At 67.0% G+C, this 53,702-nt stretch carries 64 protein-coding genes, 1 tRNA gene and 1 pseudogene (2 of these 66 only partly in view); 35 read left to right on the forward strand and 31 right to left on the reverse strand.

From position 1 onward, the window contains the following. The 3 genes in view from BM282_RS01105 to BM282_RS01115 are tightly spaced (each overlapping or abutting the next) and all read left to right on the forward strand, a layout consistent with a single transcriptional unit that may run on beyond the window. Positions 1-132 carry the 3' portion of a 6-pyruvoyl trahydropterin synthase family protein gene (locus BM282_RS01105; RefSeq protein WP_089875962.1) on the forward strand. Its footprint begins 246 nt before the window's first position, so the window shows 132 of its 378 coding nt (coding positions 247-378); its start codon lies beyond the left edge, outside the window; its stop codon occupies positions 130-132. Further along, the gene (locus BM282_RS01110; protein WP_089875964.1) at positions 132-1,214 is read left to right on the forward strand and encodes a glycosyltransferase family 4 protein; all 1,083 of its coding nucleotides are present in this window, start codon (positions 132-134) and stop codon (positions 1,212-1,214) included. The genes BM282_RS01105 and BM282_RS01110 overlap by 1 nt, the downstream gene beginning before the upstream one ends. After that, positions 1,211-2,131, forward strand: a complete 921-nt coding sequence (locus BM282_RS01115; protein ID WP_089875966.1) for a class I SAM-dependent methyltransferase — start codon at positions 1,211-1,213, stop codon at positions 2,129-2,131. Before BM282_RS01110 ends, BM282_RS01115 begins: the two co-directional genes overlap by 4 nt. Here the strand turns inward: BM282_RS01115 and sufU are convergent. The 4 genes from sufU to sufS form a co-directional block, all read right to left on the reverse strand. After that, on the reverse strand, positions 2,118-2,537 hold the full coding sequence (sufU, locus tag BM282_RS01120) for a Fe-S cluster assembly sulfur transfer protein SufU (RefSeq protein WP_089875968.1): 420 nt from the start codon (positions 2,535-2,537) through the stop codon (positions 2,118-2,120). The two genes, BM282_RS01115 and sufU, sit on opposite strands and share 14 nt — an antisense overlap. Before the next feature lie 95 nt (positions 2,538-2,632). Beyond that, positions 2,633-3,226, reverse strand: coding sequence for a mechanosensitive ion channel domain-containing protein (locus BM282_RS01125; RefSeq protein WP_089875970.1), 594 nt, complete (start codon positions 3,224-3,226; stop codon positions 2,633-2,635). Between the two features lie 69 nt (positions 3,227-3,295). Continuing rightward, positions 3,296-5,590, reverse strand: a complete 2,295-nt coding sequence (locus BM282_RS01130) for a methyl-accepting chemotaxis protein (RefSeq protein ID WP_175501330.1) — start codon at positions 5,588-5,590, stop codon at positions 3,296-3,298. 206 nt (positions 5,591-5,796) lie between these two features. Beyond that, positions 5,797-7,068 (reverse strand): bifunctional cysteine desulfurase/selenocysteine lyase SufS, encoded by a 1,272-nt coding sequence (gene sufS, locus BM282_RS01135; protein ID WP_245758303.1) that lies wholly within the window; start codon positions 7,066-7,068, stop codon positions 5,797-5,799. 175 nt (positions 7,069-7,243) lie between these two features. Here sufS and BM282_RS01140 point away from each other — a divergent pair, with 175 nt between their 5' ends. Further along, a complete protein-coding gene (locus tag BM282_RS01140) occupies positions 7,244-7,576 on the forward strand; it encodes a DUF5789 family protein (protein WP_089875976.1) in 333 nt (110 codons plus the stop codon). A gap of 124 nt (positions 7,577-7,700) precedes the next feature. Here the strand turns inward: BM282_RS01140 and BM282_RS01145 are convergent, their stop codons facing one another. After that, positions 7,701-8,000, reverse strand: coding sequence for a DUF424 domain-containing protein (locus BM282_RS01145; RefSeq protein ID WP_089875978.1), 300 nt, complete (start codon positions 7,998-8,000; stop codon positions 7,701-7,703). After that, entirely contained in the window at positions 8,000-8,746 is a 747-nt protein-coding gene (locus tag BM282_RS01150) for a tetratricopeptide repeat protein (RefSeq protein ID WP_089875980.1), read from the reverse strand. The genes BM282_RS01145 and BM282_RS01150 overlap by 1 nt, the downstream gene beginning before the upstream one ends. A 90-nt stretch (positions 8,747-8,836) precedes the next feature. Between BM282_RS01150 and thpR the strand changes: the two genes are divergently transcribed. After that, positions 8,837-9,397 carry an RNA 2',3'-cyclic phosphodiesterase gene (thpR, locus tag BM282_RS01155; RefSeq protein WP_089875982.1) on the forward strand — a complete coding sequence of 187 codons (561 nt, stop codon included), beginning with the start codon at positions 8,837-8,839 and terminating at the stop codon, positions 9,395-9,397. 46 nt (positions 9,398-9,443) lie between these two features. On the opposite strand, the gene BM282_RS01160 is transcribed toward thpR, so the two are convergent. After that, positions 9,444-10,382, reverse strand: a complete 939-nt coding sequence (locus BM282_RS01160; protein WP_089875984.1) for a DMT family transporter — start codon at positions 10,380-10,382, stop codon at positions 9,444-9,446. Positions 10,383-10,562: 180 nt separating this feature from the next. Here BM282_RS01160 and BM282_RS01165 point away from each other — a divergent pair, with 180 nt between their 5' ends. The 6 genes from BM282_RS01165 (at position 10,563) to ftsY (ending at position 13,933) form a co-directional block, all read left to right on the forward strand. After that, complete coding sequence (locus BM282_RS01165; RefSeq protein WP_006055503.1) at positions 10,563-10,715, forward strand: 50S ribosomal protein L39e; 153 nt, start codon at positions 10,563-10,565, stop codon at positions 10,713-10,715. Between the two features lie 3 nt (positions 10,716-10,718). Beyond that, positions 10,719-10,997 (forward strand): 50S ribosomal protein L31e, encoded by a 279-nt coding sequence (locus tag BM282_RS01170; RefSeq protein WP_089875986.1) that lies wholly within the window; start codon positions 10,719-10,721, stop codon positions 10,995-10,997. A gap of 2 nt (positions 10,998-10,999) precedes the next feature. Next, positions 11,000-11,665, forward strand: a complete 666-nt coding sequence (locus BM282_RS01175) for a translation initiation factor IF-6 (RefSeq protein WP_089875988.1) — start codon at positions 11,000-11,002, stop codon at positions 11,663-11,665. A gap of 148 nt (positions 11,666-11,813) precedes the next feature. Next, complete coding sequence (rpl18a, locus tag BM282_RS01180; protein ID WP_089875990.1) at positions 11,814-11,990, forward strand: 50S ribosomal protein L18Ae; 177 nt, start codon at positions 11,814-11,816, stop codon at positions 11,988-11,990. Continuing rightward, entirely contained in the window at positions 11,990-12,451 is a 462-nt protein-coding gene (gene pfdA / locus BM282_RS01185; protein WP_089875992.1) for a prefoldin subunit alpha, read from the forward strand. The genes rpl18a and pfdA overlap by 1 nt, the downstream gene beginning before the upstream one ends. 30 nt (positions 12,452-12,481) lie before the next feature. After that, a complete protein-coding gene (gene ftsY / locus BM282_RS01190; RefSeq protein ID WP_089875993.1) occupies positions 12,482-13,933 on the forward strand; it encodes a signal recognition particle-docking protein FtsY in 1,452 nt (483 codons plus the stop codon). Positions 13,934-14,026: 93 nt separating this feature from the next. Here ftsY and BM282_RS01195 read toward each other — a convergent pair whose 3' ends face one another. Both BM282_RS01195 and BM282_RS01200 read right to left on the reverse strand, forming a co-directional pair. Further along, positions 14,027-14,641, reverse strand: coding sequence for a LysE family translocator (locus tag BM282_RS01195; RefSeq protein ID WP_089875995.1), 615 nt, complete (start codon positions 14,639-14,641; stop codon positions 14,027-14,029). 39 nt (positions 14,642-14,680) lie between these two features. Then, a complete protein-coding gene (locus tag BM282_RS01200) occupies positions 14,681-15,637 on the reverse strand; it encodes a D-2-hydroxyacid dehydrogenase (protein WP_089875996.1) in 957 nt (318 codons plus the stop codon). Between the two features lie 89 nt (positions 15,638-15,726). Between BM282_RS01200 and BM282_RS01205 the strand changes: the two genes are divergently transcribed. Together BM282_RS01205 and BM282_RS01210 are read left to right on the forward strand one after the other, a co-directional pair. Further along, a complete protein-coding gene (locus tag BM282_RS01205) occupies positions 15,727-17,121 on the forward strand; it encodes a signal recognition particle protein Srp54 (protein ID WP_089875998.1) in 1,395 nt (464 codons plus the stop codon). Between the two features lie 203 nt (positions 17,122-17,324). Then, positions 17,325-18,293 (forward strand): AAA family ATPase, encoded by a 969-nt coding sequence (locus tag BM282_RS01210; RefSeq protein WP_089876000.1) that lies wholly within the window; start codon positions 17,325-17,327, stop codon positions 18,291-18,293. Between the two features lie 26 nt (positions 18,294-18,319). On the opposite strand, the gene BM282_RS01215 is transcribed toward BM282_RS01210, so the two are convergent. The 4 genes from BM282_RS01215 to BM282_RS01230 are packed head-to-tail and all read right to left on the reverse strand — an operon-like array spanning position 18,320 to position 21,709. Further along, complete coding sequence (locus BM282_RS01215) at positions 18,320-19,042, reverse strand: DUF7519 family protein (protein WP_089876002.1); 723 nt, start codon at positions 19,040-19,042, stop codon at positions 18,320-18,322. Then, complete coding sequence (locus BM282_RS01220) at positions 19,039-20,304, reverse strand: DUF58 domain-containing protein (RefSeq protein WP_089876004.1); 1,266 nt, start codon at positions 20,302-20,304, stop codon at positions 19,039-19,041. The genes BM282_RS01215 and BM282_RS01220 overlap by 4 nt, the downstream gene beginning before the upstream one ends. Further along, positions 20,301-20,906: a DUF7269 family protein gene (locus BM282_RS01225; RefSeq protein ID WP_089876006.1), complete on the reverse strand. Its 606-nt coding sequence runs from the start codon at positions 20,904-20,906 to the stop codon at positions 20,301-20,303. The genes BM282_RS01220 and BM282_RS01225 overlap by 4 nt, the downstream gene beginning before the upstream one ends. Beyond that, on the reverse strand, positions 20,903-21,709 hold the full coding sequence (locus tag BM282_RS01230) for a DUF4129 domain-containing protein (RefSeq protein WP_089876008.1): 807 nt from the start codon (positions 21,707-21,709) through the stop codon (positions 20,903-20,905). Before BM282_RS01230 ends, BM282_RS01225 begins: the two co-directional genes overlap by 4 nt. 279 nt (positions 21,710-21,988) lie before the next feature. Here BM282_RS01230 and BM282_RS01235 point away from each other — a divergent pair, with 279 nt between their 5' ends. From BM282_RS01235 to BM282_RS01250, 4 genes are all read left to right on the forward strand, one after another. Beyond that, positions 21,989-22,570, forward strand: a complete 582-nt coding sequence (locus tag BM282_RS01235; protein WP_089876010.1) for a magnesium transporter — start codon at positions 21,989-21,991, stop codon at positions 22,568-22,570. Beyond that, on the forward strand, positions 22,570-23,127 hold the full coding sequence (locus BM282_RS01240) for a magnesium transporter (RefSeq protein ID WP_089876012.1): 558 nt from the start codon (positions 22,570-22,572) through the stop codon (positions 23,125-23,127). Before BM282_RS01235 ends, BM282_RS01240 begins: the two co-directional genes overlap by 1 nt. A 64-nt stretch (positions 23,128-23,191) precedes the next feature. Beyond that, entirely contained in the window at positions 23,192-24,196 is a 1,005-nt protein-coding gene (locus BM282_RS01245) for a nucleoside recognition protein (RefSeq protein WP_089876014.1), read from the forward strand. Between the two features lie 30 nt (positions 24,197-24,226). Further along, positions 24,227-24,433, forward strand: a complete 207-nt coding sequence (locus tag BM282_RS01250; protein WP_089876016.1) for a hypothetical protein — start codon at positions 24,227-24,229, stop codon at positions 24,431-24,433. Between the two features lie 6 nt (positions 24,434-24,439). On the opposite strand, the gene BM282_RS01255 is transcribed toward BM282_RS01250, so the two are convergent. Beyond that, on the reverse strand, positions 24,440-24,859 hold the full coding sequence (locus BM282_RS01255) for an RNA-binding domain-containing protein (RefSeq protein WP_089876018.1): 420 nt from the start codon (positions 24,857-24,859) through the stop codon (positions 24,440-24,442). Further along, positions 24,856-25,461 (reverse strand): AAA family ATPase, encoded by a 606-nt coding sequence (locus BM282_RS01260; RefSeq protein ID WP_089876020.1) that lies wholly within the window; start codon positions 25,459-25,461, stop codon positions 24,856-24,858. Before BM282_RS01260 ends, BM282_RS01255 begins: the two co-directional genes overlap by 4 nt. Positions 25,462-25,546: 85 nt before the next feature. Between BM282_RS01260 and BM282_RS01265 the strand changes: the two genes are divergently transcribed. Next, positions 25,547-25,924 carry a YccF domain-containing protein gene (locus BM282_RS01265; RefSeq protein WP_089876022.1) on the forward strand — a complete coding sequence of 126 codons (378 nt, stop codon included), beginning with the start codon at positions 25,547-25,549 and terminating at the stop codon, positions 25,922-25,924. A gap of 57 nt (positions 25,925-25,981) precedes the next feature. Beyond that, positions 25,982-26,055 (forward strand) — tRNA-Arg (locus BM282_RS01270). Between the two features lie 253 nt (positions 26,056-26,308). On the opposite strand, the gene BM282_RS01275 is transcribed toward BM282_RS01270, so the two are convergent. From BM282_RS01275 to rio1, 5 genes are all read right to left on the reverse strand, one after another. Continuing rightward, complete coding sequence (locus BM282_RS01275) at positions 26,309-26,776, reverse strand: FxLYD domain-containing protein (protein WP_089876024.1); 468 nt, start codon at positions 26,774-26,776, stop codon at positions 26,309-26,311. A 234-nt stretch (positions 26,777-27,010) separates the two neighbouring features. Continuing rightward, on the reverse strand, positions 27,011-27,457 hold the full coding sequence (locus BM282_RS01280) for an ABC transporter ATP-binding protein/permease (RefSeq protein ID WP_089876025.1): 447 nt from the start codon (positions 27,455-27,457) through the stop codon (positions 27,011-27,013). A gap of 278 nt (positions 27,458-27,735) precedes the next feature. Further along, the gene (gene thsA, locus BM282_RS01285; protein WP_089876027.1) at positions 27,736-29,385 is read right to left on the reverse strand and encodes a thermosome subunit alpha; all 1,650 of its coding nucleotides are present in this window, start codon (positions 29,383-29,385) and stop codon (positions 27,736-27,738) included. Between the two features lie 294 nt (positions 29,386-29,679). Continuing rightward, the gene (locus BM282_RS01290; RefSeq protein WP_089876028.1) at positions 29,680-30,222 is read right to left on the reverse strand and encodes a KH domain-containing protein; all 543 of its coding nucleotides are present in this window, start codon (positions 30,220-30,222) and stop codon (positions 29,680-29,682) included. Between the two features lie 110 nt (positions 30,223-30,332). Then, positions 30,333-31,226: a serine/threonine-protein kinase Rio1 gene (gene rio1, locus BM282_RS01295; protein ID WP_089876030.1), complete on the reverse strand. Its 894-nt coding sequence runs from the start codon at positions 31,224-31,226 to the stop codon at positions 30,333-30,335. A gap of 142 nt (positions 31,227-31,368) precedes the next feature. Between rio1 and BM282_RS01300 the strand changes: the two genes are divergently transcribed. Further along, positions 31,369-33,012, forward strand: coding sequence for an ArnT family glycosyltransferase (locus BM282_RS01300; RefSeq protein ID WP_089876032.1), 1,644 nt, complete (start codon positions 31,369-31,371; stop codon positions 33,010-33,012). A gap of 111 nt (positions 33,013-33,123) precedes the next feature. Here BM282_RS01300 and eif1A read toward each other — a convergent pair whose 3' ends face one another. Then, on the reverse strand, positions 33,124-33,414 hold the full coding sequence (gene eif1A / locus BM282_RS01305; RefSeq protein WP_089876033.1) for a translation initiation factor eIF-1A: 291 nt from the start codon (positions 33,412-33,414) through the stop codon (positions 33,124-33,126). Between the two features lie 92 nt (positions 33,415-33,506). Here eif1A and BM282_RS18795 point away from each other — a divergent pair, with 92 nt between their 5' ends. Further along, the gene (locus tag BM282_RS18795; RefSeq protein WP_245758261.1) at positions 33,507-33,686 is read left to right on the forward strand and encodes a DUF7470 family protein; all 180 of its coding nucleotides are present in this window, start codon (positions 33,507-33,509) and stop codon (positions 33,684-33,686) included. A gap of 2 nt (positions 33,687-33,688) precedes the next feature. On the opposite strand, the pseudogene BM282_RS01310 reads toward BM282_RS18795, so the two are convergent. Further along, positions 33,689-34,489, reverse strand: a pseudogene (locus BM282_RS01310) (alpha/beta hydrolase fold domain-containing protein); the annotation flags it as partial. Between the two features lie 16 nt (positions 34,490-34,505). Continuing rightward, entirely contained in the window at positions 34,506-35,501 is a 996-nt protein-coding gene (locus BM282_RS01315; RefSeq protein WP_089876035.1) for a tyrosine--tRNA ligase, read from the reverse strand. A 268-nt stretch (positions 35,502-35,769) separates the two neighbouring features. Between BM282_RS01315 and BM282_RS01320 the strand changes: the two genes are divergently transcribed. Then, positions 35,770-36,072: a PLDc N-terminal domain-containing protein gene (locus BM282_RS01320; RefSeq protein ID WP_089876037.1), complete on the forward strand. Its 303-nt coding sequence runs from the start codon at positions 35,770-35,772 to the stop codon at positions 36,070-36,072. A gap of 21 nt (positions 36,073-36,093) precedes the next feature. Here the strand turns inward: BM282_RS01320 and BM282_RS01325 are convergent, their stop codons facing one another. Then, the gene (locus tag BM282_RS01325) at positions 36,094-36,543 is read right to left on the reverse strand and encodes a hypothetical protein (protein WP_089876039.1); all 450 of its coding nucleotides are present in this window, start codon (positions 36,541-36,543) and stop codon (positions 36,094-36,096) included. A gap of 79 nt (positions 36,544-36,622) precedes the next feature. Further along, a complete protein-coding gene (locus tag BM282_RS01330; RefSeq protein ID WP_089876041.1) occupies positions 36,623-38,602 on the reverse strand; it encodes a DUF460 domain-containing protein in 1,980 nt (659 codons plus the stop codon). 120 nt (positions 38,603-38,722) lie between these two features. On the opposite strand from BM282_RS01330, the gene BM282_RS01335 reads away from it, so the two are divergent. Together BM282_RS01335 and BM282_RS01340 are read left to right on the forward strand one after the other, a co-directional pair. Then, the gene (locus tag BM282_RS01335; RefSeq protein ID WP_089877286.1) at positions 38,723-39,718 is read left to right on the forward strand and encodes a prohibitin family protein; all 996 of its coding nucleotides are present in this window, start codon (positions 38,723-38,725) and stop codon (positions 39,716-39,718) included. A 7-nt stretch (positions 39,719-39,725) separates the two neighbouring features. Further along, positions 39,726-40,067 (forward strand): hypothetical protein, encoded by a 342-nt coding sequence (locus tag BM282_RS01340; protein WP_089876043.1) that lies wholly within the window; start codon positions 39,726-39,728, stop codon positions 40,065-40,067. 15 nt (positions 40,068-40,082) lie between these two features. Here BM282_RS01340 and BM282_RS01345 read toward each other — a convergent pair whose 3' ends face one another. Beyond that, positions 40,083-40,985 carry a PhzF family phenazine biosynthesis protein gene (locus BM282_RS01345; protein WP_089876045.1) on the reverse strand — a complete coding sequence of 301 codons (903 nt, stop codon included), beginning with the start codon at positions 40,983-40,985 and terminating at the stop codon, positions 40,083-40,085. A gap of 45 nt (positions 40,986-41,030) precedes the next feature. Further along, the gene (gene rnz / locus BM282_RS01350) at positions 41,031-41,966 is read right to left on the reverse strand and encodes a ribonuclease Z (protein ID WP_175501362.1); all 936 of its coding nucleotides are present in this window, start codon (positions 41,964-41,966) and stop codon (positions 41,031-41,033) included. 96 nt (positions 41,967-42,062) lie between these two features. Here rnz and BM282_RS01355 point away from each other — a divergent pair, with 96 nt between their 5' ends. Genes BM282_RS01355 through BM282_RS01370 form a run of 4 tightly spaced genes read left to right on the forward strand, consistent with a single transcriptional unit; the run spans position 42,063 to position 44,674 of the window. Further along, on the forward strand, positions 42,063-42,566 hold the full coding sequence (locus BM282_RS01355) for an SHOCT domain-containing protein (protein ID WP_089876049.1): 504 nt from the start codon (positions 42,063-42,065) through the stop codon (positions 42,564-42,566). A 34-nt stretch (positions 42,567-42,600) separates the two neighbouring features. Beyond that, positions 42,601-43,641 (forward strand): AAA family ATPase, encoded by a 1,041-nt coding sequence (locus BM282_RS01360; protein ID WP_089876050.1) that lies wholly within the window; start codon positions 42,601-42,603, stop codon positions 43,639-43,641. Continuing rightward, positions 43,641-44,246: a protein sorting system archaetidylserine decarboxylase gene (locus BM282_RS01365; protein WP_089876052.1), complete on the forward strand. Its 606-nt coding sequence runs from the start codon at positions 43,641-43,643 to the stop codon at positions 44,244-44,246. The genes BM282_RS01360 and BM282_RS01365 overlap by 1 nt, the downstream gene beginning before the upstream one ends. Before the next feature lie 35 nt (positions 44,247-44,281). Further along, positions 44,282-44,674, forward strand: coding sequence for a hypothetical protein (locus BM282_RS01370; protein WP_089876054.1), 393 nt, complete (start codon positions 44,282-44,284; stop codon positions 44,672-44,674). A 15-nt stretch (positions 44,675-44,689) separates the two neighbouring features. On the opposite strand, the gene BM282_RS01375 is transcribed toward BM282_RS01370, so the two are convergent. Further along, a complete protein-coding gene (locus tag BM282_RS01375; protein WP_089876055.1) occupies positions 44,690-45,679 on the reverse strand; it encodes a methyltransferase domain-containing protein in 990 nt (329 codons plus the stop codon). Between the two features lie 101 nt (positions 45,680-45,780). Between BM282_RS01375 and BM282_RS01380 the strand changes: the two genes are divergently transcribed. The 4 genes from BM282_RS01380 (at position 45,781) to BM282_RS01395 (ending at position 48,238) form a co-directional block, all read left to right on the forward strand. Then, positions 45,781-46,155, forward strand: coding sequence for a hypothetical protein (locus BM282_RS01380; protein ID WP_089877289.1), 375 nt, complete (start codon positions 45,781-45,783; stop codon positions 46,153-46,155). A gap of 37 nt (positions 46,156-46,192) precedes the next feature. Beyond that, a complete protein-coding gene (locus BM282_RS01385) occupies positions 46,193-46,756 on the forward strand; it encodes a TATA-box-binding protein (RefSeq protein WP_089876057.1) in 564 nt (187 codons plus the stop codon). A 60-nt stretch (positions 46,757-46,816) separates the two neighbouring features. Continuing rightward, entirely contained in the window at positions 46,817-47,203 is a 387-nt protein-coding gene (locus tag BM282_RS01390) for a DUF7473 family protein (RefSeq protein WP_089876059.1), read from the forward strand. 72 nt (positions 47,204-47,275) lie between these two features. Then, the gene (locus tag BM282_RS01395; protein ID WP_089876061.1) at positions 47,276-48,238 is read left to right on the forward strand and encodes a CPBP family intramembrane glutamic endopeptidase; all 963 of its coding nucleotides are present in this window, start codon (positions 47,276-47,278) and stop codon (positions 48,236-48,238) included. A gap of 30 nt (positions 48,239-48,268) precedes the next feature. Here BM282_RS01395 and hisG read toward each other — a convergent pair whose 3' ends face one another. Both hisG and BM282_RS01405 read right to left on the reverse strand, forming a co-directional pair. Further along, complete coding sequence (gene hisG / locus BM282_RS01400; protein WP_089876063.1) at positions 48,269-49,114, reverse strand: ATP phosphoribosyltransferase; 846 nt, start codon at positions 49,112-49,114, stop codon at positions 48,269-48,271. Between the two features lie 52 nt (positions 49,115-49,166). Further along, the gene (locus BM282_RS01405; protein WP_089876066.1) at positions 49,167-49,694 is read right to left on the reverse strand and encodes a winged helix-turn-helix transcriptional regulator; all 528 of its coding nucleotides are present in this window, start codon (positions 49,692-49,694) and stop codon (positions 49,167-49,169) included. A 212-nt stretch (positions 49,695-49,906) separates the two neighbouring features. On the opposite strand from BM282_RS01405, the gene BM282_RS01410 reads away from it, so the two are divergent. Next, a complete protein-coding gene (locus BM282_RS01410; protein ID WP_089876068.1) occupies positions 49,907-51,208 on the forward strand; it encodes an amidohydrolase in 1,302 nt (433 codons plus the stop codon). A gap of 41 nt (positions 51,209-51,249) precedes the next feature. On the opposite strand, the gene BM282_RS18075 is transcribed toward BM282_RS01410, so the two are convergent. After that, a complete protein-coding gene (locus BM282_RS18075) occupies positions 51,250-51,612 on the reverse strand; it encodes a hypothetical protein (protein ID WP_139229665.1) in 363 nt (120 codons plus the stop codon). A gap of 169 nt (positions 51,613-51,781) precedes the next feature. Between BM282_RS18075 and BM282_RS01420 the strand changes: the two genes are divergently transcribed. Further along, complete coding sequence (locus BM282_RS01420; RefSeq protein WP_089876072.1) at positions 51,782-53,065, forward strand: adenosylhomocysteinase; 1,284 nt, start codon at positions 51,782-51,784, stop codon at positions 53,063-53,065. A 74-nt stretch (positions 53,066-53,139) separates the two neighbouring features. Then, positions 53,140-53,702, forward strand: the 5' portion of a protein-coding gene (locus BM282_RS01425; RefSeq protein ID WP_089876074.1) for a cyclodeaminase/cyclohydrolase family protein. 25 nt of this gene lie beyond the right edge of the window; only the first 563 of its 588 coding nucleotides appear in the window; the start codon lies at positions 53,140-53,142; its stop codon lies off the right edge, out of view.

The raw sequence follows: 53,702 nt of genomic DNA on the forward strand, positions 1-53,702 counted from the left end.
AGCGTCGAACGGTTCGCGCGGGTCGTCCACGACAGACTCGTCGACGACGTGGACGCGCCGAACGTCGCGGAGGCGACGGTCACCGTCTGGGAGGACGACGACGCGAACGCCGCCTACACCGACGCGCACTGATGCGCGTCGCCCTCGTCGTCCCCGGGTCGATAGAGACGCTCTCCGGCGGATTCGCCTACGACCGGGCCCTCGTCGCGTCGCTTCGCGAGGCGGGAGACACCGTCGAGGTGGTGTCTGTCCCGTGGCGGCGCTACCCGTTCGGCCTCGTGGACTCGCTTTCGCCGACGCCGCTCTCGCCGTCTCTCGCCGACGCCGACCTGATTCTCGCCGACGAACTGGCACATCCGGCGCTCCTCCGTCTCTCATCCGAGGCCCCCGTCGTCGCCCTCGTCCACCACCTCCGGTGCGACGAGAGCGAGGGCGTCCGCGCCGCACTCGCCGGAACGCTCGAACGACGGTTCCTCGCCCGGTGCGACGCGGCCGTCTGCACCAGTCACGCGACGGCGTCTTCCGTCGAGACGCGCGCGCCGACGCTCCCGACGCACGTCGCGCCGCCCGCGGACACGCAGTTCGACCCCGCGGTGACGCGTGCGTTCGTGAGCGAACGCGCCCGCGAAGACCCCTTCCGCGTCGCTTTCGTCGGCAACCTCGTCCCGAGAAAAGAGGTGTTGACGCTCCTCGACGCACTCGCCGGACTGGACGACTCGACGCCGTGGCGGGCCACGCTGGTCGGTCCACACCCGGATGACGTCTACCGACGACGGGTCGAACGCCGAATCCGGCGACGCGGTCTGGGAGAGTCGGTCCGACTCGCGGGCGAACTCCCGACCGAGGAGGTGGCCGCCGCCCTCCGAGAGAGTCACGTGTTCGCGATGCCGTCGTCGCACGAGGGGTTCGGAATCGCCTATCTGGAGGCGATGGGGTTCGGTCTCCCGGTCGTCGCCGCCGCGTCCGGCGGCGCGTCGGACCTCGTCGACGCCGAGACGGGGGTTCTCGTCGCTCCCGGCGACGCCGACGCGGTTCGAGACGCTCTCGACGGATTCGCGAGCGACCGGACTGCCCTCGAAGCGGCGGGTCACGCGGCACTCGCCCGGTACCGAGCGCACCCCTCGTGGGCCGAGACGACGCGCGAGTGTCGGGCGTTCCTCCGCGGCGTCGGCGAGGGCGCTCGCCGGAAGCAACCCGCGGAGGGGCACGCGTGAAGGGGGATTTCCAGCGGTACCTCCGAGCGAAGGAGACGGTCGACGACCGAGCGTTCGACCCCCGCGTCCGTCGCGCCGTTCGCTCGGACCTCGCCGCACGTTCGGGGACGGTTCGTCTCCTCGACGCCGGGGCCGGAACCGGCCCCTTCCTCCGACGTCTCTTGACGTGGGACGACGTTCCCGACCTGACCTACGTCGCCGTCGACGCCGACGAAACGAGTCTCGAACTGGGAGCTCGACTGGTCGAAGAACGCGCGCGAGAGCTCCGCTACTCGGTCGATACCGACGGTTCGACTCCGGAGAATCCGGCGTTCGACGTCCTCGGCGACACGCTGGCGACGCTCTCACTCCGGGGACGGAACGCCGTCGACGTGCGGTTCGTCCGCGCCGACGCCCTCGACGCGGCCGACGCAGGGGGATGGACCGTCGTCGTCGCGCAGGCGTTCGTCGACTTACTCGGCCCGGACGAGGTGGACCGACTGCTCGCCGGTCTCGTCTCGGGCGGGCGGTTCTACTTTCCCATCACGTTCGACGGCGGCACCGCGTTCGCCCCCGGACACGACGCCGACGACGCGGTTCTCGCGGCGTACCACGACACGATGCACGCCGGCGACAGGTGGGGTTCGCGGGCGGGTCGGAGACTCGAATCTCACCTGGATTCGCGCGGCGTCGACTACGTCGCGGGCGACAGCGATTGGCACGTCCGTCCGGTCGGGGGAGCCTACCCGGCCGACGAGGCGGCGTTCCTCCGGACCATCGTCGACACCGTCGGCGACGCGGTTCGCGGACACGTCGACGAGGTGGTTCGAGCGACGTGGCTCACCGCTCGGCGACGGCAACTCGCCGAGAGGACGCTCGAATACGTCGCGAAGAACAGAGACGTGAGCGGGCGGGTGGGTTCGACTACTCCTCGGTAGTCGTCTCGTCGACGTCGAGGTCACCCTCGTAGATGGCCGCGCCGTCTTGGGCCACCTGCCGGGCGAGGACGGCGCATTTGATGCGCATCGGCGAGATGTCGACGCCGAGCATCTCGGTGACGTCGTCGGTGTCCATCTCCTCCAGTTCCGACAGCGTCGTCCCCTGCAGGCGTTCCGAGAGCATGCTCGCGGAAGCCTGACTGATGGCACAGCCGTCGCCGCTGAACGCGACGAACTCGATGGTCTCGCCGTCGTCTTCGAGACGGACCTGCATCGTGATGGTGTCTCCGCAGGACGGGTTCTCGCCCGTGTGCGAGAACGTCGGCTCCTCCATCTCGCCCTTGTTTCGGGGGTTCTTGTAGTGGTCCAGAATCTGCTGCCGGTACATGTCCGAGCCCATACCCATAGTTATCGGGCGTAGGGCTGTTCTCCGGATAAGGGTTCCGGGGCTGTCGATATCTCGCTCGCGGTCTCTCGACGACGCTCGCGGGTCGGTCACGCTCACGACGACGATTCCGTCTGTTCCGTCGGCGTCCCCTCGTCCGGCGACTCCACCCGTCGCCACTTCTTCTCCACTTCGCGGTTCGCGACGACGACCACGTCGTCGGAGTCGTCTCGGAACCGACTCTTCCGGAGACCGATAGACGTCACGACGCCCGTGACGGGGTCGGCGACCACCCGGTCGCCGGGGTTGAAGTCGGGGTCGCGGAGGAGGTAGACGCCCGCGACGGTGTCGGCTATCATGTTCGAGAGCGCGTAGGAGACGCCGAGGGCGACGAACCCCGTCGCCGTCCCGAGGCTGGCGGCCACGTCGCCCATTCCGACTATCTTGAAGAACGCCAGACCCGCCCCGAACCAGAGGAACACGCCGGCGACGGTGACGCCGAGGCTGACCACGAGGTCCTGTTCTTCGGGGTAGAGCGCGTCGAGACTGCGCCGGAGGAGGGACAACGCGACGCTGATGACGGCGTAGGCGAGGACGAGAAAGACGATTCCGCCGAGGACGTTCGGAACCGCGGCGCGAATCCCGGCGACGAAGTCGAGAAACGTCTGCTGGACTATCTGTGAGATGGAGTCGCTCGCCGTCTGGTACATGCGTCTGTCTCTCCCCGTTGATGGACAAAAAACTGGTCGCTCGTCCGACCCGTCCGCGTCGCGCCCGGACTACACCTGCGGCGTCTGCGACGCCCCACGACCGCTCGACCCGTTCTCGGTCTGTCGGACGACGTCCGCCGACGCACCGGCGCCTGCCGCGTCCGCCGTCTCGCCGTCCACCTCGAACTGTTCGAGGAGCGTGTGGAGTTGGTCCGCGCGGTCCGCAAGCGACTGCACGCTTCCCGACACCTCCGCCAGCGACGAGGACTGCTCCTCGGAGGCGGCCGAGACGTTCTCGGCTTTGGCCGTCGTGTCGGAACTGATTCGCGCCACGTCCTCGACGATGGTGACGACCTGTTCCGTGGTCTCAGCCTGGTCCTTCGTCGTCGCCTCTATCTCCTGAACGCCGTTGTTCGCCTCCTCGAAGGCACCGACGACGGCGTCGACGGCGTCGAGTGCGCGTTCGACCACGTCGACGCCGTTCGAGACGTTCTCGCCGGTGTCGTGCATGTCCTCGGCGGTCTGTTCGGTCGACGTCACGACGTCGCCGATGAGCGTCTCTATCTCGTCGGTCGCCTCGCTGGCCTCGCTGGCGAGCGTCTTTATCTCGTCGGCGACGACGGCGAACCCCTCGCCCGCCTCACCGGCGCGAGCGGCCTCGATGGAGGCGTTCAGCGCCAGGAGGTTCGTCTGCTCGGCGATGCCGTCTATCATCTCGACGATTTCGCGTATCTGTTTGATCTCCGTCTCCAGCGACTCCACCTCGGTCACGCGCCTGTCGGTCCGCCGTTCGATGGTGTTCATCTCGTCGATGGCGTTCTGCGCGTACTGTTGTGCGTCGCGGCCGCGTTCGACCGCGCCCTCGGCGGTGTCTGCGACTTCCGTCGCGGAGGCGGCGACCTCTTCGATGGTCGCCGACATCGTCGTCATCTCGTCGCTCGCGGTCCCCAGTCGGTCGTCCTGTCGCTCCGCGCCCGCAGAGATGGCCTGCACGGACTCGCTGACCTGCTCGCTGGCCTGCTGAATCTCTTCGGTGCTCGTCGTCACCTGTTCGCTCGCGGCCGCCACCTCGTCGGCGAACCGCTGAATGTCGACGACGGTGTGTTCGAGTTCGTCCATCATCGCGTTGAACGACGTCGCGATGTCGGCCATCGCCTCGTTGTCCTCGTCGGGGTCCATCCGCCGGGTCAGGTCGCCGTCGGCGCAGGCGGTCATGACGGCGCTGTACGCCCCCGCCTGCGCTTCGAGGTGGTTCGCCGTCTCCTTGCTCTCCGCGATTCGCGTCCGCAGGGAGTCGCGCATCGACCCGAAGGCGTCGTACAACTGTCCGATTTCGTCCACTCTGTCCGACTCGACGTCGACATCGAGGTTGCCGCCTTCCAGTTCGTTCGCCTTCTCCTCTAAGTCGCGCAGGGCGAACACGGTGTTGCGCCCGACGACGACGCCGAGGACGCCCAGACCGACGACGGCGCTCCCGAGCAGCATCAGGAAGTCGTTCCCGACGCCCGTCGCGAGCGAGAACGCGCTCGACTCCGGCACGTGCGTCACGACGGCCCAGTCGGTCCCTTCGATGGGAGCGTACCCCATCAGAAACGGTGCGTCGACGAGGCCGTCGACGGCGTCCATCTCGACGATTCCCTCGTTGCCTTGCGCACCCAGCGAGACGGCATCTGCGTCCTTTCCGAGGACGTACGTCGAGGTGATGGCCTCGCCGCGACTGTCCATCATCACCTCGCCGTCGCCGTTGTCGACGACCATCACGAAGCTCCCGTCGATACTCGTCTCCAGTTGGGACGACATCTCGGAGACGTCCGCCGTGACGACGACGAGATAGTCTTCGTGGCCGTTCACCGGCGACGTCCACGAGAGCAGCGACGCGCCGCCCGAGGTGTAGACGTCCGACCGGAACACGTCGTCGGCATCGGAGAACGAGCGCTCGTCGGCCGCCCACGCCGCCTGTCCCGTCGTCATCGACGACCCGACCAGCGACTGGTCCGTGCTCGCGAGGACGGTGTTCGACCCGGCGTCGACGTAGTGGACCGAGTGGACGTCCTCGGGAACGGCGTCCATCTCGTTGTTCAGGAACATCCCGACCGACTCGGGGTCTTCCGTCTTCATCACCTGATACTCGGAGAGCATCGCCGCCGTCTGCTTGCGTTGGCTCACCCAACCCTCCACCTCACCACCGCTCAGCGCGGCGGAGGTGATTATCTGGTCGGTCACGCTGTTTTCGACCTTCGCTTGGCTGTTCGTGTACGCGTACGCCGAAATCCCCCCCAGGACCAGCAGTATCGCGAGAACTACGGCGAGGAACTTCAGGCCGTAACTCGCTCGAATTCGTCTCGGGACGACTGTGCTTACCATCGACATATACCTCTCCTACAGAACGATTGGTATAGTTGTGACTCTCAAATTATTCCGATAGATAATCAGAGCAGATTGTATTCTGAAACGATAATGATGTCTTTACTAGACTCGACGAGTTCGAATACCTCGTTCGGTCGGTTTTCCCGAAAACGCGCCCGTTCGGCTCTCTCGTTCGCTGCAAAAGGACTGGCCCGAGCGTCGTCTCAGGCGAACAACTGCCGGGCGTCGTCGACGGCGTCGACGAGTTTGTCTATCTCCTCGTACGTGTTGTAGATGTAGAACGACGCTCGCGTGGAGGCGGCCGCGCCGAGTTTGTCGTGCAGGGGTTGCGTGCAGTGGTCGCCGGCGCGGACGGCGACGGCGTGGTCGTTGAGGATGCTCGATAAGTCGTGCGCGTGCACGCCGTCCAAGTTGAACGCCACGAGTCCGCCTCTGTCGTCTCCGGGCGGGCCGTATATCTCGATGTCGTCGAACTCGTCCAACCGGTCGTAGGCGTACTCCGCGAGGAGTTCCTCGTGCTTCTGGACGTTCTCCATCCCGATATCGTCGAGGTAGTCGATGGCCGCGTGGAGGGCGATTCCCTGCTCGATGACGGGCGTTCCCGCCTCGAACTTCCACGGCAGGTCCTCCCACGTCGACTCCTCGTAGGTGACGCGACGAATCATCTCGCCGCCGTAGAGGTACGGCGACGTGTCTTCGAGAATCTCCTCTTTCCCGTAGAGGACGCCGATACCCGTCGGTCCGAGCATCTTGTGTCCCGAGAAGGCGAAGAAGTCCGCATCGATGTCCTTCACGTCCACGGGACGCGTCGGAACGGACTGCGCGCCGTCGACGAAGATGTACGCGCCCACCTCGTGCGCCATGTCTGCGAGTTCGGCGACGGGGTTGATGGTGCCGAGCGTGTTCGAGACGTGGACGACGGAGACCATCTTCACGCTGTCGTCTATCAGTTCTTTCGCGTGCTCCATGTCGAGACGGCCCTCGTCGTCGACGCGGATGTACTCCACCGACGCGCCCGTCTTCTTGGCTATCTGTTGCCACGTGACGAGCGAGGCGTGGTGCTCCATCTCCGTCAGGACCACCGTGTCGCCCGGACCGAGTTCTTCGAGGCCCCACGCGTAGGCGACGAGGTTTATCGCCTCCGTCGTGTTCTTCGTGAAGACTATCTCCTCGCGTCCGTCGGCGTTGACGAACTCCGCCACCCTGTCGTGGGCGTTCTCGTAGGCGACGGACGCCTCCTGACTGAGGTGGTGGATGCCGCGGTGGACGTTCGAGTTGTAGCCGTAGTAGTAGTCCACGATGGCGTCCACGACCTGTCGCGGCGTCTGACTGGTCGCCGCGTTGTCGAGGTAGACAAGCGGTAAGTCGTCGTTCTCGCCTTCACCGGGGACCGTGAAGTCGCCGCCGACCTTCCGGTCGAGGATGGGGAAGTCCTCGCGGATGGCCGCGACGTCTATCGGGTACGATTCCTGCACTCCCATTGCACTCTCCTAACGGTCCCAGCACTAACACGCCTTCGGTCCGCACGCTCGGGCGCAACCGAATTCGGTAACGCTCTCAGCGGTCGCGCGGCGTCGTCGTATCGACTCCAAGCCGTCGACGCCGAGGGACGTCCGCACCGTTATTTCGTTCGGACGCCTACTATATGGGATGTCGAATCACGAACAACGCCGAGACGCGAAAACAGACGACGACGAACACCGCCAACCACTACGAAGACAAGAGGATGTACGCGACCGCACCCACGAAGACCGGGCGATGGCCGGCGACCCCGACGGGCGGCTTGGTGACCTGGATAACGCACTCGAAACCCATGCGTATCCGACCACGACGAACGAACTGGTCGAGTCCTACGGCGACTCTCGGATCGAAACTCAGCAGGGGACGGAATCTCTCGAAGATGTGCTCGCCTCGACCGACGACCAGACGTTCGTCTCCGCCGACGACGTTCGAAGTCGGATACTGGGACTGATACACCGGTAGCGACCGCGACCAGACCACCCCCGTCTCGCTGTTCGGCACGGTCCGTTCTCCGCTCGCAACGGCTCACCGTCTCTGTGAGAAGCAGTATCGACGACCGTCCGAGTGCGTCGACTACCCCAACCGTCTACATCCAGAGCAACTGCGCGTGCCGCGTCTCGCCCACGTCCAGCACCGTCTCCTCGTCGACGATTCCGGCGTCGACGGCGACTTCGACGGCCTCCTCGCCGACGATGTTGGCCACGGTGGCCCGGGTGAGACTGTCGACGACGGCGTCGGCGTCCGCCTCGCTGGCCTCCTCGCCGCCGTAGAACTCCTCCGTTACTTCGAGCGACACCGGACCGTCTTCGTACGTCTCGCCGAGGCAGTCTCGGTCGCAGACGGAGACGAGCAGTCCCTCGGGCGTCTCTCGCTCTCGCAGGAGCATCACCGCTCCTCGACGAGTTCCTGTTCGCGTTGCTGTCGAATCTCGTTCGCCTGCTGTTGGACCTGTTCGGCCTCGTCCTCGCGCCCTAAGTCCTCCAGTGCGCGAACCTTCTCCTCCAACACGTCGGCGTTGCGCATTCCCAGCCGAATCGCGTTGTCGAAGGCGTTGACGGCGTCCTCGCTCAGACCGCGTTCCTGCAGGAAGAACCCGCGGTTGTACCACGCCTGCGCGAAGCGGGGGTCTATCTCGACCGCACGCTCTGCGTGGTGGAGTGCCTCTTCGGTCTCGCCGAACTGCCAGAGCGCGTAGGCGAGGTTCGTCTCCGCGGACGCGGCGTGCTCGGAGTCGTCGTCGATGCGGAGGGCCTCCTTGTAGGAACCGATGGCCTCGTCGAACTCCTCCAGTTGGGCGTGTGCGGCCCCCTTGTTCACCCACGCCTCCTGGGCTTCCAGCGAGTCCTCGTCGGCGAACTGCGCGGCGCGTTCGAACGTCTCCGTGGCCTCCTCGAACCGGTTTATCTGCATGTACGAGAGGCCGACGTCGACGAGTTGTTCGACGTCGACTTCGTCGCTCGCGATGTTTCGTTCGTCGAGTTCGTCGGCGACGACCCGCGTGTCGACGGGGTCAACCTTCGCCGGGTCGACGTTCAGTTCCGGCGGGTCGAGCGTGAACTCGTCGTAGTCCTCGCTGAACCCCTGTCCCTCTGAGAAACGATGGGGTCTGTCTCGCTCGCCGTCTTCTGCCATGCGGCGCGCTTGGGTGTCGAGACGGTTAAGAACTACGTCACACGGCTGTCAGCCCCGAACGTTGAACCGCTCGGCGTCCGTCTTTCCCCCATGCGATTGTTCCTCAGCATCGACCTGCCCGATTCTCTCACCGACGCCGTCGCGACGGCCCAGGAACGCTTCGCGGCGGCCGAGAGCCTCCGATTCGTCGACCCCGCGCAGACGCACGTCACACTGAAGTTCCTCGGCGACACCGACGAAGAGCGGATTCCGGCCGTCGAGGCGGCCGTCGAAGCCGCCATCGACGACACCGACGTCGGTCCGTTCGACGCCACCATCGGCGGGTTCGGCGTCTTTCCCTCTCTCGACTACATCAGCGTCGTCTGGGCGGGCGTCCGCGACGGCGCGGGCGCGGCGGAGATGACGACGCTCGCGGAGGCAATCGAGCGCGAGACGGTCGGACGCGACTTCGACCCGGAGCGACACGAGTTCACGCCGCACGTCACCCTCGCGCGGATGGACGACGCCCGCGGCAAAGAGGCGGTTCGGCGCGTCGTCCGCGAGGCGGACCCCGACGTCGGGACGTTCCGGGTGGCGGAGGTGCGGTTGAAAGAGAGCACGCTGACGAACGACGGGCCGCGGTACGAGACGGTGCGGCGGTTCGCGCTGTGAGGTCGGTCGGCTCTCAGTCAGTTCTCAGTCGGCAGTTACTCGGCTATCAGTCGGCGTCTCGGACCGCGTTCTCTTCTACCCCTCGAAGCCGTCCCCACTCGCGTCGGATGTCCGCGCGCTTGACGAGGGCGAACCCGACGAAGATTATCGCGAACCCGGCCACCGTCGTCGCGTCCAGCCCCGTCCCGCGGACCTGCCAGCCGACGACGGCGGCGAAGACGGGGATGACGTACTCCAGCAGGCTCACCTCGACGGGGCCGACGTGGTCGAGCAACCAGAAGTACATGAAGAACCCGCCGGCGCCGGCGACGACGGCGAGGTAGAGAAGCGAGGCGACCGCCGCGGGCGTCCACTCGGCGGCGGCGACCGACTCCCACGGGAGGGCGGCGCTCGTCGCGTGCAGGACGACGGCGCCGACGAGCATCATCCACGCCTGCGTCGAGACGAAGGGGAGCGTCGAGTCCGCGTCGTGGGTCACCACCGCGCCGAGGGCGAACGCGACGGCGGAGGCGAGGACGAGAGCGACGCCGACGAGGTTCGAGTCGACGAGGTTCGCGGGGTCGGGGTTCGCGATGACGACGACGCCGACGAAGCCGATGAGGACACCGACGGCACCGACCGGCGAGAGGCGCTCTCTCGACGCCGTGAGGCGGGTGAGCGCGGGCGTGATGACGGGGATGAGACCGAGGAGGACGGCGGCGACGGCGCCGTCGACGTACACCTGCCCGGAGAAGAGGAAGGCGTGGTGGACGCCGATGTTGAGGACGCCACCGGCGAGGATGGGGACCCACTCCGCGCGCGCGGTCGGACGAAGTCGGTCGCTCCGGACGAGTGCGAGGCCGAAGAGGACGGCGGCGGCGACGTCGAACCGGACTGCCGCGAACAGCGTCGGCGGAAGCGAGTCGAGGCCCACCTCGGTTGCGACGAAGGCGGTGCCCCAGATGGCGGACAGCAGTACGAAGACGGCAGTCGTCCGGTGACGCATTCGTTCTGCGTCGAAGCGGTGGTCCGTCCTGAATGGCTCGGTTCCGGCACGACGCGTCGCGTCGCTCTGACGAGTGGCGTGACGAGCGGAATCGACCGTTCTCGGCGGCGTGAGGCGCGTTCTCTCCGGCGGAACCGAAGGAACAAGATTTTATGCGGGCCGAGGGTAGTTCCGAGTACCATGAGTAAGAAATCGAAGGCCAAGAAGAAGCGACTGGCCAAACTGGAGCGTCAGAACAGTCGTGTCCCCGCGTGGGTCATGATGAAGACGGACATGGAAGTCACGCGAAACCCCAAGCGCCGCAACTGGCGGCGAAGCGACACGGACGAGTAACCAATGAGCGCAAGCGACTTCGAAGAACGAGTCATCACCGTACCGCTCCGCGACGTGAACGCCGTCCCCGCCTACGAGCGTGCAGGCCGCGCGATGAAGCTCATCCGCGAACACCTCGCACAGCACTTCTCGGTCGACGTCGAGGACGTGCGCCTCGACACCGACATCAACGAGACGGTGTGGGCGAAGGGCCGAAAGCAGCCCCCGAGCAAGTTCCGCGTTCGCGCCGCTCGATTCGACGAGGACGGCCAGCAGGTCGTCGAGGCAGAACCGGCTGAATAACGGTGCTCCGCGCCTCCTTCGCTGGCTCGGCGTACGTCGGCGTCTTCGCCTGCGCGACCGACGACGTGCTGTTGGTCCGCCCGGACGCCGAAGACGACGTCGTCGACGCGATGACCGCGGAACTCGACGTGCCCGCCGTCCGGACCACCGTCGGTGGTTCCGGAACGGTCGGCGCACTCGCGATGGGCAACGACAGCGGCATCCTCGTCTCCGCGCGTGCGACCGAGCGAGAGAAGGAGACCATCGAGGACGCCGCCGGCGTCCCCGTGACGAAACTCCCCGGCCGCCTCAACGCCGCCGGGAACGTCGTCCTCGCGAACGAGGTGGGTGCGTACGTCCACCCTGACCTCTCCGAGGAGGCCGTCGCCGTCGTCGAAGACGCCCTCGACGTCACCGTCGAACGCGGTGACCTCGCGGACGTCCGGACGGTCGGTACGGCCGCCGTCGCGACGAGCGAGGGCGTGCTCTGTCACCCCAAGTCCCGCGAACCCGAACTCGAAGCCCTCGAAGAACTGCTCGACGTGACCGCCGATATCGGCACCGTCAACTACGGTGCACCGCTCGTCGGCTCCGGACTGGTCGCCAACGAGTCCGGCTACGTCGTCGGCGAGGATACGACCGGTCCCGAACTCGGCCGTATCGAGGGCACGCTCGGGTACATCGACTGACCGCCGCGCGTCGGTCTCTCTTCACGCGCACACGCGTTCTCTCTGCAGTGGCATCGCCGTCGGTCGCTCGATTCTCCTCGACGCTCGCGCTGTCATACTGCTCTCCGAGTAGGAAGATACTTCCCGCTCGCGGGCCGACGATGCGGGTATGAGCCAATTTACGGTGAGCGGCCAGTTCCAGAGCCGAGACGGCTACAGTTCGTTCGAGACGTCCATTGAGGCGCCGAACGAGAACGTCGCCCGTGACCACGTGCTCTCGAACATCGGGAGCCAGCACGGTCTCAAGCGCACCCAGATCGAGATTTCGGAGGTGACCGCAGAATGATGGGTGGCGGTCAGCAGCAACTTCAGCAGCTCTCGCAGGAACTGCAGGCTATCGACGAAGAGATCGAGGAACTCGAAGGCGACGTCGAGGAACTCGAGACCGAGAAGACCGAGATAGACGAGGCCGTCGAGGCCATCGAGACGCTCGAGACGGGGTCGACGGTGCAGGTCCCCCTCGGCGGCGGCGCGTACCTCCGCGCGGAAGTGCAGGACATCGACGAGGTCATCGTCGACCTCGGCGGTAACTACGCCGCAGAGCAAGAGCAGAACGACGCCATCGAGGCGCTTCACCTGAAGCAGGACTCGCTGGACGAGCGTATCGCCGAAGTTCGCGGCGAGATTTCGGACCTCGAAGACGAGAGCTCCGAACTCGAACAGCAGGCCCAGCAGATGCAACAGCAGATGCAGCAACAGCAGATGCAGCAGATGCAGCAGATGCAGGGCGACGAAGACGGCGAATAACGCGACCGCCTCCCGCTTACACTCTTTCACATGTTCGATGGACTGAAGAAGAAGCTCAACAGTTTCCGCAAGGACGTCGAAGACACCGCCGAGGAGAAGGCCGAAGCGGCGGCCGAAGAGTCCGAGGCAGGACCCGACGCACCCGCGGACGCCGAGACGGTCGACGCCGAGGCGACGGACGCCGACGCCGCCGTCGACGGCGAGAACGACACCGACGAGACGACGGTCCGGACCGAGACGCCGGCCGACGCGGCGGACGCCGATTCGACCGCTACCAAGGCCGACTCGACCGATACTTCGCCGGACTCGACCGATACTTCGGCCGACCTGGCAGACTCCCGACGACCGCCGGAGTCGGACCCCGAGGTGACGCCGGATACGGCGTCAGAAGGCGACGCCGACGCCGACGTCGCTTCGGCGGACGCCGCGACGGACGTTGCGGACGCCGCGGACGACCACCCCGACACCGCAGACGAGGTGGTCGAAGACGGTGCCGTGGACGCCGAAGACGAGGACGTGCCGCCGCGAGAGCGACTCGCCTCAGACGCCGCCAGCGAGGCGCTTCAGGCGGGCGAAAAGGAGTCCTCCGGTGCGGGTCGACTGAAGCGCGCCGCGGCGTTCGCCACCGGGAAAGTCATCATCGAGGAAGAGGACCTCGAAGACCCCCTCTGGGAACTCGAGATGGCGCTCTTAGAGAGCGACGTGGAGATGCACGTCGCCGAAGAGATTCTGGAGACCATCCGCGAGAAGATGATCGGCGAGTCGCGTAGACAGGTCCAGACGATGGGCGAACTCGTCCACGAAGCGCTTCACGACGCCCTGTACGACGTCATCAGCGTCGGGCAGTTCGACTTCGACGGACGGGTCGCCGAGGCGGACAAACCGGTCACGCTCATCTTCACCGGCGTCAACGGCGTCGGGAAGACGACGAGCATCGCGAAGATGGCTCGGTACCTCGAAAACCAGGGCCTCTCGGTCGTCCTCGCCAACGGCGACACGTACCGCGCCGGGGCGAACGAGCAGATTCGAAAGCACGCGGAGAACCTCGATACGAAACTCATCACCCACGAACAGGGCGGCGACCCGGCGGCGGTCATCTACGACGCCGTCGAGTACGCCGAGGCGCACGATATCGACGTCGTCCTCGGCGATACGGCCGGTCGGCTGCACACCTCGAACGACCTCATGGCGCAGTTAGAGAAGATAGACCGCGTCGTCGGTCCGGACATGACGCTGTTCGTCGACGAAGCCGTCGCCGGGCAGGACGCCGTCCAACGCGCCAAGAAGTTCAACGAGGCCGCCGAAATCGACGGTGCGATACTGACGAAGGCCGACGCCGACTCCAACGGCGGCGCGGCCATCTCCATCGCCTACGTCACCGGCAAACCGATTCTCTTCCTCGGCGTGGGACAGGGATACGCCGACATCGAACGGTTCGACCCCGAACAGATGGTGAGCCGACTCCTCGGCGACGAGGAGTAGTCTCGCCGCCCGTTCGTAGCCGTCCGCGCACCGACCGCGACCCCCGACCGCGAACCCCCTCGTTTCCACTCCAGACTCGACCGCCGAGTCGCTTCACTCGACGGCGACGCCGACGCCGAGTGCGACCATCACGCCGCCGCCGAGCCAACTCAACCCCGAGGAGAAGCGCGAAGACTCCAGTAGGCGGCCGATTCGACCCGACGCCACGGCGACGCCCGAGAGGTACAGCGCCGTCAGACTCGCGTACGTCCCCCCGAGGAGAAACATCCGAAGTTCCGCACCGGAACCGCTCCCCGCGAACGTCGGGAGAAGCGAGAGGAAGAACAGCGCGACTTTCGGGTTCAGCGCGTTGACGAGAACGCCGCGGCGGAAACTCCCGTCCGCGTCCGTCTGCACCGCCGGGTCGAACTCGTCGTCGCGGAGGGCGGTGAGGCCGAGGTAGACCAAGTAGAGTGCGCCCGCGTACTTCACCACCCGGTACGCCGTCGGTGCGGCGCGGAGGAGTGCGGCGAGTCCGAGTGCCGCGGCGGCGGTGTGGAGGAGGACGCCCGTCGAGATACCGAGCGCGGACCGGACGCCCGTCGCTCGCCCCTGCATCCCGCGGGCGAGGACGTACATCGTGTCCGGCCCCGGCGTCAGGATGAGGGCGACGGCGACGCCGCAGAACGCGACGAACGTCGTGAGAGTCAGTCCGGCGGCGAGTTGCATCGTCGGTTCCGTCCCGCGTGAGGGACAAAAAGCTCCGCCTCAGGGCGACACTTGGTTCTCCAACTCCGTCCACTCGCCCGTCTCAGTCACCCGTTCGACGTTCCGCGCGAGGACGTCGGCGAGTCGCGTCCAGTACTCCGGGGTGTAGCCGGAGACGTGCGGCGTGAGGTAGACGTTCTCGAAGTCCCAGAGCGGATGGTCCGCCGGGAGGGGTTCGGGGTCGGTCACGTCGAGGGCGGCGGCGCGGAGTCGCCCGCGACGAACCGTCTTCACGAGTGCGTCGGTGTCGACGACGCCGCCGCGGGCGACGTTCACGAGGACGGCGTCGGCGGGAAGCGCGTCGAACGCGTCGGCGTCTATCAGCCCGTTCGTGGTCTCGGTCAGCGGACAGGCGAGGACGAGGTAGTCGGTCCGGACGAGTGCGGACTCCATCTCGTCGAACCCGACCACCTCGTCGGTCGGTCCGCCCTTCTCGGGCGTGTACCGGACGCCGATGGTGTCGACGCCGAACGACTCCAGTCGGTCGACGACGGCCTGCCCTATCGCGCCGAGTCCGACCACCGTGACCGTCGACCCCTGCAACTCGCCGTACGCCTGGAAGTGCCGCCACTCGTGACGGTCCTGTCGGCGCATCCCCTCGTCCAGTCGGCGCGTGATGGTGAGCATCCAGCCGAGGACGTGTTCGGCGATGTTGGGGCCGTGGACGCCCGAGGCGTTCGTGACGGTGACGCCGCGTTCGCGGAGTTCGTCCAGCGGGAGGTGGTCGTACCCCGCCGCACCACCGGCGAACAGGTGCATCTCCGTCGCCGCATCGAGAACGTCGTTGGGCAGACGGATTCCCGTCACGATATCGGCGTCGCGGGCCGCTTCGAGGGTCGCGTCGGTGGTCTCTTCGTGTCTGACCGTCGCGTCCGGCAGTCGGTCGCGGAGGGCGTCTGCGTACTCGGCGGCGGGAACGCCGTGGGCGGACTGGTCGAGGACGAGAATCGTCGTCATCGTCTGTCCCGTCGGGTGCTTCCGAGAAAGCGTTTGGGCCGAGACCGACGGATAAAGCCTTTACACGGGCGGCGGCGTAGAGTGAGCCAATGGTACTCGACAATCTCGGGAGTTCTCTCCGCAGCAGTCTCGACAAACTGCAGGGGAAGTCCCGCCTCGACGAGGACGACGTCGAGGAGATCGTCCGGGAGATTCAACGCTCCCTCCTCTCTGCCGACGTCGACGTGAGCCTCGTGATGGACCTCTCTTCGTCCATCGAAGAACGCGCGCTGAACGAACAGCCACCGGGGGGAACCTCCGCCCGCGACCACGTCCTCAAAATCGTCTACGAGGAACTGGTCGGTCTCATCGGCGAGTCGACGGACATTCCGCTGGAACCGCAGACCATCCTCCTGGCCGGTCTGCAGGGGTCCGGAAAGACGACCACCGCCGCGAAGATGGCGTGGTGGTTCTCGACGAAAGGGCTCCGCCCGGCCGTCATCCAGACGGACACGTTCCGCCCCGGCGCGTACGACCAAGCGAAGCAGATGTGCGAACGCGCCGAGGTGGAGTTCTACGGCGACCCCGACGAGGAGGACCCCGTCAAGATCGCGCGCGAGGGGATGGAGGCGACGGAGTCCGCGGACATCCACATCGTCGACACCGCGGGCCGGCACGCCCTCGAAGACGCCCTCATCGCCGAGATAGAGGAGATAGAACGCGCCGTCGACCCCGACCGGTCGTTGCTCGTCCTCGACGCCGCCATCGGACAGGGGGCGAAAGACCAGGCCCGTCAGTTCGACGACTCCATCGGCATCGACGGCGTCGTCATCACCAAGCTAGACGGGACGGCGAAAGGTGGCGGTGCCCTCACGGCCGTCAACGAGACGGACTCCTCCATCGGCTTCCTCGGCACCGGCGAGACGGTGCAGGACATCGAACGCTTCGAACCCAACGGGTTCATCTCCCGTCTCCTCGGCATGGGCGACCTGAAGCAGTTGTCCGAACGGGTCGAACGCGCGATGCAGGAGACCCAAGACGAGGACGACGACTGGGACCCCGAGGACATCATGAAGGGGTCGTTCACGCTGAAGGACATGCAGAAACAGATGGAGGCGATGAACCGCATGGGTCCGCTCGACCAGGTCCTCGACATGATTCCGGGTCTCGGCGGCGGTTTCAAAGACCAACTCCCGGACGACGCGATGGACGTGACCCAAGACCGCATGCGCGCGTTCGACGTCATCATGGACTCGATGACCGAAAACGAGTTGGAGAACCCGCGTACCGTCGGTGCGTCTCGCGTCCGCCGCATCGCTCGCGGGTCGGGCAAAGACGAGGAGACGGTCCAACAACTGCTCGAACAGCACAAGATGATGGAGCAGACCATCAAGCAGTTCCAGGGGATGGGCGACGGCGACATGCAGCGCATGATGAAGAAACTCCAGAATCAGGGCGGCGGTGGCGGCGGCGGACTCGGCGGGATGGGTCCGTTCGGCGACTGATTCGCACGCCGTTTCGACTTCTCTCTCGGTCCCGTCTCACCGGCACGTGCAGATACTCGTCTGACACCTCGTCCGCGGTAGGCGGGCGTTAAACGACCGCCCCCGGCCGTTCTGGCCGGGGAAGACGACCGAACCGGAAGTTACGAACTCCTGTTAGCCTTACCCGCTCTCTACTAATGCGGGTCCCGGCGCACGCTCCAGACATGCACGTCGGAGACTGCGCCAGTCACTGTCGGGACGTCATGGACGAAGTCGGCGACGCCGTCGTCGCCGACCGGTCGGTACTGCGGTCGATTCTGCTCGGCTACCTCTCTCGGGGGCACGTCCTCTTAGAGGACGTCCCCGGAACCGGGAAGACGCTCACCGCGCGGTCGTTCGCCACCGCTCTCGGACTCTCCGTCTCGCGCATCCAGTTCACGCCCGACCTCCTCCCCGCGGACGTCACCGGGACGCACGTATTCGACGAACACTCGCGGGAGTTCGAGTTTCAGGCGGGTCCCCTGTTCGCGAACGTCGTCCTCGCCGACGAGATAAACCGCGCCTCGCCGAAGACGCAGGCCGCCCTCCTCGAAGCGATGGAGGAGGGTCAGGTGACCGTCGACGGCGACACGTACGCGCTTCCGGACCCGTTCTTCGTCATCGCGACGCAGAACCCCGTCGAACAGGAGGGGACGTTCGAGTTGCCCGAGGCGCAGAAGGACCGCTTCGTCGTCAAGACGAGTCTCGGCTTCCCCGACGAGGCGGGCGAACTCGAACTCGTGGACAGACGCGCCGACCGACACAGCCAGTCGCCCACGGCGAGTCGCGTCTGCGACGAACAGACGGCGACGGACGTCCGCACCGCGCCCGAACGCGTCCACGTCGAACGGGACGTGCGGAAGTACCTCGTCCGGGCGGCCCGCGCGACGCGCGAGGACCACCGCGTCCGCGAGGGCGTCTCGCCGCGCGCGACGCAACGACTGTTCGAGGCGTCGCGGGCACTCGCCGCCATCCAAGGCCGGGAGTTCGTGACGCCCGACGACGTGAACGCCGTCGCGAAACCCGTGTTGGCGCACCGACTCGTCCTCACCCCGGACGCGCGCGTCGGGCAGGTCGAACGGCGAGACGTCGTCGGCGACGTTCTCGACGGCCTCACCGTGCCGTCGGTGAACGCCCGTCGACCGGCACAGTAACCGCTCTCTTCTCGGTTCGCCCCGACTCAGTAGTTCGAGAGGGCGACGAGCACCGTCACGACGCCGCAGAGCAACAGCAAGAGGCCGACGAGGGGGACGTTCGTGACGTTCATCTCGCGGACGGCGAACGTCGCCCCGACGACGAGCGCACCGAACAGCGCCGTCGCCGCCGTTCGCGTCACCTCGACGGGCCACGTGCGCGCCCGCACCCCGACCTGTTCGCCCAGCGAGACGGCCCGTTCGCCCGCGTCCCACGCCACGACGGCGGCGACCATCGCGACGAGCAGCGAGAACGCCCCGGCGTCGGTCAGCACGCCTCCGAGAACGACGGCGACCGTCAGGACGGCCGCGCCGGCGGTGACGAGGCCGCGGGCGCGGTTCGACCGCAGGGGTGCGACGCCCGCGCCGAGGACGCCGACGCCGGCGACGCTCGTCGCGACGACGACTCGTGCCGGGAGCGTTCCCGCCCCCGCCGCGACGGCGACGACGCCGCCGACGACACCGGCGACGCCCGCGACGAGGAGGAGTCCGGCGACGACGCGGTACCCCCGACGACGGACGGCGGCCGCGGCGACGAGGAGGGCGACGCCGACCAGTTCGACGCCGAGGGCGAGTCCGAGCGACTCCGCACCGTCCGTCAGGCCGGCGACCGACCCGAAATCGGTCGCGGCCGCGACGACGCCGACGGCGGCGAGGAGAGCGAGGACCGACCCGGCGCGAGTCGGCTGTGCGACGTGCGTTCGGGTCACGCCAGCCCCTCCTGTGCCCGGAGGAGTTCGGGTCCGAGCGGGTCCGACGGCGACCAGTCCACGACGCGAACGCCCGCGCTTCGGAGCCGTCGAATCCGCTCGGTTCGTTCTATCGCCGCCAACTGCCCGCCCCGCGTCGCCGTCGTCGTCACGTCGGGCACGACGACGGTGACGGCCGTCCCCGCGCCCTCCAGTTCGAGCGCGAAGGCCGTCATCGCCTCGTCGGCGAGCGGTGAGAACAGCACCACCTGCGTCCCGGGCGAGAGCCGTCGCCGCAACTGTCGCAGTTGGCCGTCCGTCTCCCAGTCCGTCTCCGGCGACGGGGGAAGCGTCGAAAAAGCCGGGTGACTCCCCACGCGGCGGCGTGCCCGGGCGAGGTGGTCGTCGCCGGACCCCGGCGGGAGCCAGCAGGACTCGCGACCGACCGCCGCGAGACCGACCGGATTCCGCGTGTCGGCCAGTGCGGTCAGCAGTTGCGACAGGCCCTCGCGCCCGCACGCGACGGCGTTGGGTTCTTCGTCGCCCGCCGCGCGATACGCCGGGGCGCGGGCGTCGAGACAGAGCACCACCGACGCGAGGCGTTCCTCGCGAAACTCCACCGTCGTCAGTTCACCCGTCTTCGCCCGGCGTTTCCAGTCGATACGGGAGAGGGGGTCGCCCGTCCTGTACTCGCGCGTCTGGTGGAACTCGGTTCCGCTTCCGCCCTCGTCGGTCGGCACCGTCCCGGTTCCGTGCCGGGTCTGCCGGCGCAGGGGCACTTCGGGAACCGACGCGGCGCACGCGACGGCGGTTTCGGCGTGGACCGTCGTCTCCACCTCCGTCGCGCCGGTCACGTCGCGTGCGAGCACCGTCGTCGGGTCGAACTGGTGCCGACCGTGTTCCGCGCGGACGGCGTAGGTGAACTCGGTCGTCCCGCCGGGACGGAGGACGGCGGCGTGTCGCGGCGTTCCCGAACACACCGTGAGCATCGGCGGCACGCCGTCGACGAGGCGGACGTCGCTCAGCGTCTCCGACCCGACGTTGCGGACGCGGACCGTCACGGACACCTCGTCGCCGGCCGCCGGGTCGGTCGGTTCGACCGAGCGTTCGACGGCCAGTTCGACGGACGGCGGGGACGACAGCCACGGATAGGCCGCGTACCCGGCGCCGACGGCACCGAGGAGGAGAACTGTCGCGTCTTGGACGAGGAGACCGATAGCGCACGCGAACAGTGCGACGGCGACGACGCCGCGCCAGCGTCGCGTCCGCCGAACCGTCGTCATCGACGCCCTCCGTCGGCGTCCTCGCGTCGGCGGAGTTCGTCCACCGCTCGTTTCGCGCCGCGTTCGAACCGGGACCCGCCGGCGAGGCGGCCGAGGAGTCGCTTCGAGAACGGGACGCGGACGGCGTCGCCGAGGAAGGCCGCCGCCGTCCGGTCGTCGGTCCACGACCCGGACGCCACGCGCGCCCGCGCCTCCTCGCGCGAACAGCCCGTCCGGTGCATCACCGACCGAACGACCGCCCGCCGGACCCGGTCACGAACCGCCGCCCGCCGTTCGTCGTCGCCGGCGAACGACCGCCACGACTCGCTCTCGACCGTCCGGTCGAACTCGACGCCGGGGTGGGGAGCGCCCTGTACCGTCTCGGGGGCGGGCGGCGTCGCTTGGTCGATACCGCCGACGCCCCGGAGGGCGAGGACGGCGACGACGACGAGGAGCGCGAGGGCGGCGACGACCGCCGCGAGAACGTAGTCGTTCCCCGCCGCCGCGACCAGTTCGGTGGCGGCGTTCCCCCGGTCGAGTTCGGGGGCCGCGACGAGGAGGACGGCGGCCGCGAGGCCGACGACACCGACCGCGGCGACGGCGATTCGTCCGCGCCGGTTCACCGTCGACCCCCCGCGAGGTTCAGCCGAGAGAGGTCCCGTTCGACCTGCTCTCGTCTCGCTTCGGTCACCTCGTGGTCTCCGTATCTGACCTCCTCGAAGGCGCGTCTGATTCGCTCGACTCCGTCGGGGTCGAGGCCGCTCGCGACCGCCGCGTCGGCGCACTCGGCGGGCGTCCGCCGCGCCGGGTCGTCCACGTTCGCCGCCGTGAGAACCGACACCCACGCGCGTTCGACGACGTTGTCGGGGTCGAGTTCGCGCGGCGTCGTCCGCGCGGTTCGTTCCGACGTCTGCGTCCGCAGTCGCTCGGCGATTCGGTCGCGGTAGCGGACGAGGACTCCCGAGACGCCGGCGAGGACGCCGAACAGGACGAGATACGGGAGCACCGTCGCGAGGAGGTCGAGCAGTCGGTCGAGGAGGCTCTGCTCCGCCGTCGTTCCGCTCTCGCTGTTCGCCGATTGGCTCGCACTCGACGGCCGGTCGTCGTTCGACTGCTCCGCGCGTCGGTCTTCGACGTCGCTTTCCGCGGCGTTCGACCGCTGTCGGTCCGACGTCCCCGAGTCCGGGGCGGCACGCGACTCCGCCTCTCCGCCGCCCGAGGCGGACCGTTCGGCCCCGGAACCGGGGTTCATCGCCCGGTCCAGTTTCCCGGCGGTGTCGGGACTGATGGGGACGACGTCGTAGTCGAGGTCGACCGCTTCGTCGGGCGTCGTCTCGAACGTCGATTCGAGCGTCGTCGAGGCGACGCCGACCGCTGCGATACAGGAGCAGACGACGAGGACAGTGGTGACTGTGTGGAGTTTCATCGTTCGTTGGTGTCGGCCGGAGGACCGACCGTGCCGCGAGGGTGGACCGTCTCCGTGGCCGGGAGACTGCCCTCGCGAGTTCGTCTCTGTCTGCCGTGTCTCGGAGCCGGGATAAGCCGCTTGTGACGTTTGCAGGAGTTAGTGACCCGCTAGCCGTGAAACCGTCTGAAACGGTCGCCGTCCGCGCGCCGTTCGACGAGTCGTTCTCGTCCGTCCCGGTCGGCCTGCGGTACGCTCTGACACGTCCGACTTTTTATCCCCGCGCCCGTCGCCTCCTGTATGAGTATCCGCGACGCGGCCGTGGAGGCGTATCGAGAGGCGCTCCCGGCACTCGTCGCGAGCCTCGTCGGCGGACTCGTCGCGGGCGTCGTCCTCGGCGGGATGCGAGCCGAACTCCGCGCGGTTCCCGGCCTCCTCGTCCTCGTTCCCGCCCTTCTCGCGACGCGAGGCAACGTCTACGGTTCGCTCGGCGCGCGCATCGCCACCGCACTCCACCAGGGTCTCATCGAACCCCGCGTCACCGCCGGTGACCGCCGCCTCCGCGCCGCCGCCGCCGCCGCACTCGGTAACGGCCTCCTCGCGTCGACGTTCGCCGCCACCGCCGTCTTCCTCATCCTCTCGGTCCTCGGAAGCCGCGTGGCACCGCTCCCCGTCCTCGTCGGTATCGCCGTCCTCGCCGGACTCCTCTCCGGCGTCGTCCTCGTCGTCGTCGTCGTCACCGTCGTCTTCGCCGGCTACCGCCGCGGGCGCAACCCGGACACGCTCGTCGGCCCCATCGTGACGACGACGGGCGACGTGTTCGGCGTCGTCTTCCTCCTCGTCGCCGTCCGCACCGTCCTCTTCCTCGGAGGTGCGGTCTAATGCCCACCGAGTGGACCGTCCGCGCGATTACGCGGGCGATGCTCCCCATCCTCCTTCTGCTCACGCTCGTCGAACTCGGGAGCGGACTCGTCCTCGGGAGCTTCGAGTCCGAACTCCTCCGATATCCCACGCTCCTCGCTCTCGTCCCGGTGACCATCGGGACGGCCGGGAATCTGGGGAGTATCCTCGCCGCGCGACTGTCCACCGCGTTCCACCTCGGGACGCTCTCGTTCGACCCGACGGACGAGGAACTCGCGGGCAACGCGCTGGCCACCGTCGCCCTCTCGGTCACCGTCTTCCCCGTCGTCGGCGTCGGCGCGTGGGGTCTCACCTCGCTGGTCGGTCAGACGAGACTCCCCGTTCGGACGGTGCTCTCGGTGTCTCTCGCCTCGGGCGTCGTCCTCGCCGTCCTCGCCGTGGCGGTGACGCTGGCGGCGACGTACGCCGCGTACCGGTTCGAGTTGGACCCCGACGACGTGGTCATCCCCCTCGTGACGAACTCCTGTGACGTGCTCGGCGTGCTGGTCCTGTTCGCGTCGGTGCAGGTGTTCGTGTGACGATTCGACGTCGCTCGCGGCCTCGACCGACGCCGACTTTGCTCCTCGTCTCCGACCGATAGCCGTGCAGTCGGTCGACCTCCTGACGACGCTCTGGCCCGTCCTCGTCGAGGTGCTCCCCCGCGTCGCGCGCATCGCCGCCCTCGTCGCCGTCGGCGTCTTCGCGGCGAACCTCGCCGTCGGCTTCGGCCTCGTGACGTACGTCGCAGGACTCTCGCGCTACCTCACCCGTCCAGCGAACCTCCCCGACGAAGTCGGCACGGCCATCCTCACCACCGCCGCCTCGACGACGGCGGGGTACGGCATGCTCGCGGAGTTCCGCGAATCGGGGGCGCTCGACGACCGAGCGACCCTCGTGGCTGTCACGATAAACACGTTCTTCGGCTTCGTCCAGCACATCTTCACGTTCTACCTACCCGTCCTGATTCCCATCCTCGGCCTCCGCGTCGGTCTGCTGTACGTCGGCGCGCGGGCGGCCATCGCGCTGGCTATCACGCTCACCGGCGTCCTCGCGGGGGCGGCGTTGCTGTCGGACCGGACCGCCGCCACCGGCACCACCGACGTGAGCGTCGACGCGGACGGTGACGATGCGAGTGCGTTCGACGACGATGCAGAGACGACGCGGGACGTCGTTCGCGGGGCGGCCGCGAAGACGTGGCCGAAACTGTGGCGACTCGTTCCCCGTCTCGCCGTCGTCTACGTCCTCGTCACGCTTCTCGTCCGGACGACCGACCTCCAGTCGGCTACCGACGTCGCCGAACCGCTCACCTCGCTTCTCGGCCTCCCGGGTGCGGCCGTCCCCGTCGTCGCCGTCTTCGCGTTCGACACCACCGTCGGGGCGGCGACCATCGCCCCACTCGTCGGCGAGGTGTTCACGCCCAGAACTGCGGTTGCGACGATGCTCGTCGGCGGTATCGTCTCGTTCGCCGTCTCGACGTTCAAACGGTCGATTCCGTTCCAGTACGGCATCTGGGGGGCGCAGTTCGGTTCGAAAGTCGTCGTCGTGAACACGGCGCTGAAAGTCGTCTTCATCGGTCTCGCGCTGGTCGCGTTGCTCGCGCCGGTGTGAGCTATGTCGTCTCGGCGACTATCTCTCCCGATGACGACGAGACGCTGTCCCGACTGCGGCGTAACGACGACGGAGATGCGCGTTCAGACGGGTGACGGGTTCGGTCTCCACCTCGTTACCGACGAACCGAAGAAAGGACTGCTCGGCGGGTTGGGGATGCGAGAGACGCTCCGACTGCGCGCGTTCGTCTGCCCGGAGTGCGGTCTCGTACGGTCGTACGCGGCGCGAGACGAGTAGACTCCGTCACTCTCGGTCTTCGGGCGGAATCGGCTTGCCGTCCTCCGTCGGCGGCGCGATGTGGTCGACGAACTCGTCGACGCTCGGGTTCTCGACGGTGACGTGCACCTCGATGTCGCCGAGTTCGTCGGGGTTGCCGACGGCGAAGTTGACGACGCCTTTGAACGCCGCCTGCTTCTTCAGCGCGAACGAGAACCCCGACTCGTCGCCGCGTTTCGTGAACTCCCGACGGGCGGTGTCGAGGATGGTCTGCTCGTGGAGTTTCTCGGAGAACTGTTCGAGCGAGTGCGTCTCCCCGACTATCTGTCCCGCTTCCCGCTCGAACTCGACGTTCGGGAAGATGTTTCGCACGGCGTCTTCGACTCTGTCCGTCACTTCCGTGTCGCGCACCGGAACGACGATGCGCGCGTGAGCGCTGTATATCATGCGTTTCGCTCTGGTTCCGTCTCCGTTTCCGCCTCCGTCTCGACTCCTCCGAGGGCGTCCGGCCCGGATTCGAGGAGCGCTCGAATCCGCTCGCGGAACCGTTCGAGCGTGTCCGTGTTCTCGACGACCACGTCCGCTCTGTCTATCACCTCTCCCATGCCGAAGCCCAGTTCGCGTTCCTCTCGTGCGCGGAGTGCCTCCCGGTCGGCGTCGCTGTCGTCGCGGCCGCGGTCTGACAGTCGCTCCGCGCGCAGGTCGAACGGCGCTTCGACGCTCAGGAGGACGAACTCGTCGCCGAACGCCTCCTCGAACCGGTCTAACTCGTACGGCGAACGGAGGCCGTCGACGAGGACGACGTCGCTCGTCTCCAACTCGGCCTCGATGAGCGGGAGCGACCGCGCGGCGATGGCGTCCAGTCCCTCCTCTTCGCGAAGCGCTTTCGCGATTCGACCGTGATGCTCCGCGGGGTCTAGCCCCCGTTCGCGGCACTCGGCACGAATCACGTCGCCCATGGTCACGACCGGGACCCCCGCGTCGCGGGCGACCGACGCCGCCTCGCCCTTTCCGCTTCCGGGCAGCCCGACGGTTCCGATGACCTTCATCGTCGCTCGCTTCTCGTCTGTCGGACTTAGGGTTTCGCTTCCCACATCCACGACCCTTTTCCCCGCCGCTGCCCTCTCTTCGCCTATGACCGACCGTTCCCTCCTCGTCCGTGCGCTCTGGTTCCTCGTCGTCGGCTGGTGGGCGACGCCCGTCGTCGTCAACGTCGCGTGGGCGCTGAACGCCACTATCGTCCTCCTCCCACTCGGCATCAAACTCATCAACCTCGTTCCGACGGTGCTGACGCTGAAGGAACCCCGGTCGCTCTCGCGCCCCGAGTCCGTCCGGGGGCAGCGCTCGCTCCTCGTCCGGGCCGTCTACTTCGTGTTCGTCGGCTGGTGGCTGAGTTTCGTCTGGGCCAACGCCGCGGCGATACTGGCGGTCACCATCGTCGGCCTTCCGGTCGCCTACTGGATGTTCAACCGCCTGCCGTTCGTCACGTCGCTGTACCGCTTCGACGGGTAACCCCGACCAGACCGAACCCAAATCGCTTTTTAACGGTCGTCGTGTGAGTGAACACGAGGGCGCGTAGCTCAGTTGGACAGAGCGTCGGACTTCTAATCCGATGGCCGCGGGTTCGAATCCCGTCGCGCTCGTGGAGACCGCCGAGCGTCAGCGAGGCGTGTCGGAACGCCACGCGCGGGATTCGAATCAGGGAGCGAACGAAGTGAGCGACTGGGGTTCGAATCCCGTCGCGCTCGCTCGCCTTTCAGGCTCGCTCGCGCGACGACCCTCCACTCGCTTCGCTCGTGGAGGTCCCGTCGCGCTCTTTTCAACACGGTTCGACGGTGGTGCACGCCGCGAAAACAGTTTCTGGAGAGATTCGAATCTCGTTCGCCTCAGAGACGACTACGCCTTCTTCCCCGTCACCCACACCTCGTACTTCTCGAACACCTTCACCGCGGAGGCGTCGAACGAGACGGCGAAGTGCCACTCCTCGCCCGGCCCGAGTTGGTCGACGTTTTGGGCGGCAGTCGTCGAGTAGAACTTCCCGAGTTGTTGTTGTTCTTCCATCGGCGACATGTGGACGGTCACGATGCTGTACGCGCTGTTGCCGGTGTTCTCCACCGTCCCCGAGACGCCGAGGACGCTCCCCCGCTCGAAGTAGTTCTGCTCGGTTATCTCCAAGGGAGTGTCGTTTCCTCTGACGCTGCCCTCGACGTCGCCGGACCCGTCGGTTTCGGTTCCCGTCGCGTCGCCGCTCTCCGTCTCGCTCGATTCGGCGTCTCCGCCGTCCGTTCCACCCGTGCACCCTGCCAGCGCGGCGACTCCGAGAGAGCCGACGCCAGCGAGGAACGCTCGACGATTTATCACCATATTATTCGATAAAAACAACTGCCGTCAAGAATGTATTTATTGTGGCTGTCGGGACGAACGTTCGCCGGGCCTATCGGTGACGGAGTTCGAGCGTTCGGCCGCACTCGGGGCACTCGTCGTCGACGATGGTCACCTGCGCGTCGCAGTCCGGACAGAACTCGCGGTAGCAGGCGGGGTCACCCATACCCGTGCCTACTCGTACCACGGCCTTGGCTCTTGTCGCCGGTGGGCCGACTACTCGTCTGCGACGTCTTCGGTTTCGCGGTGCCAGTCCTGTCCGAACTGGTCGCCGTACAGGCGGGCGTACGCGTCTCGGAGGCGGACCAACTCCGCGTGCGTACCCGTTTCGACGACGCCGCCGTCGGCGACGACGTAGATTCGGTCGGCGTCGTCCACCGCGGAGGGGCGGTCCGTGGCGACGACGAGTCGCCCCCGCCGCCGAGCGTCGGCGTACCGAATCCGCGCTTCTCGGGGCGTCTCGTCGTTCTCGACGGCGTCTATCACTCGGACGGTGCGGGCGGCACCGAGACTTCGGGCGAGGGTTCGAAGGGCGTCTCTGTCTGTTGGCGTGCCGACGACGGCGACGAACGACGCGTGGGAGGGCCACTCGACGTCGTCGAGTGTGTTCGGTCGCCTGTGTCGGTCCACGTCCGACCCGGGGTGGTCGGCGTGCGAACTCATGTCACTACGATACGACGTCCTGAGAGATAAGTAGTACCGTCGATACCGATTCTCGTCCGTGTTCGTCTCACGATACCCTCGAATAATCAGACGAACGAACACGTCCCGGGGGTTGAGGGTCAGAATACCCAGTTCGGTGTGCGAACGGTAACGGGGAGTTATCGAGCGACGCGTCGCTCTCTGTGGTGGCGTCGAAAGAATGCGGTGTTCGGCGTGAGCCGACGGTTAGGGTGCGGTTCGGTGGGTCGAAAGGGGGGATGTGTGAGCCTAAACCGACTTCACATCGCTCCGCCCATACCGCCCATGCCGCCCATGCCACCCATGCCGCCGCCCGGGGGCATCTCGTCGCCGTCGTCGTCGTCGCCCGTCTGGCCACCGGAGAGGTCGCCCGCGGCGATGACGTCGTCGATGCGGAGGATCATGACCGCCGCTTCGGTAGCCGACTCGATAGCCTGCGTCTTCACGCGGAGGGGTTCGACGACGCCTTCGTTCTCCATGTCGATGACCTCGCCCGTGTAGGCGTCGAGGCCGGCCGCGAACTCGCCACCGTCGTGGCGGGCGCGCAGGTCGACGAGGGAGTCGATGGGGTCGAGTCCGGCGTTCTCCGCGAGCGTGCGCGGGATGACGTCGAGTGCCTCGGCGAACGCTTCGACGGCGAGCTGCTCGCGGCCGCCGACGGAGTCGGCGAACTCGCGAAGCTGCAGCGAGAGCTCAGTCTCGGGTGCGCCGCCGCCGGGAAGGACTTTCCCGTCGTTGAGCGTCGTCTTGACGACGCCGAGGGAGTCCTCGATGGCGCGCTCCAGTTCGTCGACGACGTGGTCCGTGCCGCCGCGGAGGATGAGGGTGACGGACTTCGCGTCTTCGACGTCCTCGACGAAGATGCGCTCGTCGCCGCCGATGTCCTTCTGGCCGACGGAGCCGGCGAAGCCGAGGTCGGACTCCTCGATGTCGTCGAGCGAACCGACGACGCGGCCGCCCGTCGCGCGGGCGAGACGCTTGAGGTCGGAGGACTTCGCGCGGCGTACGGCGAGGATGCCCTCCTTTGCGAGGTAGTGCTGGGCCATGTCGTCGATGCCGTCACCGACGAACACGACGTCCGCGCCGACGTCGACGAGCTGGTCGACCATCTCCTTCAGCTGTTTCTCCTCTTGGTCGAGGAACTGCTGAAGCTGGTCGGGGTCGGTGACGTTGACTTCGGCGTCGATTTCGGTCTCGCGAACTTCGAGGGCACCGTCGAACAGCGCGACGTTGGCGTCCTCGACCATGTAGGGCATGTTCTCGTCGACGCGCTCTTTATCGATGATTGCGCCTTCGACGAGTTCGGAGTTGTCGATGGAGCCGCCGACGACCTTCTCGATGGAGACGTTCTCCGTGTCGATGCTGCCGTCGTCGTCGGTGACGGCCAGGACGGCGTCGACGACGAGTTCGGCGAGGAGGTCCTTCGCGGACTCCGCGCCCTTGCCCGTCATCGCCGTCGAGGCGATTTTGATGAGCGTCTCGCGGTCGTCCGCGGAGACGTCGATGGCGTTGTCCTCGAGGACTTCCTTGGCCTTCTCTGCGGCCTGACGGAAGCCCTGTGCGATGGTGGTCGCGTGGACGTCCTGCTCGATGAGTTCCTCCGCCTGGTCGAGCAGTTCACCCGCGATGACGACGGCCGTCGTCGTACCGTCTCCGACCTCATCCTCTTGGGTCTCGGAGACTTCGACGATCATGTTGGCCGCCGGGTGGTCGATGTCCATCTCCTTGAGGATGGTGACGCCGTCGTTCGTGACGACGACTCCACCCGAGGAGTCGACCAGCATCTTGTCCATGCCCTTCGGACCCAGCGTGGTCCGGACGGACTCTGCCACGGCCTTCCCGGCCGTGATGTTCATCGACTGCGCGTCCTTTCCTTGTGTGCGCTGGGAGTCGTCACCCAGAATAATCATGGGTTGCCCCTGCTGCATTCGCTGAGACATACTCAGCCCATGGGTTGTTTGCGATTCTATAAAAAACTAACGCTCAACGGAGAGACAAACCGACACACGGGGGCGACGTACGCGTGATATTCGTTGGCACGAAACGGGGTGTATATATACTCAATCGACCGCCCGGACGGCGACGCTACTCCTCGCTCCCGTCTCGAACTGGGTCACGACTGCTGGACGGATTGTCCCCGTGCCAGAAGTCGTCGCTCGCGCGTACGGCGAAGAGAGAAGGTGCGTGCGAACGGACGCGCCGCGTCAGTCCGACGGCTGAACGTCGAAGTCGCGGGTGAGTTCGTTGTGCTTCCGTTCGAGGAACGAGTAGACGGCCCCGTGCGGCGCGCCGTCCAACAGCATCCCGGTGGCCCGGCGGACGGCCTCTACCTCTTCGGGTTGGCCGATGATGCCGAGCGTCGTCCCGCGGATGACGACTTCCGCACCCGACAGTTCCTCCATCAGTTCGCGCGTTCGGCCGTTCTCGCCGATGAGGCGGCCTTTCTGACGCTGGAGGTCGTTCTTGTTTCGCGTGTGCTCTTGCAGGTCGATGAGTTCGAACGTCCGCATCTCCTCGTCGAGGAGCGACAGTGCCGCCTCGGGCGTGAATCCACGACCGACCGCGCGCACGATGTCGGGGGCGACGAGTCCCGTCACCGGGTCACCGACGGTGTCGATGGCGACGGAACCGCTCTCGGAGTCGATATCCAGACGAACCTCGGCCCGACGCTCTATCTCGCGCATCGTCTCGCCGCCCTCGCCGATGAGGACGCCGATACGGTCCTGCGGGACCTTCACGTGTTGCATACCACCCGGTACCCGGTCGAGCGGTTTAAGGGTTTGTCCGGCGGCACGGGCCGTGTGGACGCGTCTCGTAGCCGTTCGGAGCGGTTTCGCGGAACCGACGTGACGTTCGCTCAGTTCGCTCCCGGTCCGTCCGGTTGCCCCGTCGGGTCCGCCTCCACCGCGGTGACGAACTCGTACAACTCGTCGGCCGACGTCTCCGTTCCCTGTCGCGAGAAGAACTTCGCCACGTTGCGGCAGTCGCGGCGGAGGAACTCCTCGGCGTTCGGGTGGTGGACGGTGACGGCCTGCCCGAGGTCGATAATGACGAGTTCCCCGTCGTGGATGATCATGTTGTACTCCGAGAGGTCGCCGTGGACGAGTCCGGCCGAGTGGAGACGACGCATGTACTCGCGGACGACGTCGTACGCCGTCTCGGGGTTCTCGACGTTCACCTCGGCGAGTCGCCGCGCCCGGTCCTCGACGAGGCCGACGAGTTCCATCACGAGGACGTTCCGTTCGACGGCGATGGGTTCGGGGACGCGAACGCCCGCTCGGCGGGCGCGAACGAGGTTCGCGTACTCTTTCTGCGTCCACGCGAGGACGACGCGCTTTTTGTCTTGGCCGATGCTCTCGAAGCGAGGGTCGCCTTCGAGGTAGTCGCGCATGTGCCGGAAGTCCGAGGCGTTTATCCGGTAGATTTTCACGGCGACGTCGGTGTTCTCGTCGCCGAGAGCCTCGTAGACGTTCGCCTCCTTCCCGGTCGATATCGGCCCGCCGAACGCGTCGATGTGGCCGTCCTGGACGAGTTTGTAGATGGCGGCGAACGTCGCGTCGTCGAACACCGACTGCTCGACCTTGAACTGGTCTGCGTCCTTCAGACGCTTCCGAAACTCGTCGAACTTGCGGTCCCGTTTCCGGGCGATACGGTCGGCTTCGGTGTCGGAGACGTCTATCTCCTCCCACTCGTCGCCCGGCGTGTCCACCTGGTCCGGCGCGATAAGGCCGAACTCCTCGCTCTCGGTCATCTACCTCTCCCTACGAGGGGGCGCGTGAAAAGGCCCGTCGGTCGTCCCGCCCCGACTCGTCCCGTCCGCCCGACCCGTTCTTTCGTCTCCGTTATCAGACACATAACCAAACCGCGGAGGTAACACGAACGGGGTACCAGCGATGGCTCCCCACTCACTCTCGACTGGGTCGCACGTCCCGTTCCGCGAGCGTGCGGCGTCCAGTTTCGGTATCGTCGTCTTACTCCTCGGCTTCGCCCTCTGGTACGGTACGAACCTCGCCGGCAGTTTCCACGTCGACGAGACGCTCTACGCGCAGTCCGGTCTCGCCGTCTTCCGCGGCAACCCCTACACGAACCCGACGCACGCGTTCGCCCCCACGGCGAAGTACTTCATCGGCCTCGGACAGGTGCTGTTCGGGCAGACGGCCGCCGCCGCCCGCGTCTTCGTCGCCGGGTTCGGTCTCGCGTCCGTCTACCTCACCTACCGTCTCACCGCGGCGCTTCGCGGGCGGGCGGCCGGACTCGTCGCCGCCCTCTTTCTCGGGACGTCGTATCCCTTCGCCACGCAGTCCGTCGTCGCCATGCTCGACGTGCCACTCGCGTGCTTCGTCGTCGCTCTCACCGTCGTCACACTCCGGTGGTTCCGCTCTCGCGACCCCGCGTGGTTGCCGTTCGTCGGTCTGTTCCTCGCCGCGACGGCGACGACGAAGGCGTACGGGTTCCTCTACGGACTCCCGCACGCTCTCTTCGTCGCCGGCGTCCTCGCTCGCCGGTACGGACTCCGGTCGCTCCCGCGTCGTTCGACGCCGTTTCTCGGCGGCCTCGTCACCACGCTCGCCGTCGTCTACCTGCCGCTCGTTCTCTTCTCGCATCCGCCCGCGCCCGCCGAGTACACGTCCGGCGTCCCCTTCGCGGCGACGGTGTTGGACCTTCCCGTCGTCGGCAACTTCGCCTACGTCTTCGGCGCGGCACTCCTGAAGAACCTCGTTCACACGGGAGACGGCCACGCCGTCGTCGTCGCCGGAACGGTCCACCAGTATCCGCCCGTCTGGTCGTACCTCTACTGGCTGTTCGAGGAGGGCGGGTCGCTCCTCTTCGGGAGTTTCGTCCTCGCCGCCGCCGCCGCGCTTCACGGAGCGTTCGTCCGCCGCGACGCCGAGTGGACGCTCCCCGCGGGAGCGATTCTCCTCCCGTTCGTCGCGCTGAGCCTCCTCACGGTGAAGTTCCCTCGGTACGTCCTGCCGCTCTATCCGCTCGTGTTCGCCGTCGGCGTCGTCGCCGCCCGCGACGTGCTCGCCGCCGTCCGTCGTTCGCTCCGGACGCAGGGGGTCCGGCTCACCCGGCCACGGGCGTCCGTCGTCGTCGTTCTCCTCGTCGCCGTCGCCCTCCTCGCGCCGCCGTCGGCGGCGTTGCAGTCGGCGACAGACCCCATCGAAACCGACGCCGGCTACGACGAGGCGGCCGAGTACGTCCAGACGTACGCCGCGAACCACCCCGACGAGACGGTGACGGTGCTCGTCTCCAGCGGGACGATTCGCATCCCGATGATGTACTACCTATCGGACGTGGAGAACGTCGAGGTGCGGAACTTCCAACTGAACGACGGCGTGACCGACGAACGCTACGCGGAGGCCAGAGCGGACGTCGAGAGCGGCGAGATAGACGTCGTCGTCGTCCGCGCGGACCAGCCTCGACTGGACGCGGCGTTCCGCGAGGTGGTCGAGACGAACGGCGAACTGGAACGGTCGGCACCGCAGATTCCGGGTGAGAACCGAGTCGAGGTGTACCGGGTGACGAGCGAGTGAACGGTCTCACGGACCGTGAGAAGCGAGCGACCGTCGTTGCGGAACGACGAGTAGAGCGAGGACGGGCGGGGTGTCCGACCGACGGAACGGCGACGAGTCGGACGGCAGTCGTCAGACGACGTGGCCTTCGTCTCTGAGTTGGTCGGCCTCGGACTTCTCGTAGCGCCAGGTCACGTCGGCCTTCTCGTCCTGCCAGTCCCACGGGTCGACGAGGACGACGTCGCCCTCGCGTATCCAGATGCGCTTCTGCATCCGACCCGGAATCCGGGCGGTTCGCTCGACGCCGTCGGCGCACCGGACTTTGATTCGGTTCGCACCCAGCATGTCCTCCACGACAGCGAACACCTCGTCGTCCTCGGGCATCCGCAGGTCACGACGCCCCGCGTTTTCGTTGTCGCTCATACCCCCGTGTTGGTCGGCTCGTCGTTTAAAACCGACGTTCGGTTGTCGATTCGGAACGGTACGCTTAGGTGACTGTCGCGGCGAACGCCGGTATGATCGACAAACTCGGCACGAAAGGTATCGCTGGTGTCGTTCTCCTCGTCGCCGGCATGGGACTCGTCGCCTACCAGGCACCCATCGTCGCCGCCGGACTCGCACTCGTCGTCGCCGGACTCGGCCTCGTCGCCTCCGGTCTCGTCCAGTCGGTGATGGGCGTCTTCGGGATGGCCTGACCTCACAACGCGTCTCTGAGCCACGAGAGCACCGTCTCGCGAATCTCGGGGTACCAGTACGACGAGTGCAGGTAGACGTGGTCCGCCCCCGGGTCGGTCCGCAGTCGCACCGCCGCGCCCGACGCGTCTAACGCCCCCGCCAACCCCTCCGAGGAGGCGACGGGTACCGTCTCGTCCGCCTCGCCGTGGAGGAGCAACGTCGGCGGCGCGTCCGCCGAGACGTACGCGACGGGCGAGGCGGCGTCGTATCGCTCGGACTCCTCCGCACGCGCCCCACCGAGGAACCGCCGGACGATATCGCTCTCTGCCTCGCGGAGGTCGTACAGTCCGCTCACGCCGACGGCGGCGTGGACCGTCGGTTCGGGGTCGTACTCGCCGAACCGACCCGCCGGCGCCAACGCGGCGAGGAGGGCGAGGTGCGCCCCCGCGGAGTGGCCGAACACCGCCACCCGATTCGGGTCGCCGCCGAGTTCCGCCGCGTGGTCGCGAACCCACGACAGACACGCCCGAACGTCGCGAATCTGCGCGGGAAACGTCGCCTCGTCGGACAGGCGGTACTCGACTTCGACGGCGAGATAGCCGTCGCTCGCGGCGTCCAGCGCCCACCGCGCGAACTGCCCGCGCGCGCCGGACTCCCACCCGCCGCCGTAGACGAAGACGACGACGGGCGCGCGTTCGGCGCTCTCCTGCCGGTAGGTGTCCACTCGGAGGTGGTCCGAGACGACGTGGTCGCGTTCGACTCGAACCGCCTCGCTCTCGGCTTCGTCGGTCACGGCTCGGAGGACGGTTCGTCGGCGAAAAAGCGTTGTTCTCCGAAAATCAGGAGCGCTGTTCGCGAATCTTCTCGCGGCCGGGCGCGACGAGTTCGTTCAGGTAGTCCGCGAGTGCGCCCTTCGCGTCCGCGGGGTGGAGTTCGCCCGAGTCGAGGTCCGCCGCCAGCGACTCGTAGTCGTCGTACTCCAGGTTGCCGCCGTACTTCTCGGGGCGTTCGACGACGACTTCGCCGAAGCGCGGGAAGACGTGGTACTCGAAAATCTGGAGGACGGGGTTGTCGCGGGCGTTGCCGTCGTCGTCGGGGTCGGGGTCGCGCGACGGCGGGCAGAACGCCTTGTTCACCTTCTCGCGGAGTTCTTCTTCCGAATCTTCCATCGAGATGGAGACGCCGGACGAGGAGGACATCTTGCCGACGCCCGTCGAGAGGTCCGAAATGAGCGGCGTGTGCAGACAGGTGGGTGCGTCCTCGCCGATGCTCGGCAGGGTGTCGCGAGCGAGCATGTGGACCTTCCGTTGCTCCATCCCGCCGATGGCGAGGTCCACGTCGAGGTAGACGACGTCGAGCGCCTGCATCAACGGGTAGACGGCGTGCGCGACGGTCACCGTGTCGCCGCCCTTTATCTCCGCCATCGCACGCTCGGCGCGGGAGAGCGACGTCTCCAGTTCGAGCGCGTGCAGGTCGAGCGCGTAGTTCTCCTCTAACTGGAACTCGGAGCCGAGGACGAACTCGGTGTGCTCTTCGTCCAGTCCGTAGGCGACGAACTGCTCTTGCATCCGCGTGGCCGTCTCTCGAATCTCGTCGAACGTGCCCTTCCCGTTGAGGTAGGCGTGGACGTCCGCAAGGAGGACGACGACTTCGAAGCCGGCCTCCTGTAACTGGATGAGTTTGTTGGCCGTCAGCATGTGGCCGATGTGGAGGACGCCGGAGGGTTCGTAGCCGACGTACGCCCGCTTTCCGTCGGGGTCTTCGGCTAACGAACGTACCTCGTCCTCCGTGACAACCTCGGAGGCGTTCCGGGTTATCTGGTCGTACGCGTCCATATCTGTTGGTGTCGGAGGGGTGGGATATGACTTCTGGAACTGTGTGGGTGGTTTGCTGGTCGGTCCACCGAAGGTGAGGTGTGATTTGTTCGTATGCGGTGTACTCTCGCTGTAACGCTACGGCTCACCGACGAAGCCGTCTGTGACGGCTGAGTCGGCCTCTTTTTGGTCCAGCTTTTTGCAAGGAGTGGTCGCGCTTCGCGCGACCCGACGCAGTAAAATGGTGGATGGGCAACCCTCATACTCGTCGCCCCGCTAGTCTCAGCCGATGGCAACGACGCGTTCACCGCTGTTCGTCCTCTCTGCGCTCGTCCTCGCGGCGTTCGTCCCACTGGCGGTCATGTGGGTGGCCGTCGCCGGGTGGAGCGGTATCGGCTATCTGCTCGGGTTCGCGCTCTACTTCCTCGTCTTCCACCTCGTGATTCCGGCCCGCGTGTACGTCCACGCCCGCGACAACGGCAGTAACGCCGTCCTCGCGTGGACGGCGCTCGCGTTCGTCCTGCCCGTTCTCGGCGCGGCCGTCTACTTCCTCGTCGGGATGGCGTTCGACCGGGTCGAACCGACCGCGTAGCGGGTGAGTTCGACCGGACGACTACACCACGAGCGACAGCACCGTCGTCGCGACGCCGTACGTCAGTCCCGTCGAGACGAGCAGTCCCGCGCCGCCGAGTCCGACGCCGTCACTCCGTTCCGTTCTCACCGACTCGTACCCCCGTGCAAGGAGGAAGACGGCCGAAAACAGGGCGAGTGCGCCCCCGGTGACGAACACGAGCGTCTCTCGCTGACCGCGCGAGACGAGTCGAATCGCGTCCGCCCACCGGAGACCGAACTGCACAGTCGCGAACAGCATCCCGCCGAAGGTGGCCGAGAGCAAGAGATTCGGAAGCCACTCCGGCGTCGGTCCGACCGAGAGCGCATCGCGGACGCGATTCGAAGTCGTGAACGGGAGGGCGAACAGGCCGGCGACGAGTCCGACGGCACCGCCGAACGCCACTGCGACGACGGCGGCGAACGCGACGCCACCGGGTGGGGAGAAGGGCATAGCTCAGAACTGCTGTCGGTGACCTTGAACGTTCGGTCGGGACGACTGCGCCGCGGTCGCCGTCGCCGCCGCCGCCGCGTCAGCGACTCTCGCTTCTCGTCTCCGCTCGGTGTTCGGAGATGATGCGGTCCATCATCTCGGACTGCTGTTCTTTCCGTCTGTCCTCCGCACGACGCTCCCAGTCCTCGATGACGTCGGCCAGGTCGTTCTCGCGGGCGACGGCGAGTTCGTCCACCTCCTGCATCGTCACGTCGTCCGCGGGGCCGACGGGTATCTCGTGGTCGAAGAGGACGTCGTCGGCGACGTCCGAGAGACCGCCCGTCCGGAGGACGACGCGGGGATTCGTCTCCGCGAGTCGCTCCGCGGTCGAACGGCCCGCCCCGGAGGCGTCGCGGAGGTAGACCACGTCGCCCGACGCGAGGCCGTACGCCTCGTCGGCCGCCTCGATGGCGTCCTTCGTGAACTGTTCGACCACTTTGACGGGGGCCAGATTCTTGTTCGTGTTCACGTCCGCGAAGTTCGAGTGGTCGAGTTTCCACAGTCGCTTCAGGCGTTCGAGTTTGCTCGACAACTCCTCGTTCTCCTCTTCGACCGAGGCGAGTTTTCGCTCCAAGCGGCCGTTGTCGCGTTCGAGACGCTGGACCTCTCTGCGCTCTCGGGCCTCGCGCCGTTCCTCTCGCTTGGCGTCCGAGAGCGCCTCTTTGTACTCCTCGATGGTCTCGTCTTTCTCTTCGACGGTCTGTTTCAGGTCCTCGGTGTGCGACTCCAGACGCTCGACCCGCCGTTCGAGGCGGCGAATCTTCCGCTCTTCCTCGGTGAGTTCGCGTTCCTCGTGGGTGGACTCGTCCTCCTCGTCGGGTTCCTCCTCGCCGTTCATCTCCCGGAGGACGGCTTCGACGGACTCCTCGCCGGCGACGACGCGCGAGATGACCTCGCCGCGTTCGATGTTCGGCGGGACTTTCCGCGAGATGCGCTGGAACTGGTTCTCGTGGGCGTCGAACGCGAACAGGGCCGCCGCGAGGGCGTCGCGTTCGTGGTCGTTCTCGTAGTCCACCTCGCGCGTCCGGTGGAGTTTCTCGTCCACCGGGAGGTCCGTCTCCGGATTCCACCCGGCGGCGTCGAAACTGCGGCGGAACTTCTCTACGGTCTCGGGCATCGGTTCGACGTCGGCGGCGACGATGACCGGTCGGCCGCGTTCGATGAGCCACTCGATTATCTCGGCGGTGTCCGCCGTCCGCGTCGACTGCACGTCGAGTTTGTTGCCGTCCAAGTCGATGACCGCCGCCGCCGTCGTCGTCCCGGGGTCGATGCCGACGATGACGTGGTCGCGGCGCTTCACGAGCGGTTCGAACTCGATGCCGTCGCGGCGTTCGCGGTCGATTTCCACCCGCGTGTCGCCCGCCCGCCCCGAGGAGACCGGGATGTCCGAGGGACGACCCTCCACGGTGAAGACGGCGTTCGAGTAGCCGCCGTACTTCTCCGTCACGTCCACCTCGTACTCCAGCCCCGCCTTCTTCAGGCGGTCCTCGACTTCCCGACTCCGTCGCTTCACGGACCCGTGGATGCGACGCGTGTAGCGGTCCTGGCTCCACCCGCCCTTTCCGGTCGAACGGCCGCGGGATACCTTCACGTTCGTCGTGTTGGTGAAGGCAGACACCTCGTAGCCGACGTTGACGGCGGCGAGTCGGGCCGCCGCCTCCGCCTCCTTCATCGGTTTCTTGCCGTACGGAATTCCGTGGCGGGAGGCGACTCTGGAGAGGGGTTCGGGACGCTCCGCGCCGGTCACCTGCACGAGTTTCGTCTCCGCGGGGAGCGAACGCAAGAAGTGGACGAGTTGGTCTTTGTCCGCGGCCAACTCGTACATGTTGTCCGTCGCGAGGATGGCCGGTCGTTCTCTCTCGACGAGTCGTCGTAGCTTCCGATGCGAGACGACGTCTCGGTCGATGTTCTCGCCGTCGAAAGCCACGACGGCGTACGAGGGGGAATCTCCGCGCACGTCGCCACTCTGGATGTCCACACCGAAGACGAGTGAGTCGAGCGCGCTCGTCCGGTCGTTCACAGCCCAGATTAGGAGTGTGTGAATATGAATCCCACGCCGCGGGGCGTCGCCCGGCAGTCGCGGAGTTTCAGTCCGCTTTTGATGCGAAAGTAACATATCGTGTCGGGACCGACGGCCCGTGTGAGCGCAGACATCTCCCCGCCCTCCTCCTCGCCCCAGTCGGTGGCGCGACTGGCGCTTATCGGTGGTATCGTCCTCCTCCTCCTCGCCGCGCCCGTCGCGGGCCTCCTCGCATGGGAACCCGTCGAAGAAGGGAACGTGAAAGTCGTGAAGAAGTGGGGTGCGACGACCGGTGAAGTGTTCGAACCCGGCGCGCACTTCATCAACCCCGTCTCGCAGTCGACGGCGTCGCTCTCCGTCCGCCCGCAGGCGTACACGATGTCCTCGCAGTCCGGCGAAGGACAGGAAGGACAGCGTGACGACGCCATCACCGTCCTGACCGAAGACGGCCTCAGAACCGACATCGACGTGACCGTCCGCTACCGCGTCGACGCCGGGAACGCCGTCAAGTTCTACAGCGACTACCGGACGCTCGGTGCGGCCGAAGAACGCCTCATCAGACCCTCTATCCGCTCTGTGCTCCGAACCGAGGCGGGTCGGCTTCGCGTCACCGAAATCTACACCGGCGAGGGGCAGACGCGTCTGAAGGCGGCGGCCGAGAAGGAACTCGCCGACGAGTTCGCACAGGCCGGTCTCATCCTCGAAGCCGTCCAGGTCCGCAACGTCGAACTCCCGCCGCAGTACGCCCAAGCGGTCGAACAGAAGGAGATAACCGAGCAACGCCGCCAGCAGAAACAGGACGAACTCGCGGTGGAGAAACTCGAAGCCGACCGCAAGCGCATCGCCGCGCAGGGTGAGGCGGACGCCAACCGCATCCTCTCGGCGTCGCTGGACCGACGCGTCCTCACGCAGAAGTACATCGAGAAACTCGACCAAACCGACACCGTCTACATCCCCGTCGGCGGCGACGGCTACCCGCAGTTCGTCCGCTCCATCGAACCCGGAGAGAACGCCGGAAACGCCTCGAACGTGACGGTCGACACCTCCAGTTCGGCGTCCGCGTCGTCGTCCGGCGCGAACGCGAGTTCGTCGGGCACCGGCACCGCGAGCGACTGAGACGACGATGCGTCTCCGTACCGAACTGCTCGTCGTCCTCGCACTCTTCGCCGCCGTCGGCGCACTCGCGCGGACGCCCGCCGGACGACTCGTCCTGCCGTTCGTGAGCCTCGCCGTCCTCCTCGGATTCGGCTACCTCCTCACGCGAGACGCCGCCTACGCTCGGACGACGCTCGGCGTCCGGTCGCGACTCCTCGACCGGTCGGCGGCGGAGGGCCACGACTGCGTCGCCTGCGGCGCGCCCGCGGCGACGACGCGTCGCTACGTCCGCGAGTTCGTCCTCCTCGGCGTCCCCGTCTTGCTCTTAGACGACGGGACGAACCGCTACTGCGCGGACTGTCTGGACTGACCGACGGGCGCGTCGCTACAGCAACGACCCCTCCGCGACGAACGCCACGCGGCCGCCGACGCGGACGGCTATCTCCTCTTCGTCGTCGCCGCCGTCGCCGCCGCCCGCCTCGGCTTCGAGGTGCAGTACCGACGGCCGACCCATCTCGTACCCCTGTTCGACGGAGACGGCTATCTCGCTCTCGCCGAAGTACTCGTAGTTCGCCAGATAGCCCGCGAGACACCCGTTCGCGCTCCCCGTCGCGGGGTCCTCGGGGACGCTGTAGCCCGGCGAGAACATCCGCGCGGCGAGGTGGTGGTCGTCCTCGCGCGGGTCCGCGCAGAACGGGAAGACGTTCTCGACGCCGGTGTCCGAGAGAAGCGAGTCGTACGCCGGGCGGTCGATGGAGATTCGGCCGAGTGCGTCGCGGTCGGTGAGCGGAACCAAGACGGCCGGGAGTCCGGTCGAGACGACCTGTACGGGCCAGTCGTGGTCGAGACTGGACTCGTCTATCCCGAGGACGCGGGCGAGGCGGGCGTGGTCGAGTTCCGCGCCGAACTCGGGGGCGTTCTGCGTCATCCAGTACGTCTCCCTGTCGCCGTCGCCGCGGACTTCGACGGGGATGTGGCCGACGGGGAGGTCCAGCACCACCTCGTCACCGGCGTCGAAGCGCTCTCTGAGGACGGCGGCCGTCCCGAGCGTCGGGTGTCCGGCGAACGGAATCTCCGACTTCGGCGTGAAGATACGGACGGACCACGCGCCGTCGTCGTTCGGCGCGTCCCCCTCGACGAACGTCGTCTCCGAGTAGTTCATCTCCCGGGCGATATCGAGCATCTCCTCGTCGGAGAGCGACGCGCCGTCTTCGACGACGGCCAACTGGTTGCCGGCGTAGCGCCGTTCGGCGAACACGTCGACGAGGTGGAACGGGTTCCGCGTCATGTCGCAGGGTGCGTCGGCTTCGGAGAAAAGGCTACGGTGGGTGTGCTACTCGCTGTCGTCGGCGTCGGGGTACGGCACGTCCACCTTCTGGCCGTCGTCCGGCACGAACGCCTCGCCGTCGAACGCCGCGCGGGCCTCGTTCTCGATGGGCGAGGCGTTGCCGGCGTACCGCGAGGAGATGTGCGTGAGCGCCAGTCGCTTCGCGCCCGCACGGGTGGCTATCTCCGCCGCCTCGCGCCCGGTGGAGTGGCCCGTCCCGCGCGCTCTGTCCGCTCTGTCCTCGGCGAACGTCGCGTCGTGGACGAGCAAGTCCGGTTCGTCGGCGGCGCTCACCGTCGCGTCGACGGGGCGGGTGTCGCCGGTGTAGACGAGTTTCCGACCGGGACGCGGGTCGCCGACGACCTGTTCGGGGTCGACGACGGTGCCGTCCTCCAACTCGACGGACTCGCCCTCGTGCAGGCGGCCGAAGGCGGGACCGACGGGGACGCCGAGTTCCTCCGCCTTCTCGCGGTCGAACCGCCCGGGCCTGTCGTCTTCGACGAGCGCGTACCCCATCGACCGGACGTTTCGGTGCACGGTCTCGAACGTCCGAATCTCGTAGTCGTCGCCGGAGAGCGCGACGTTTCCGGGCCGCACTTCGTGGATGTTGACGGGGTAGCCCGGTCGGTAGCCCGCGACGTTGACGAGGCTCTGCAGGTGGCGTTTCGACCCCGGTGGCGCGTGGATAGCGAGGGGTTCCTCTCGGTCGTTGAAGTCCCACGTCTGAATCAGGCCGGGAATCCCGAGGACGTGGTCGCCGTGGAGGTGCGTGACGAACAGGTGCGAGACGGTGAATCCCGTCCCGAAGCGCATCATCTGCCGCTGGGTGCCCTCACCGCAGTCGAACAGCAGTCGCTCGCCGTCGCGGTTCACGAGGAGGGCACTGGGGCCTCGTTCGGTCGTCGGCACCGCCCCACCGGTCCCGAGGAACGTCACGCGCATCGACATGGTTCGACTGAGTGGGGGCCGCGGTAAACCCGTGTCGAATCGCACGGACCGGGCACGTACGTTTTTCTCGTCAGCCGAACGAATAGACGTATGAGCGACCGGCGCCGCGACGACGAGCAGTCGCACCGGTGGGACGGACCGTGGCGGGGCGAGTGGTGGGACGACGACGAAGACGACGGTGAACTCGCTGGTATCGCCGCCCTCCTCGTCCTCGGCCTCGGTCTCGCTTCGCTGTTCGGCCTCGTCCCCCTCGGCCCGTTCTGGGCCATCTTCGCCATCGGGTTCGCCGTCGTCGTCCCCCTCGTCGCCATCCTCGAAGAGCGGTTCCGGGGGTCGGACGACGCCGAGGTCCCTCGCGAGTCCGAGGTTCGGTCCGAGCGCACCGACCAGACCGACGACGACTCCCTCGACGCCGCCCTCGACAGACTCCGTGACCGCTACGCCCGCGGTGACCTCTCCGACGAACAGTTCGAGCACAAACTCGAAGTGCTGTTGGAGACCGACACGCCCGAGAGCGCCCGCGAACGGACCGAGCGACGGCGGCGAGAGACCGAGCGTGAACGCGGACGGGAATCACCCGAGACGGAGACGTAGGGTTTCTTACCGCCCGAACGACTAGCCGAGTCCGATGGACGCGCCCCTGTGGACGGAGACACACGCGCCCTCGTTGTCCGACCTCCCGCAGTCGGAGGTCCGCGACCGACTGGGCCGCACGGTGGACGAACCGATGAACCTCGTACTGCAGGGTCCACCGGGCGTCGGGAAGACGGCGGCCGTCCGCGCACTCGCCCGCGAGGCGCACGCGGACCCGGACAACGACCTCGTCGAGATAAACGTCGCCGACTTCTTCTCGCGGACGAAAAAGCAGATTCGACAGGACCCGCGCTTCGAGCAGTTTCTCACCGGTCGGAGTCGGATGGCCAAGCGCGACATGATAAGCCGCGTGCTGAAGGAGTCGGCGGGCTACGCCCCCGTCTCCGGGCAGTACAAGACCATTCTCCTCGACAACGCCGAACACATCCGCGAGGACTTCCAGCAGGCGCTTCGTCGCGTGATGGAGAAACACCACCGGACGACGCAGTTCGTCATCACGACGCGCCAACCGACGAAGCTCATCCCGCCGATTCGCTCGCGGTGCTTCCCCGTCCCCGTCCGCGCCCCTTCCACGGACGAGACGAAGACGATTCTCGCGAACGTCGCCGACGCGGAAGACGTGGAGTACGAGTCGATGGCGCTCGACATCGTCGCCTCGAAGGCCGACGGCAACCTTCGCGAGGCCATCTTGGCCGCGCAGAGCGCGTCGGTGGCAGGCGACGGCGAGATTACGATGCAGTCGGCGCAGACGGCCCTGTCCTCCGTCGGCCACGACGACGACCTGAAGGATATCCTGGAGACGGCCCGCGACGGCGACGTGACGGACGCCCGAAAGACCATCACGACGCTTCTGGACGACGAGGGGTACGAGGGCCAAGAACTCCTGCGTGACCTCCTCGCTATCGCCGACAAATACCCCGAAGAGTTCGGCGAGTCGGACGTGGTGCGTCTGCATCGCCTCGCGGGTGGCGTCGACGTGGACCTCGCCGAGGGACTGGACGACCGACTCCATCTCACGCACCTGCTGTCGGCGTGGGCGACGGGCCAACACGAACTCGACGAGGAGGTGGCCTGATGCGGTACGCTCCCGGCGTGCAGCGATTCGCGCTTCCGGCGTTCCTCGTGGCGGCCGTATTCGCCGTCCTCGCACCACCGCTCTCTCTCGTCGCCCTCCTCGCCGGCGGGTTCGTCCTCTGGTTCTTCCGCGACCCCGAGCGAACTCCGTCCGCGCCGGGCGTCGTCTCGCCCGCCGACGGCCGCGTCTCCGTCGTCCGCGAGGAGGGCGAACAGCTCCGAATAGGGGTGTTCATGAACGTCACCGACGTGCACGTCAACCGCGCGCCGTTCGACGCGACGGTCGAACGGGTCACCCACCGCGACGGGGCGCATCTCCCGGCGTTCTCGAAGGAGTCCGAACGGAACGAACGCGTCGACGTCGACCTCTCGACCGACGACGGCCCGGCGGAACTGTCGCTCATCGCGGGCGCGTTCGCCCGGCGAATCCACCCCTACGTCGAGGCGGGTGACGGCCTCGAACGCGGGCAACGACTCGGCCACATCGACTTCGGAAGCCGAGCGGACGTGCTGTTGCCGCCGTGCTACGACCGCGAGGACGTGACCGTCGACGTCGGCGATACGCTCCGCGCCGGTGAGTCGGTCGTCGCGTATCGTGACGAATAACCAATAGTTATTACCTCGAACTCCGAGACTCGACCGTGCCAACTCCCTCCAGATGGTGGTACGGCGTTGCCCTCTTCCCCGTCGTCGTCCTCACGACCGTCGTCTCTCGGTTCGGACTGCGTCGGTTCACCGCCGTCGCGATGGCCAACTCGACGTCGAACGACGACGCCCTCGTCGGCCTCGTCGCCTTCGTCGTCTCGATACTCGCGGACTACCTCGGTGTCCTCGTCGCGCTACTCGTCGTGACGTTCGTCGCTCTCGACGTGCGCGCACTCCGAGACGGGAACGCGTGGCGCCCGAGTCGCGCGTGGATACTCGCGGGAGTCGCTCACCTCGTGGGGGCCGTGTTCTCGCCGGCCCTCCTCCTTTCGGTGCCGTCGCTCACGTACTACCTCTACAGACGGCGAGAACGAGTCGGTCTGACCTGACCCGCGCTCTCGAACTCAGCGACGCGAGAGGACGAGAACGTGTCTGTCGAGCGACTTGTGAACCCGTCGCTCGAAGCGGTCGTCCACGCGCCACCCGGCCGCCTCGGCTTCGTCGTCCCACGGCCTGTCGGCGACGAGGACGGCGGCGGGGGCGACGCGGACGGCCTCCGAGAGCGCACCCTCCACGAGGTCCGAGAGTTCGTGTCTGGCTATCTTCGACTGGCGACCGTAGGGTGCATCGAAGACGACGGCGTCGGCGGCGTCGTCGCGGAGGGGAAGCGCGGTGGCGTCGCCGCGCACCACGTCCCAGTCGGCGTCGGGGAGGAGCGCAGCGAGGTTCTCGCGCGCCCCGCGGGCCATCTTCCACTGGGCGTCGTTGCCGACGCCGCGCGCGCCGACGAGTCCCGCTTCGAGGAGGATGCCGCCGGTGCCGCACATCGGGTCGACGACGGTGGCGTCCGGGAGTGCGGGTCCGGCGGCGAGGTTGACGTACGCGCGGGCGTCCATCGGGTCCATGCTCCCCGGTTGGAAGAACGGTCGGTCCGTCGGCGACCGAGTGCCGAAGTCGCGGACGCTGGCGGCCGCCTCCCACGCGAGGAGGCAGGTGTCCGCAGAGAAGAGGGCGCGGAGGACGTGGTCCGGGTCGTCCAAATCGACCGCGAACCCGCGGTCGACGAGGACGCCACCGAGGGCGCGTTCGGCCGCCGACGTACTCACGTCGGACGAGGAGCGAACGTCGCGGCCGCGGACGGCGACGCTCCCCTCGCGGTCGAACGACGCCGCGGTGAGGAGGGCGACTGCGCTCTCCACGCTGGCGTCGGTCCGACCGACGAGTTCGGAGACGTGATGCGTGTACGCGAGCGTCGGCACGCGGTCCAGACGGACCCCGCGGGCCGTCGCGAGTCCGGGGGCGACTCGGTCGACGGCCGTCGCGGCGGCCCGTTCGGCTTCGAGGATGGCGAAGGCTTCGTCGGACGCCTCGCCGGCGAGTTCGAGGCAGTACACGGTCTGTGGTGTCTATCCGCGAGTATCAGGGTGTCGATGCGGTCCACGCCGCCGCCGCCGAGGGGCGGACGTATAAGTCGACGGAGCCGTTCTCTCCGACGATGACCGCCCTGCAGTCGGCTCCGACCGTCTCGCCGGTCCCTCTCCTCGACGCCGTGCTGTGGGTCCTCGCCGTCGGGTTCTACGGCGTCGGCGACTACCTCACCACCGTCGCGGCGACGACGCGTTCCGGGGCACGCGAGACGAACCCGTTCGTCCGCGGACTGTTCGAACGGGTACCCGTCCGACCCGCCGTCTCCTTCGCCGTCGCGAAACTCCTCGCTTTCGGGTGTTTCACCGCGGGCTATCTCTCCGTCGCCCAGTCGCCGTTTCGGACGCTGATTCCGGGGTCCGTCGCCGTCATCGGCGTTCTCGTGACGGTCCAGAACGTTCGCGTTCTCGGCGTCGGCGGTTTCGCGAGGCGCGGACCGTACTAACCTTTTTCAACCTTAAATACGTCATTTAAGTCGTCGCATGACCGACCCCAAGGATACTATCAACATCGAGAACGTCGTCGCCTCGACCGGTATCGGTCAGGAACTCGATCTCCAAAGTGTGGCGATGGACCTCGAGGGTGCGGACTACGACCCCGAGCAGTTTCCCGGACTCGTCTACCGGACGCAAGAACCCAAGTCTGCGGCGCTCATCTTTCGCTCTGGCAAGATCGTCTGTACCGGCGCGAAGTCGACTGACGACGTGCACGAGAGCCTCGAAATCGTCTTCGACAAACTCCGTGCGCTCCAGATACCCGTCGAAGACGACCCCGAGATAACGGTCCAGAACATCGTCACCTCGGCGGACCTCGGCAGCAACCTCAATCTCAACGCTATCGCTATCGGTCTCGGACTGGAAAACATCGAGTACGAACCCGAACAGTTCCCCGGGTTGGTCTACCGCCTCGACTCCCCGGAGGTCGTCGCACTCCTCTTCGGGTCGGGCAAACTCGTCATCACGGGGGGGAAACAGCCGTCCGACGCCGCGGAGGCGGTGGACGAAATCGTCTCTCGACTGAGCGACCTCGGTCTGTACGACGGCTGACCGAACGCCCACGCGTCTCGAATGTACGCGCCTAAGTCGACGGCGTCCGTGGCTTCCCACATGACGATTCTCGTCACACCGCTGCAGTCGGGTGCCGCCGGGAGTCCCGCCGCCGCCGTCGCGGGGACGTTCGCCTCGCTGGCGCTGTTTCTCTCCGTAACCGCGCACATCGCCGCGAGAAACGTCCTCGCCGACGTCCCCGTCAAGTACGCGTTCGTCGTCGGTCCCGTCCCGGCGGCCGTCGCCGTCGTCTTCACGACGTTCGGACTGAACGCGTTCGTCGGCATCCTCCTCGCCGTCGCCTTGGACGGTGTCGCGATTCACTACCTCTACGGGGAGTCGCCCCGCCTGTCGACGTACGTCACGTTCATCCACGTCGTCGTCACCATCATTCTCGGCGTCGTGGTGTTCGGTCTCCTCACGCTTCTGAGCACGGCACCGACCTGACGCGCCTCGCTTCGTTCCGCTTCGCCGCCCGCACGCGACCATCTTCTTGTCGAACCCGTCCGAACGACCGGTGTGAACGCTCCGCGCCCGACACGCCGCGCCCGTCTCGTCGCTCTCGTCTGGAACGGCGAGGAACGCCGTCCGACGGCACCGGTTCGGTTGATTCTCGCCGTCGTCGTCCTCTTCGCCGCTCTCGTCGTCGCCGGACTGGTCGTCGCACTCGTCGTCGGGCCGGCGGGGCCGCCGTCGACCGTCGTCTCGTTCGCGCAGTTTGTGCTCCTCACCGCCCTCACGTTCGGCCTCGCCGTCGTCGTCGACCGCCGGACGATAGCCGACCTCGGACTCGGGTTCGACCGCGACTGGTGGCTGGACCTCGGGTTCGGCCTCGTCCTCGGTGGGGTTCTCATGACCGCCATCTTCGTCGTCGCCCTCGCGGCCGGGTGGGTTCGCGTCGAGGGAACGTTCACCGGCGGGTCGCGCGGGTTCCTCCTCGGATTCGCCCTCCTGACGGTCCAGTTTCTCGGCGTCGGTATCTCCGAAGAACTCCTCGTCCGCGGCTACCTCCTCACGAACGTCGCCGAGGGGTTCGCCCAGTCGGTCTCCCGCGGTGCGGCGGCGGCCGTCGCCATCCTCGTCTCCTCCGTCCTCTTCGGCGTCGCACACCTCTCGAACCCGAACGCGACGCTCGTGAGTGCGCTGGGTATCTCGCTCGCCGGTGTGCTACTGGGACTGCCATATCTCCTGACGGACGAACTCGCCATCCCCATCGGGATTCATATCTCGTGGAACCTCTCTCAGGGCGGCGTGTACGGCTTCGCCGTCAGCGGACTCGGCGTCGGCGCGAACGTCATCGACACCGCGGAAACCGGTCCCGATGTCTTCACGGGCGGGGCGTTCGGCCCCGAAGCGGGACTGTTGGGCGTCGCCGCCGTCGTCCTCGGGACGGGCCTCGTCGTCTGGTACGTCCGATGGCGGTACGGCGAGGTTCGACTCGCGCCCGGCGTGTTCGCGCCGGAGTTGCGGTGGCGAGGCTGACTTCGCTGCCGGGTCACCGGGACGGGACGCCTACTCCACCAACCGCTCTATCTCGGTGACGAGGATGCCCGACGCGCCGACGTCTTTCAGGTCGTTGACCACCTCGAAGACGTGCCGTTCGTCGACGACGGCGTGGACGGCGACGGCGTCGTCGCCGGCCACGTCCATCACCGTCGGGCCGCCCAGTCCCGGCAGTACCTCGCGGATGTCGTCCAGTCGGTCGCGCGGCGCGTTCATCATCAGGTAGCGTTTGTCTTCTGCGGCGAGGACGGACCGGAACGCCGTCACCAACTGTTCGACCTTCGGGTCGTCGACCACGTCGGGGTGCGCGAACAGGCGGACGGACGACTCAAGCACTTCGTCGACGATAGCGAGGCGGTTCACGCGGAGCGTCGTCCCCGTCGAGGTGATGTCGATGATGGCGTCGGCCATCTCGACGTGCGGGGTGAGTTCCGTCGCGCCCGTCACCTCGACGACGTCGGCGTCGATTCCCTTCTTCGCGAAGTAGTCGCGGGCGACGGTGGGGAACTCCGTCGCCACCGTCTTGCCGGCCACGTCCTCGACGGACGTGATGTCGCCGTCTTCGGGCGCGGCGAGGACCAACCGGCACGAACCGAACTCCAGGTCGACCAGTTCGTCGAGTTCGTGGCCGGACTCGCGCATCTGGTCGAGTCCGGTGATGCCCACCTCGGCAGCCCCGTCGCGGACGTATTCGGGGATATCCGCGGCGCGAGCGAACAGAATCGTCACGTCGGGGTCGACGGTGTCGGCGTACAGTTTTCGGTCCGCTCCGTTCTTCACGTGGAGTCCGGCGCGTTCGAGGAGTTCGACGGTCGGGTCGTGCAGACGCCCCTTGTTGGGCACGGCGATACGCATACCGTCTTCTCACGGCGGCGTGACCTACGCCTTTCGCTCCCGACGAGAGCGGTCAGTCGGCGTCGACCGGTCGCTCCGCGGTTCCGCCACCACCGGTCTCCGCGCCGTGTTCGACGGCGACGACGCGGTCCGTGTCGAGACGGGAGACGACGGCTTCGGTCGCCGCCGGGCGCGTGAGGACGAGCGTCACGCGATTTCGGATGTCGCGCTCTTTTCGGACGACGCCCTCGGCTTCGAGGTGGCCGACGTGCCACTCCAGCGTACTCCGGGCGACGCCGACTTCCTCCGTGAGTTCGGCCGGTCGGGCCTCGCCGTCTTCGAGGAGTGCGTCGAGGACGTTCCGCGCCGTCTCGCGGTGGTAGAGGGCGATGGCGGCGCGTTCCCACGCGGTGACCGCCGGGCCGTAGTAGTGCGTTCGCCCGTAGAACGCCTCGCGGGCGAGTTCGCCCGTCTCGACGAGGCGGCGGACGTGATGTTGGACCTGTCCGGGGGCGAGGTCCAACGACCGGACGAGGCCGTTGAAGTGGACGCCCGGGTGCGAATCGACGTACGTTCGAATCTGGGTTCGTGTCTCGGTCATCTGTCGCTCCCGCCGACGCGCCGGGACGACGCGCCGATGTTACCATCGTCTCGGTGTTCGCTCGGCGTAAGTGGGGTCGGCGATTCTCGCACCTCGGGAATCGGTCCGTTCGGCGGCGCTCCGCGCGAGAAATCGCGTTTCGACCGTCTCGAAGCGGGGCGCTCGCGTCCGAACCCGATGGAGTGATACGCAAGCCGTCGGTACGGCCGTCCGTGAACACGCTCTGTATCATCGGCGGGCGCGTCCTCCGCCCCGACTGTCGCGTCGAACCCGCGGACGTGGTCGTCGACCGAGACTCCGGGAACGTCGCCGACGTGGGCGAGAACGCCGCCGCCGACTACGACGCCGACGAGACGCTGGACGCCGAGGGCTGTGTCGTGATGCCCGGACTCGTCAACGCGCACACGCACGTCGCCATGACGCTCCTGCGAGGCTACGCCGACGACAAACCGCTCGGGTCGTGGCTTCGCGAGGACATCTGGCCCGCAGAAGCCGCCCTCGAAGCCGACGACGTCCGCGCCGGGACGGAACTCGGTATCGTCGAGATGATTCGCTCGGGGACGACGGCGTTCGCGGACATGTACTTCGAGGTGCCCAAAGTCGTCGCCGCCGTCGAGGAGTCGGGCGTCCGCGCCCGCCTCGGCCACGGCGTCGTCACCGTCGCGAAGGACGACGAGGACGCCGCCGCCGACGTCGAAGAGAGCCTCTCGGTCGCCCGCGAGTTCGACGGTGCCGCCGACGGGCGAGTGCGGACGGCGTTCATGCCCCACTCGCTCACCACCGTCGGCGAGGACTTCCTCCGAGAGGCGACGGCGACGGCCCGCGAGGACGGGATTCCGCTGCACTTCCACGCGAACGAGACGACGGACGAAGTGTCACCCATCGTCGACGACTACGAGAAGCGACCGCTGTCGTACGCCGACGACCTGGGGATGCTCACCGAGGACGACTTCGTCGCCCACGGCGTCCACGTCGACACAGAGGAGATAGAACTGCTCGCCGCGCGCGGGACGAGCGTCGTCCACTGCCCCGCCTCGAACATGAAACTCGCCTCCGGCATCGCGCCGGTCCAGGAGATGCTCGACGCGGGCGTCAACGTCGGTATCGGAACCGACGGGGCCGCCTCGAACAACGACTTGGACGTGTTCGACGAACTGCGCGACGCCGCGATGCTCGGCAAACTCGGCGCGGACGACGCCTCCGCCGTCCCCGCGGAAGCGGCCGTCACCGCCGCGACGGCCGGAAGCGCCGACGCCATCGGACTCCCCGGCGGTCGAATCAAGACCGGAGCGCCCGCCGATATCGCCGTCGTTGATTTCGACGCGGCGCACCTCGCGCCCGCCCACGACGTGGTGAGCCACCTCGCCTACGCCGTCCGCGGGTCGGACGTACGCCACACCGTCTGCGACGGGCAGGTGCTGATGGAGGACGGAGCGGTGCTGACGCTGGACGAGAAGCGAGTGGTCGAAGAAGCGAGAGAACGGGCGGACGCGTTGGCAGAGCGGGCCGGGTAACCCCGGTCCGCCGACTTTCGCTTCCTGGTAAATTGGCTGATTTATTTGGAAGACCCGAACAGCGCCCCGAGAATCCGGAACGGTAGTTCGATAGCCCAGAGAGTCAACCCGAGGGTCAGCTTGATGCTTGTGAGCGTGACTGCGATACTAGCCTTCAGAAACCAAATCGCAATTCCAATTGGAGCCTGAACGAGGAACCAGAACAGTAGCGACGGGTTCTTCGACCCACCGACGGTACCATCCGAATTCATCTCGGTTGGATTCCACCGTTTCAGCGTACTCGAAACGTGTGAATCGGAACACCCAACCGATTCGGCAATTTCCGTGTTAGCCCAGTCTGGATGGTCCTTTTTCTTGTAGAGAATCGCCTGTTGTGTTGCTGTAAGTTCTTTCTTGTCAGACATATATTCTATCAGAAGAGATTTTCACTGCGACTTCTATCTATCGAAAAATTGTCGTCTTCGACGAGTGCTGCAGTACACCATCTGTCGATGAACTCGGTCCCACCTCGCTGGATTCACGTCAGACACCGCCTTCGGTACTGATTTGAATCGCCTCCCCAAACCTCCGCCCATGAGCGACTATCCCCCAATCTCCGAGCATCTCGACGACGTCGAGAGCGCTCGCACCGAAGGTCGACGCAAGATGGACTGGGCGCTGCAGCACATGCCCATCCTGAACGAACTGCGCGACCAGTTCGAGGCCGAGAAACCCCTCGACGGACAGGTCATCGGCATGGCGATGCACGTCGAGGCGAAGACGGCCAACCTGGTCGAACTCCTCGCCCTCGGCGGCGCGGAGGTGGCCATCACCGGCTGTAACCCTCTCTCGACACACGACGACGTGAGCGCCGCGCTCGACGCGCACGAGAACATCACCTCCTACGCCGTCCGCGGCGTCGACGAGGACGAGTACTACGACGCCATCGAGTCCGTCGTCTCGCACGAACCCACCATCACCGTCGACGACGGGATGGACATGGTGTTCGCCATCCACGAGGACTACCCCGAACTCATCGACACCATCGTCGGCGGTGCCGAGGAGACGACGACGGGCGTCCACCGCCTCCGCGCGATGGACGAGGACGGCGCGCTCGAATACCCCGTCTTCGCCGTCAACGACACGCCGATGAAGCGCCTGTTCGACAACGTCCACGGCACGGGCGAGTCGTCGCTCGCGAACATCGCGATGACGACGAACGTCTCCTTCGCCTCGAAGAACGTCGTCGTCGCGGGCTACGGCTACTGCGGCAAGGGCGTCGCGAAGAAGGCGTCCGGCCAGAACGCGAACGTAATCGTCACCGAAGTCGAACCCCGCCGCGCGCTGGAAGCGCACATGGAGGGCTACGACGTGATGCCGATGAACGAAGCGGCGAAGGTCGGCGACATCTTCGTGACGACGACGGGCAACCGCGACATCGTCACCGAGAAGGACTTCGAGGTGATGAAAGACGGCGCGATTCTCTCGAACGCGGGCCACTTCGACATCGAGATAGACTTAGAGGCGCTGTCCGACCTCGCCGTCGACGAGTACGACGCCCGCGACGGCGTCCGCGCCTACGAGATGGACGACGGCCGCAAACTGAACGTGCTCGCGGAGGGGCGTCTCGTCAACCTCGCCTCGCCCATCGCGCTGGGCCACCCCATCGAAGTGATGGACCAGTCGTTCGGCGTGCAGGCCGTCTGCGTCCGCGAACTCGTGGAGAACGCCGACGCCTACGACGCGGGCGTCCACGACGTCCCGGACGAACTCGACGTGGAAGTCGCGGAGATAAAACTCGCCGCCGAGGGCGTCGAGATAGACGCGCTCACGGACGAACAGCGCGAGTACATGGGTAGCTGGAGCCACGGAACGTAGACGACCCGCGCAAATCCCGCTTCGCCGCAGTCGGGACAACTTCTAACTGGCGACCCGTCGACTCACGACCACGCATGTCTTTCGAGGAGTCGACTATCGGTTCGTTTCTCGACGGCGTCGCGTCCGAACGCGTCACGCCCGCCGGCGGGTCGGCGGCGGCCGTCGTCGGGGCGACGGGGGCCGCACTCTGCGAGATGGTCTGTATCCACACTCTCGCGAAGCGTCCCGACGACGCCGGAGACGAACTGCGCGACGCCCGCGAGGAACTCGCGGCGTGCCGGCACCACCTCCTGACGCTCGCCGACAGCGACGCCGAGGCAGTCGACGAGTTGCTCGCGGCGCTCTCGTCGGGACCCGCCACCGCCGAGGCGAAGCGCGCGACGGGCGTCCCCCTCGCCATCGCCGAGGCGTGCCTGTCCGTCGTCGAGTCGGCGACGCTCGTCACCGAACGCGGGACGGAGAACGCCGTCCCCGACGCGGGCACGGGTGCGTTCCTCGCTCGTTCGGCGTGTCAGGCGTCGATTTTCACCGTGCGGACGAACCTCGACCAGATTTCGGACGCCGCGTTCACGGACGAGATGCGGACGCGAACCGCCGCACTCGACGAGTCGACGGAGGCGGCGTTCGCCGACGTTCT

The sequence above is a fragment of the Halogeometricum limi genome (assembly GCF_900115785.1).
GTDB lineage: Archaea > Halobacteriota > Halobacteria > Halobacteriales > Haloferacaceae > Halogeometricum > Halogeometricum limi.

Excerpts from the sequence above, each read along its gene's own strand:
- BM282_RS01110 (WP_089875964.1), top strand. The coding sequence starts at position 132 with ATGCGCGTCGCCCTCGTCGTCCCCGGGTCGATAGAGACGCTCTCCGGC.
- sufU (WP_089875968.1), bottom strand. The coding sequence starts at position 2,537 with ATGGGTATGGGCTCGGACATGTACCGGCAGCAGATTCTGGACCACTAC.
- BM282_RS01125 (WP_089875970.1), bottom strand. The coding sequence starts at position 3,226 with ATGTACCAGACGGCGAGCGACTCCATCTCACAGATAGTCCAGCAGACG.
- BM282_RS01130 (WP_175501330.1), bottom strand. The coding sequence starts at position 5,590 with ATGGTAAGCACAGTCGTCCCGAGACGAATTCGAGCGAGTTACGGCCTG.
- BM282_RS01140 (WP_089875976.1), top strand. The coding sequence starts at position 7,244 with ATGTCGAATCACGAACAACGCCGAGACGCGAAAACAGACGACGACGAA.
- BM282_RS01145 (WP_089875978.1), bottom strand. The coding sequence starts at position 8,000 with ATGCTCCTGCGAGAGCGAGAGACGCCCGAGGGACTGCTCGTCTCCGTC.
- BM282_RS01150 (WP_089875980.1), bottom strand. The coding sequence starts at position 8,746 with ATGGCAGAAGACGGCGAGCGAGACAGACCCCATCGTTTCTCAGAGGGA.
- thpR (WP_089875982.1), top strand. The coding sequence starts at position 8,837 with ATGCGATTGTTCCTCAGCATCGACCTGCCCGATTCTCTCACCGACGCC.
- BM282_RS01160 (WP_089875984.1), bottom strand. The coding sequence starts at position 10,382 with ATGCGTCACCGGACGACTGCCGTCTTCGTACTGCTGTCCGCCATCTGG.
- BM282_RS01165 (WP_006055503.1), top strand. The coding sequence starts at position 10,563 with ATGAGTAAGAAATCGAAGGCCAAGAAGAAGCGACTGGCCAAACTGGAG.
- BM282_RS01170 (WP_089875986.1), top strand. The coding sequence starts at position 10,719 with ATGAGCGCAAGCGACTTCGAAGAACGAGTCATCACCGTACCGCTCCGC.
- rpl18a (WP_089875990.1), top strand. The coding sequence starts at position 11,814 with ATGAGCCAATTTACGGTGAGCGGCCAGTTCCAGAGCCGAGACGGCTAC.
- pfdA (WP_089875992.1), top strand. The coding sequence starts at position 11,990 with ATGGGTGGCGGTCAGCAGCAACTTCAGCAGCTCTCGCAGGAACTGCAG.
- ftsY (WP_089875993.1), top strand. The coding sequence starts at position 12,482 with ATGTTCGATGGACTGAAGAAGAAGCTCAACAGTTTCCGCAAGGACGTC.
- BM282_RS01195 (WP_089875995.1), bottom strand. The coding sequence starts at position 14,641 with ATGCAACTCGCCGCCGGACTGACTCTCACGACGTTCGTCGCGTTCTGC.
- BM282_RS01200 (WP_089875996.1), bottom strand. The coding sequence starts at position 15,637 with ATGACGACGATTCTCGTCCTCGACCAGTCCGCCCACGGCGTTCCCGCC.
- BM282_RS01205 (WP_089875998.1), top strand. The coding sequence starts at position 15,727 with ATGGTACTCGACAATCTCGGGAGTTCTCTCCGCAGCAGTCTCGACAAA.
- BM282_RS01210 (WP_089876000.1), top strand. The coding sequence starts at position 17,325 with ATGCACGTCGGAGACTGCGCCAGTCACTGTCGGGACGTCATGGACGAA.
- BM282_RS01220 (WP_089876004.1), bottom strand. The coding sequence starts at position 20,304 with ATGACGACGGTTCGGCGGACGCGACGCTGGCGCGGCGTCGTCGCCGTC.
- BM282_RS01230 (WP_089876008.1), bottom strand. The coding sequence starts at position 21,709 with ATGAAACTCCACACAGTCACCACTGTCCTCGTCGTCTGCTCCTGTATC.
- BM282_RS01235 (WP_089876010.1), top strand. The coding sequence starts at position 21,989 with ATGAGTATCCGCGACGCGGCCGTGGAGGCGTATCGAGAGGCGCTCCCG.
- BM282_RS01240 (WP_089876012.1), top strand. The coding sequence starts at position 22,570 with ATGCCCACCGAGTGGACCGTCCGCGCGATTACGCGGGCGATGCTCCCC.
- BM282_RS01250 (WP_089876016.1), top strand. The coding sequence starts at position 24,227 with ATGACGACGAGACGCTGTCCCGACTGCGGCGTAACGACGACGGAGATG.
- BM282_RS01255 (WP_089876018.1), bottom strand. The coding sequence starts at position 24,859 with ATGATATACAGCGCTCACGCGCGCATCGTCGTTCCGGTGCGCGACACG.
- BM282_RS01260 (WP_089876020.1), bottom strand. The coding sequence starts at position 25,461 with ATGAAGGTCATCGGAACCGTCGGGCTGCCCGGAAGCGGAAAGGGCGAG.
- BM282_RS01265 (WP_089876022.1), top strand. The coding sequence starts at position 25,547 with ATGACCGACCGTTCCCTCCTCGTCCGTGCGCTCTGGTTCCTCGTCGTC.
- BM282_RS01275 (WP_089876024.1), bottom strand. The coding sequence starts at position 26,776 with ATGGTGATAAATCGTCGAGCGTTCCTCGCTGGCGTCGGCTCTCTCGGA.
- BM282_RS01280 (WP_089876025.1), bottom strand. The coding sequence starts at position 27,457 with ATGAGTTCGCACGCCGACCACCCCGGGTCGGACGTGGACCGACACAGG.
- thsA (WP_089876027.1), bottom strand. The coding sequence starts at position 29,385 with ATGATTATTCTGGGTGACGACTCCCAGCGCACACAAGGAAAGGACGCG.
- BM282_RS01290 (WP_089876028.1), bottom strand. The coding sequence starts at position 30,222 with ATGCAACACGTGAAGGTCCCGCAGGACCGTATCGGCGTCCTCATCGGC.
- rio1 (WP_089876030.1), bottom strand. The coding sequence starts at position 31,226 with ATGACCGAGAGCGAGGAGTTCGGCCTTATCGCGCCGGACCAGGTGGAC.
- BM282_RS01300 (WP_089876032.1), top strand. The coding sequence starts at position 31,369 with ATGGCTCCCCACTCACTCTCGACTGGGTCGCACGTCCCGTTCCGCGAG.
- eif1A (WP_089876033.1), bottom strand. The coding sequence starts at position 33,414 with ATGAGCGACAACGAAAACGCGGGGCGTCGTGACCTGCGGATGCCCGAG.
- BM282_RS18795 (WP_245758261.1), top strand. The coding sequence starts at position 33,507 with ATGATCGACAAACTCGGCACGAAAGGTATCGCTGGTGTCGTTCTCCTC.
- BM282_RS01315 (WP_089876035.1), bottom strand. The coding sequence starts at position 35,501 with ATGGACGCGTACGACCAGATAACCCGGAACGCCTCCGAGGTTGTCACG.
- BM282_RS01320 (WP_089876037.1), top strand. The coding sequence starts at position 35,770 with ATGGCAACGACGCGTTCACCGCTGTTCGTCCTCTCTGCGCTCGTCCTC.
- BM282_RS01325 (WP_089876039.1), bottom strand. The coding sequence starts at position 36,543 with ATGCCCTTCTCCCCACCCGGTGGCGTCGCGTTCGCCGCCGTCGTCGCA.
- BM282_RS01340 (WP_089876043.1), top strand. The coding sequence starts at position 39,726 with ATGCGTCTCCGTACCGAACTGCTCGTCGTCCTCGCACTCTTCGCCGCC.
- BM282_RS01345 (WP_089876045.1), bottom strand. The coding sequence starts at position 40,985 with ATGACGCGGAACCCGTTCCACCTCGTCGACGTGTTCGCCGAACGGCGC.
- rnz (WP_175501362.1), bottom strand. The coding sequence starts at position 41,966 with ATGCGCGTGACGTTCCTCGGGACCGGTGGGGCGGTGCCGACGACCGAA.
- BM282_RS01355 (WP_089876049.1), top strand. The coding sequence starts at position 42,063 with ATGAGCGACCGGCGCCGCGACGACGAGCAGTCGCACCGGTGGGACGGA.
- BM282_RS01360 (WP_089876050.1), top strand. The coding sequence starts at position 42,601 with ATGGACGCGCCCCTGTGGACGGAGACACACGCGCCCTCGTTGTCCGAC.
- BM282_RS01365 (WP_089876052.1), top strand. The coding sequence starts at position 43,641 with ATGCGGTACGCTCCCGGCGTGCAGCGATTCGCGCTTCCGGCGTTCCTC.
- BM282_RS01380 (WP_089877289.1), top strand. The coding sequence starts at position 45,781 with ATGACCGCCCTGCAGTCGGCTCCGACCGTCTCGCCGGTCCCTCTCCTC.
- BM282_RS01385 (WP_089876057.1), top strand. The coding sequence starts at position 46,193 with ATGACCGACCCCAAGGATACTATCAACATCGAGAACGTCGTCGCCTCG.
- BM282_RS01390 (WP_089876059.1), top strand. The coding sequence starts at position 46,817 with ATGACGATTCTCGTCACACCGCTGCAGTCGGGTGCCGCCGGGAGTCCC.
- hisG (WP_089876063.1), bottom strand. The coding sequence starts at position 49,114 with ATGCGTATCGCCGTGCCCAACAAGGGGCGTCTGCACGACCCGACCGTC.
- BM282_RS01405 (WP_089876066.1), bottom strand. The coding sequence starts at position 49,694 with ATGACCGAGACACGAACCCAGATTCGAACGTACGTCGATTCGCACCCG.
- BM282_RS18075 (WP_139229665.1), bottom strand. The coding sequence starts at position 51,612 with ATGTCTGACAAGAAAGAACTTACAGCAACACAACAGGCGATTCTCTAC.
- BM282_RS01420 (WP_089876072.1), top strand. The coding sequence starts at position 51,782 with ATGAGCGACTATCCCCCAATCTCCGAGCATCTCGACGACGTCGAGAGC.